General features: G+C 39.9%; 51 protein-coding genes, 1 tRNA gene and 3 pseudogenes (1 of these 55 running past the window's edge). 18 read left to right on the forward strand and 37 right to left on the reverse strand.

What is annotated here, in order from left to right:
* The 6 genes and pseudogenes from ACSQ6I_RS16170 to ACSQ6I_RS16195 all read right to left on the reverse strand — a co-directional run.
* Positions 1 to 371, reverse strand: a pseudogene (locus ACSQ6I_RS16170) (ISLre2-like element ISCst1 family transposase); the annotation flags it as partial.
* Positions 372 to 569: 198 nt separating this feature from the next.
* On the reverse strand, positions 570 to 914 hold the full coding sequence (locus ACSQ6I_RS16175; protein ID WP_438889723.1) for an HNH endonuclease: 345 nt from the start codon (positions 912 to 914) through the stop codon (positions 570 to 572).
* A gap of 33 nt (positions 915 to 947) precedes the next feature.
* A complete protein-coding gene (locus ACSQ6I_RS16180; RefSeq protein WP_438889724.1) occupies positions 948 to 1,376 on the reverse strand; it encodes a group II intron maturase-specific domain-containing protein in 429 nt (142 codons plus the stop codon).
* Positions 1,362 to 1,958, reverse strand: a pseudogene (locus tag ACSQ6I_RS16185) (reverse transcriptase/maturase family protein); the annotation flags it as partial. The gene ACSQ6I_RS16180 and the pseudogene ACSQ6I_RS16185, both read right to left, overlap by 15 nt.
* Positions 1,951 to 3,786: a group II intron reverse transcriptase/maturase gene (gene ltrA / locus ACSQ6I_RS16190; RefSeq protein ID WP_438888823.1), complete on the reverse strand. Its 1,836-nt coding sequence runs from the start codon at positions 3,784 to 3,786 to the stop codon at positions 1,951 to 1,953. The pseudogene ACSQ6I_RS16185 and the gene ltrA, both read right to left, overlap by 8 nt.
* Positions 3,787 to 4,296: 510 nt before the next feature.
* Positions 4,297 to 4,842 carry a reverse transcriptase N-terminal domain-containing protein gene (locus ACSQ6I_RS16195; RefSeq protein WP_438891327.1) on the reverse strand — a complete coding sequence of 182 codons (546 nt, stop codon included), beginning with the start codon at positions 4,840 to 4,842 and terminating at the stop codon, positions 4,297 to 4,299.
* A gap of 932 nt (positions 4,843 to 5,774) precedes the next feature.
* Between ACSQ6I_RS16195 and ACSQ6I_RS16200 the strand changes: the two genes are divergently transcribed.
* The 3 genes from ACSQ6I_RS16200 (at position 5,775) to ACSQ6I_RS16210 (ending at position 9,546) form a co-directional block, all read left to right on the forward strand.
* On the forward strand, positions 5,775 to 6,644 hold the full coding sequence (locus ACSQ6I_RS16200; protein WP_438891328.1) for an RnfABCDGE type electron transport complex subunit D: 870 nt from the start codon (positions 5,775 to 5,777) through the stop codon (positions 6,642 to 6,644).
* Positions 6,641 to 8,014, forward strand: coding sequence for a DUF2330 domain-containing protein (locus tag ACSQ6I_RS16205; RefSeq protein ID WP_438891329.1), 1,374 nt, complete (start codon positions 6,641 to 6,643; stop codon positions 8,012 to 8,014). Before ACSQ6I_RS16200 ends, ACSQ6I_RS16205 begins: the two co-directional genes overlap by 4 nt.
* A gap of 347 nt (positions 8,015 to 8,361) precedes the next feature.
* Positions 8,362 to 9,546: a WD40 repeat domain-containing protein gene (locus ACSQ6I_RS16210; RefSeq protein WP_438891330.1), complete on the forward strand. Its 1,185-nt coding sequence runs from the start codon at positions 8,362 to 8,364 to the stop codon at positions 9,544 to 9,546.
* 38 nt (positions 9,547 to 9,584) lie between these two features.
* Here ACSQ6I_RS16210 and ACSQ6I_RS16215 read toward each other — a convergent pair whose 3' ends face one another.
* The 5 genes from ACSQ6I_RS16215 to ACSQ6I_RS16235 form a co-directional block, all read right to left on the reverse strand.
* Positions 9,585 to 10,127 carry a hypothetical protein gene (locus tag ACSQ6I_RS16215; RefSeq protein ID WP_438891477.1) on the reverse strand — a complete coding sequence of 181 codons (543 nt, stop codon included), beginning with the start codon at positions 10,125 to 10,127 and terminating at the stop codon, positions 9,585 to 9,587.
* A gap of 176 nt (positions 10,128 to 10,303) precedes the next feature.
* A complete protein-coding gene (gene hpsU / locus ACSQ6I_RS16220) occupies positions 10,304 to 10,897 on the reverse strand; it encodes a hormogonium polysaccharide biosynthesis acetyltransferase HpsU (RefSeq protein WP_438891331.1) in 594 nt (197 codons plus the stop codon).
* 248 nt (positions 10,898 to 11,145) lie between these two features.
* Positions 11,146 to 12,075: a glycosyltransferase family 2 protein gene (locus ACSQ6I_RS16225; RefSeq protein WP_438891332.1), complete on the reverse strand. Its 930-nt coding sequence runs from the start codon at positions 12,073 to 12,075 to the stop codon at positions 11,146 to 11,148.
* A gap of 20 nt (positions 12,076 to 12,095) precedes the next feature.
* Positions 12,096 to 13,028 carry a glycosyltransferase gene (locus ACSQ6I_RS16230; RefSeq protein WP_438891333.1) on the reverse strand — a complete coding sequence of 311 codons (933 nt, stop codon included), beginning with the start codon at positions 13,026 to 13,028 and terminating at the stop codon, positions 12,096 to 12,098.
* Between the two features lie 264 nt (positions 13,029 to 13,292).
* Entirely contained in the window at positions 13,293 to 14,099 is an 807-nt protein-coding gene (locus tag ACSQ6I_RS16235) for a hypothetical protein (protein WP_438891334.1), read from the reverse strand.
* Positions 14,100 to 14,259: 160 nt separating this feature from the next.
* Here ACSQ6I_RS16235 and cobU point away from each other — a divergent pair, with 160 nt between their 5' ends.
* The 3 genes from cobU to dnaK all read left to right on the forward strand — a co-directional run bounded on the left by cobU (position 14,260) and on the right by dnaK (position 17,747).
* A complete protein-coding gene (cobU, locus tag ACSQ6I_RS16240) occupies positions 14,260 to 14,808 on the forward strand; it encodes a bifunctional adenosylcobinamide kinase/adenosylcobinamide-phosphate guanylyltransferase (RefSeq protein WP_438891335.1) in 549 nt (182 codons plus the stop codon).
* 56 nt (positions 14,809 to 14,864) lie between these two features.
* Complete coding sequence (locus ACSQ6I_RS16245) at positions 14,865 to 15,293, forward strand: hypothetical protein (protein ID WP_438891336.1); 429 nt, start codon at positions 14,865 to 14,867, stop codon at positions 15,291 to 15,293.
* A 546-nt stretch (positions 15,294 to 15,839) separates the two neighbouring features.
* Entirely contained in the window at positions 15,840 to 17,747 is a 1,908-nt protein-coding gene (gene dnaK / locus ACSQ6I_RS16250) for a molecular chaperone DnaK (RefSeq protein ID WP_438891337.1), read from the forward strand.
* A 161-nt stretch (positions 17,748 to 17,908) separates the two neighbouring features.
* On the opposite strand, the gene ACSQ6I_RS16255 is transcribed toward dnaK, so the two are convergent.
* From ACSQ6I_RS16255 to ACSQ6I_RS16275, 5 genes and pseudogenes are all read right to left on the reverse strand, one after another.
* Positions 17,909 to 18,934, reverse strand: coding sequence for an ABC transporter permease (locus tag ACSQ6I_RS16255; protein ID WP_438891338.1), 1,026 nt, complete (start codon positions 18,932 to 18,934; stop codon positions 17,909 to 17,911).
* A 255-nt stretch (positions 18,935 to 19,189) separates the two neighbouring features.
* The gene (locus ACSQ6I_RS16260; RefSeq protein WP_438891339.1) at positions 19,190 to 20,803 is read right to left on the reverse strand and encodes an ABC transporter substrate-binding protein; all 1,614 of its coding nucleotides are present in this window, start codon (positions 20,801 to 20,803) and stop codon (positions 19,190 to 19,192) included.
* Positions 20,804 to 20,934: 131 nt separating this feature from the next.
* A pseudogene (locus ACSQ6I_RS16265) lies at positions 20,935 to 21,499 on the reverse strand (Uma2 family endonuclease).
* 24 nt (positions 21,500 to 21,523) lie between these two features.
* Positions 21,524 to 21,784: a Txe/YoeB family addiction module toxin gene (locus tag ACSQ6I_RS16270; protein ID WP_438891340.1), complete on the reverse strand. Its 261-nt coding sequence runs from the start codon at positions 21,782 to 21,784 to the stop codon at positions 21,524 to 21,526.
* Complete coding sequence (locus tag ACSQ6I_RS16275) at positions 21,781 to 22,035, reverse strand: type II toxin-antitoxin system Phd/YefM family antitoxin (RefSeq protein ID WP_438891341.1); 255 nt, start codon at positions 22,033 to 22,035, stop codon at positions 21,781 to 21,783. Before ACSQ6I_RS16275 ends, ACSQ6I_RS16270 begins: the two co-directional genes overlap by 4 nt.
* A 906-nt stretch (positions 22,036 to 22,941) precedes the next feature.
* On the opposite strand from ACSQ6I_RS16275, the gene psbB reads away from it, so the two are divergent.
* The 4 genes from psbB to ACSQ6I_RS16295 all read left to right on the forward strand — a co-directional run bounded on the left by psbB (position 22,942) and on the right by ACSQ6I_RS16295 (position 27,085).
* Entirely contained in the window at positions 22,942 to 24,471 is a 1,530-nt protein-coding gene (psbB, locus tag ACSQ6I_RS16280) for a photosystem II chlorophyll-binding protein CP47 (RefSeq protein WP_015216984.1), read from the forward strand.
* Positions 24,472 to 24,590: 119 nt separating this feature from the next.
* Positions 24,591 to 24,695 (forward strand): photosystem II reaction center protein T, encoded by a 105-nt coding sequence (locus tag ACSQ6I_RS16285; protein WP_015216983.1) that lies wholly within the window; start codon positions 24,591 to 24,593, stop codon positions 24,693 to 24,695.
* 310 nt (positions 24,696 to 25,005) lie between these two features.
* Positions 25,006 to 26,109 (forward strand): 30S ribosomal protein S1, encoded by a 1,104-nt coding sequence (locus tag ACSQ6I_RS16290; RefSeq protein WP_438891342.1) that lies wholly within the window; start codon positions 25,006 to 25,008, stop codon positions 26,107 to 26,109.
* A gap of 244 nt (positions 26,110 to 26,353) precedes the next feature.
* Complete coding sequence (locus ACSQ6I_RS16295; protein ID WP_438891343.1) at positions 26,354 to 27,085, forward strand: HAD family hydrolase; 732 nt, start codon at positions 26,354 to 26,356, stop codon at positions 27,083 to 27,085.
* A 129-nt stretch (positions 27,086 to 27,214) separates the two neighbouring features.
* Here ACSQ6I_RS16295 and ACSQ6I_RS16300 read toward each other — a convergent pair whose 3' ends face one another.
* Positions 27,215 to 28,081, reverse strand: a complete 867-nt coding sequence (locus ACSQ6I_RS16300; RefSeq protein ID WP_438891344.1) for a shikimate dehydrogenase — start codon at positions 28,079 to 28,081, stop codon at positions 27,215 to 27,217.
* A gap of 194 nt (positions 28,082 to 28,275) precedes the next feature.
* Between ACSQ6I_RS16300 and ACSQ6I_RS16305 the strand changes: the two genes are divergently transcribed.
* Both ACSQ6I_RS16305 and ACSQ6I_RS16310 read left to right on the forward strand, forming a co-directional pair.
* Positions 28,276 to 29,058, forward strand: a complete 783-nt coding sequence (locus tag ACSQ6I_RS16305; RefSeq protein ID WP_438891478.1) for an ABC transporter ATP-binding protein — start codon at positions 28,276 to 28,278, stop codon at positions 29,056 to 29,058.
* A gap of 64 nt (positions 29,059 to 29,122) precedes the next feature.
* Entirely contained in the window at positions 29,123 to 30,706 is a 1,584-nt protein-coding gene (locus tag ACSQ6I_RS16310) for an MlaD family protein (protein WP_438891345.1), read from the forward strand.
* A 48-nt stretch (positions 30,707 to 30,754) separates the two neighbouring features.
* Here the strand turns inward: ACSQ6I_RS16310 and ACSQ6I_RS16315 are convergent, their stop codons facing one another.
* Positions 30,755 to 31,051: a DUF3288 family protein gene (locus ACSQ6I_RS16315; RefSeq protein ID WP_438891346.1), complete on the reverse strand. Its 297-nt coding sequence runs from the start codon at positions 31,049 to 31,051 to the stop codon at positions 30,755 to 30,757.
* A gap of 232 nt (positions 31,052 to 31,283) precedes the next feature.
* On the opposite strand from ACSQ6I_RS16315, the gene ACSQ6I_RS16320 reads away from it, so the two are divergent.
* Together ACSQ6I_RS16320 and ACSQ6I_RS16325 are read left to right on the forward strand one after the other, a co-directional pair.
* On the forward strand, positions 31,284 to 33,725 hold the full coding sequence (locus tag ACSQ6I_RS16320; protein ID WP_438891479.1) for an ATP-dependent Clp protease ATP-binding subunit: 2,442 nt from the start codon (positions 31,284 to 31,286) through the stop codon (positions 33,723 to 33,725).
* Positions 33,726 to 34,206: 481 nt separating this feature from the next.
* Complete coding sequence (locus ACSQ6I_RS16325) at positions 34,207 to 34,368, forward strand: hypothetical protein (RefSeq protein WP_438891347.1); 162 nt, start codon at positions 34,207 to 34,209, stop codon at positions 34,366 to 34,368.
* Here ACSQ6I_RS16325 and ACSQ6I_RS16330 read toward each other — a convergent pair.
* A complete protein-coding gene (locus ACSQ6I_RS16330) occupies positions 34,322 to 34,933 on the reverse strand; it encodes a DUF1802 family protein (RefSeq protein WP_438891348.1) in 612 nt (203 codons plus the stop codon). The two genes, ACSQ6I_RS16325 and ACSQ6I_RS16330, sit on opposite strands and share 47 nt — an antisense overlap.
* Before the next feature lie 79 nt (positions 34,934 to 35,012).
* Here ACSQ6I_RS16330 and ACSQ6I_RS16335 point away from each other — a divergent pair, with 79 nt between their 5' ends.
* Positions 35,013 to 35,972 (forward strand): aldo/keto reductase, encoded by a 960-nt coding sequence (locus ACSQ6I_RS16335; RefSeq protein WP_438891349.1) that lies wholly within the window; start codon positions 35,013 to 35,015, stop codon positions 35,970 to 35,972.
* Between the two features lie 518 nt (positions 35,973 to 36,490).
* Positions 36,491 to 37,177, forward strand: a complete 687-nt coding sequence (locus ACSQ6I_RS16340; protein WP_438891350.1) for a hypothetical protein — start codon at positions 36,491 to 36,493, stop codon at positions 37,175 to 37,177.
* Positions 37,178 to 37,243: 66 nt separating this feature from the next.
* On the opposite strand, the gene ACSQ6I_RS16345 is transcribed toward ACSQ6I_RS16340, so the two are convergent.
* Entirely contained in the window at positions 37,244 to 38,140 is an 897-nt protein-coding gene (locus ACSQ6I_RS16345; protein WP_438891351.1) for an alpha/beta fold hydrolase, read from the reverse strand.
* Between the two features lie 848 nt (positions 38,141 to 38,988).
* Here ACSQ6I_RS16345 and ACSQ6I_RS16350 point away from each other — a divergent pair.
* Positions 38,989 to 39,060: transfer RNA gene (locus ACSQ6I_RS16350), tRNA-Gln, on the forward strand.
* Positions 39,061 to 39,532: 472 nt separating this feature from the next.
* Here the strand turns inward: ACSQ6I_RS16350 and ACSQ6I_RS16355 are convergent.
* Entirely contained in the window at positions 39,533 to 40,012 is a 480-nt protein-coding gene (locus ACSQ6I_RS16355) for a hypothetical protein (protein ID WP_438891352.1), read from the reverse strand.
* A 171-nt stretch (positions 40,013 to 40,183) separates the two neighbouring features.
* Between ACSQ6I_RS16355 and ACSQ6I_RS16360 the strand changes: the two genes are divergently transcribed.
* On the forward strand, positions 40,184 to 41,455 hold the full coding sequence (locus ACSQ6I_RS16360) for a hypothetical protein (RefSeq protein ID WP_438891353.1): 1,272 nt from the start codon (positions 40,184 to 40,186) through the stop codon (positions 41,453 to 41,455).
* A 147-nt stretch (positions 41,456 to 41,602) separates the two neighbouring features.
* Here the strand turns inward: ACSQ6I_RS16360 and ACSQ6I_RS16365 are convergent, their stop codons facing one another.
* The 16 genes from ACSQ6I_RS16365 to ACSQ6I_RS16440 all read right to left on the reverse strand — a co-directional run.
* Positions 41,603 to 42,748 carry a SpoIID/LytB domain-containing protein gene (locus tag ACSQ6I_RS16365; RefSeq protein ID WP_438891354.1) on the reverse strand — a complete coding sequence of 382 codons (1,146 nt, stop codon included), beginning with the start codon at positions 42,746 to 42,748 and terminating at the stop codon, positions 41,603 to 41,605.
* 128 nt (positions 42,749 to 42,876) lie between these two features.
* Positions 42,877 to 45,099 carry a GumC family protein gene (locus ACSQ6I_RS16370; protein WP_438891355.1) on the reverse strand — a complete coding sequence of 741 codons (2,223 nt, stop codon included), beginning with the start codon at positions 45,097 to 45,099 and terminating at the stop codon, positions 42,877 to 42,879.
* 487 nt (positions 45,100 to 45,586) lie between these two features.
* A complete protein-coding gene (locus ACSQ6I_RS16375; RefSeq protein WP_438891356.1) occupies positions 45,587 to 46,579 on the reverse strand; it encodes a ribonuclease Z in 993 nt (330 codons plus the stop codon).
* Between the two features lie 124 nt (positions 46,580 to 46,703).
* On the reverse strand, positions 46,704 to 47,615 hold the full coding sequence (locus ACSQ6I_RS16380) for a sensor histidine kinase (protein ID WP_438891357.1): 912 nt from the start codon (positions 47,613 to 47,615) through the stop codon (positions 46,704 to 46,706).
* 124 nt (positions 47,616 to 47,739) lie between these two features.
* Positions 47,740 to 48,417 carry a response regulator gene (locus ACSQ6I_RS16385; RefSeq protein WP_438891358.1) on the reverse strand — a complete coding sequence of 226 codons (678 nt, stop codon included), beginning with the start codon at positions 48,415 to 48,417 and terminating at the stop codon, positions 47,740 to 47,742.
* Positions 48,418 to 48,594: 177 nt separating this feature from the next.
* Entirely contained in the window at positions 48,595 to 49,236 is a 642-nt protein-coding gene (locus ACSQ6I_RS16390) for a hypothetical protein (RefSeq protein ID WP_438891359.1), read from the reverse strand.
* Between the two features lie 188 nt (positions 49,237 to 49,424).
* Positions 49,425 to 50,816: an HlyD family secretion protein gene (locus ACSQ6I_RS16395; protein WP_438891360.1), complete on the reverse strand. Its 1,392-nt coding sequence runs from the start codon at positions 50,814 to 50,816 to the stop codon at positions 49,425 to 49,427.
* Between the two features lie 24 nt (positions 50,817 to 50,840).
* The gene (locus ACSQ6I_RS16400) at positions 50,841 to 52,991 is read right to left on the reverse strand and encodes a peptidase domain-containing ABC transporter (protein WP_438891361.1); all 2,151 of its coding nucleotides are present in this window, start codon (positions 52,989 to 52,991) and stop codon (positions 50,841 to 50,843) included.
* A gap of 203 nt (positions 52,992 to 53,194) precedes the next feature.
* Positions 53,195 to 53,446, reverse strand: coding sequence for a hypothetical protein (locus ACSQ6I_RS16405; RefSeq protein WP_438891362.1), 252 nt, complete (start codon positions 53,444 to 53,446; stop codon positions 53,195 to 53,197).
* 199 nt (positions 53,447 to 53,645) lie between these two features.
* Entirely contained in the window at positions 53,646 to 53,900 is a 255-nt protein-coding gene (locus tag ACSQ6I_RS16410; protein WP_438891363.1) for a hypothetical protein, read from the reverse strand.
* A 343-nt stretch (positions 53,901 to 54,243) separates the two neighbouring features.
* Positions 54,244 to 54,459: a hypothetical protein gene (locus ACSQ6I_RS16415; RefSeq protein WP_438891364.1), complete on the reverse strand. Its 216-nt coding sequence runs from the start codon at positions 54,457 to 54,459 to the stop codon at positions 54,244 to 54,246.
* A 163-nt stretch (positions 54,460 to 54,622) separates the two neighbouring features.
* Positions 54,623 to 54,838 (reverse strand): hypothetical protein, encoded by a 216-nt coding sequence (locus tag ACSQ6I_RS16420; RefSeq protein WP_438891365.1) that lies wholly within the window; start codon positions 54,836 to 54,838, stop codon positions 54,623 to 54,625.
* Positions 54,839 to 55,001: 163 nt separating this feature from the next.
* Positions 55,002 to 55,217 (reverse strand): hypothetical protein, encoded by a 216-nt coding sequence (locus ACSQ6I_RS16425; RefSeq protein WP_438891366.1) that lies wholly within the window; start codon positions 55,215 to 55,217, stop codon positions 55,002 to 55,004.
* Between the two features lie 163 nt (positions 55,218 to 55,380).
* Positions 55,381 to 55,599, reverse strand: a complete 219-nt coding sequence (locus ACSQ6I_RS16430) for a hypothetical protein (protein WP_438891367.1) — start codon at positions 55,597 to 55,599, stop codon at positions 55,381 to 55,383.
* A gap of 609 nt (positions 55,600 to 56,208) precedes the next feature.
* Entirely contained in the window at positions 56,209 to 57,471 is a 1,263-nt protein-coding gene (gene arsJ / locus ACSQ6I_RS16435; protein WP_438891368.1) for an organoarsenical effux MFS transporter ArsJ, read from the reverse strand.
* Positions 57,472 to 57,638: 167 nt separating this feature from the next.
* On the reverse strand, positions 57,639 to 57,671 hold the final stretch of the coding sequence (locus ACSQ6I_RS16440) for an ArsJ-associated glyceraldehyde-3-phosphate dehydrogenase (protein WP_438891369.1). It continues 984 nt past the right edge of the window; 33 of the gene's 1,017 nt are visible here — the last part of the coding sequence; the start codon falls outside the window, past its right edge; it ends in the stop codon at positions 57,639 to 57,641.

Raw genomic sequence — 57,671 nt, forward strand, 5'->3', positions numbered from 1 at the left:
AATAAGACTTGCTTTGCTTGATTAATTCCTAAACTAACTAAGTGTGCTTCTAAAATCTGCAAAAATACTTTATAGCCACCATAAGTTCCATCATTAGTAATAGGAATATCAGAATTCTTGATTTTTTTACCTTGTTCATCCACGACATAAATTGTTACTAACTTTTGCTCAATCCATTTACCTATAAAGCCGTGACGGTTTGTCTGGGAATTTTTCCTTCCTTTTTTATTAATTCTGATTTTAGTCCTCCCACCATCTACAGCAATTACAACTCTTTGTCCTTTCAGGACATTACCATTGGGTAAATTTCCTAATTCCCGATTCAATATTTTAGATTGACGTAGGTTAATGCCGATTTTACCAAAACTATAGAAAACACTCTTTCCGTTTTTCCCGGATACTCTTCATCGATATTCAATTATTACAGTATTAATACTGCATAGCGGGTAACTAAACATATTTCTGTACTGAGAAATAAAATTAGCGATTACCCATTAAACTCAGCAAGGCTGTCACCAGCCCTACTGGTCTTCAAAACCGTGCTTGATATTTTTACATCACACGGCTCCTCAATAATTTGATGCTTGTCGTGCATACCTACTACCGGAGATGGTAGTTTTCACATCATGGCAATGTCTGTGAAGTAGTTGTAGGTTTTTGTAATCATTCCTTCCACCTTTCGATTTAGGAATAATGTGGTCAACTTCCATCACATCATCTTCTCTAAATTGTAATCCGCAGTGGTTACATTTCCCTTTTTGCGACTTAAGAAGTGTTGTCACTCTTAATGGTAATAGGGTACTTTTACCTCTTCTTTCGCTCCAATAAACTAAGTTTCCATCAAAAGGAGAATTTTTACCTTCTACCTTAATATGTCTAACAATTTCGGTTTTGGCATACTTAAGTAGTGTCAAAGTTATTTTCCCGTCATACTTTGTTGAAAATACTCAGTTATTATTGCCAACTGTTCCCCAGTATTTGCTAGAAATCCAGCTTTTTGACTTATCAGGGTGGCGACGTTTTGCCCAAGTTTGAAGCTTTTGGAATATGAGATGGTCTAACAAGGAAAATATTGCTTTACTCACAACTGATGAATAATAATTCGTCCATCCCCTAATAATAGGATTTAGTCGTTTTATTAGTGCCTCTTGAGGGGCTGATTTGTAAGTATCAATAATCTTGCAGATTTCATCGTAATGTTTCCTTATTGCTTTTTTACTTGGCTTAATGAGTGTTTTAAAGCCTAGTAAATTTCCATTCGAGTTTTTGCCAGAATGGTTTTTTCCTACCTGGTATTCCCTAACATTGAATCCTAAAAAATCAAAACCTCCTGTATTGATAGAACTTTGTGTAACTATGTTGGATTCAAGCTTCAATGTGTGGACAATCTTTGTTTTACTAGGTTTTAATTCTAGTCCCATTTCTGACAACCATTCACTTATCCGGTCTTTGCATTTGTTAACTACATCGAAACTTGGGTGAATAATTATAAAATCATCGGCATATCTTATAAAGGATAATGCGTAACGATTCTTTTTCTTATTTCCTGGTAAAGAATCAGCAATTTTGTTGATTTACTCTTCCATTCCATGTAATGCGATGTTGGCTAATAAAGGGGAAATTACCCCTCCTTGCGGAGTACCTTGTTTTGTTGGCAACCATTCATGATTATCAAATACGCCTGCTTTTAACCATTTCTTTATTAAACGGTTTAGGGTTGGAAACGTATTGATTTTCTTGAGTAGTGCCTGATGGTTGATTTCATCGAAACATTTTGAAATGTCGGCATCCAAAACCCATTTTGGTTTTTGTTTGATGCTGTTAAATATTGCTTCGATGGCATCATGGGTTGAACGAGTAAAGTCAGCGACTCCCTTACGAGAGCCACTGCTCTTCAAAACCGTGCTTGAACCTTTAAATTCACACGGCTCCTCAGTGACTTGGTGCTTATCACGCATTCCTCATTACCAACATATCCTCCTCCCAAAACCAGTTCAATTCGGAGGGTGGCTTAGGCTCGGCACTGTTACAGCCAGATTTTCTGCCAGGACTACCATCACTGATAGTCTTTGTGTCGTGGCAATGTCTGTGTAGAAGTTGCCAATTTTTATAATCATCCTTTCCACCTTGCGATTTGGGGATAATATGGTCAATTTCCATCACATCGTTTTCACGGAAAAACAATCCACAGTGGGTGCATTTCCCTTTTTGCCATTTCAAGAGTGATGAGACTCTTGTCGGCATTTCTGGGTTGTTGCCCATTCTTGTACTCCAATAAACCAGGTTCCCGTCAAATGGGGACAGTTCGCCTTTAACTTTTATATGACGCACTATTTTAATGCGAGTATGGTCAAGTAAACGAAATGGATTTTCCCCACCTTCAGAGGTTGCAAATACCCAGTTATCCTCGCCTATGGAATGCCAATATTTCTTTGACACCCATCCCAATGATTTCTTTGGGTGGCGGAACTTTGCCCAAGAGACAAGTTTTTGATACACAAGGTCATCTAACTGAGCGTAGATTTCCTTACTTATGACAGTCGCGTAGTAGTTAGCCCAACCCCTAATGATGGGATTTAGTCGCTTAATGAGCGCCGCTTGCGGTGCTGACTTATGGGAGTCAATTACATCAGCCAGACGGTCATAATGTGCCTTCACTTTTTCTTGACTTGGGGTAATGATGGTTTTAAAACCGAGTAATTCCCCTTTGGTATTTTTACCTGTATGGTGTTTCCCTTTGGGGAACTGACGGATATTAAATCCAAGGAAGTTGAATCCTGGCTTTTCCCCAACAAAAGTTGAAAGGGTATGCGTCAGTCTTGTTTTACTGGGTTTTAATTCCAAGCCTATGCCGATTAACCATTCGGAGATTATTTCCTGGCATCTTTGAACAACGGTTATGTCTTCATGGAGAATTACGAAGTCATCGGCGTACCTGATTAAAGTAGCTCCTGGCTGGTAGCCAGCGTATTGACCTTTCTTGACAATTGTGCGACTAGGAAAGGCACTTTTTATCCGGTTTTCCATCCCGTGGAGGGCTATATTTGCCAAAAGTGGCGAAAGACACCCACCTTGTGGCGTTCCCTCAGATGTAGGAAACAACTGCTTACCATCCATCACCCCCGCTTTTAACCATGCACGAATTTGACGGTGAATGGTGGGAGATGTATTTAATTTTAAAAGCAGTGCCTCATGGTTGATACGGTCGAAACACTTCGATATGTCGGCATCAAGTACAAATTTTTGTTTATACCTGATGGAATTAAAGATTGCCTCGATTGCATCATGACATGACCTTCCGGCTCTGAACCCATATGAGTTAGGTTCAAATCGCGCTTCCCATTCTGGTTCTAACGCCAGTTTGACAAGTGCTTGCAAGGCTCGGTCTTTCATTGTAGGTATTCCTAAAGGTCGCTTTTCATCACATCCAGGCTTGGGAATCCATACACGCCTGGTTGGGCTGACCTTAGCACCCAGCTTTATTTGATTTATCAAGGCAAGACGAAGATTAGGAGTCAGCGATTTAACGCCGTCTACACCTGCCGTCTTTTTGCCGCAATTATCCTGGGTAACTCTACGAACCGCTAACACTCTTGCTGACCAAGAATTCATCAACGTTTTTTGGAGTCTGCGATATGTTTTGACATCGCCACGCTGAGAGGCTCGATAAATTCTCTGTTGCAGCTTATACACTCTACGTTCTAGCTTTCGCCAGTTAATAGAACGCCATTCCGCCGTAGTCTTTAAACTCGTATTAGACATATTTACTGCTACTGGAAACTTCATCTTCCAAATCACCGTGATTCTGTCTGCCTATCCTCATCATTACAATGAGGCGTTTGCTTTTGAATCAATCTTGCCTACTCGTGGTATTGGTTAGCACCTACTCAATTGTTGAAGACTGAGAACATACGAGCGGTTACTTCGTTTCTGATAATCATTGGTCGAGTTTTTAGAGCGGTACTATCCACCGGGTTTAGAGGAAGTGCTTGTTGGTCAACCGGGAACTTGCCAACTCCCCATTATCCTTGCCCTTTTTGGGACTCCCAGCACATAAAGCCTGATTTCGCTGGTTATTCCTGACGATGGTTCAAACGTACCTTCGTATTCCTACTCATGAACTCTTGCTTGATGTATACCGAATTAGGCTTCCAGTATTTAACACCTTTCACCCCCGCTTCAAGGATTGATGGCTAGTCGCTACCTTGGGGGACACAGTTCGAGACTGCGCTCTGTGTGCTTTCACTCCTGCACCTGGAGGATGGGACTTGGTTTAAAACCTCACCCATATGACTATCAAATTGTCAAAGTTATTAAGTAACTTTGCGGGTAATTCTCCACCCTTTTTGGGGTTAGTTTATACCCAACGAATCGCACTCCTGGTCTAAATCCATAACTGTTAGGCTCAAAGACCGCTTCCCATTCTGGCTCTAATGCCAGTTTGACAAGTGCTTGTGTTGCCCTATCTTGCATTGTCGGTATTGACAGAGGTCTTTTCTCCCTCGTACCCGGTTTGGGAATCCAAACTCGTCTTGTGGGTTTAACCTTCAGGGTAAGTTTCAGGTGTAAAATTAAGCTCAGTCTTGCCTTTGGTGTTAATGATTTTACACCATCTACTCCTGCGGTTTTCTTACCTTGATTATCCTGAGAGACTTTGCGTATAGCTATGGCTTTCGCTGACCAAGACCTCATTAAGGTTTTTTGGAGTTGACGAACTGCTTTAACATCACCACGTTGAGAGGCTTGGAACATTCTTTTCTGAAGCTTAAAAACACGACGCTCTAGCTTGTGCCAGGGTATCATGTTCCATTCCACCATCTGATTGCTCAGTGTATTAGACATATATACTTCTTATTTAGACCTTACCTTTCAAACCATTGTGAGTACGTCAGCATATTTTGAACATTACATTCAAACATTCGCTTTTTACTCAATCTTTTCCTCTACCGCATCCGGTTAGCACCTACTCTGAGTGTTCGACCTCTCAGAGCGCAAAATAGAGGGTTACTTCGTTCCGAATGACAATTCTATGTATCTTTAGAGTGATGCTGTTCACCGGGTTTATTGGGAGTGCTACTGGTCAAAGGTCAACTTGCCAGCCCCTTATATCCTTTACCTTTTGGTTGTAGCGGCAGCCTGATTTCGCTACTTTTTTGTAACGATGATTCAAACGCATCTTTAAGCAATCGCTTTACTCATGGATAATTTGCTTGATGGATACCAATTTAGGCTATTAGTAGAGCCATCTTTCATTCCCGCTTTACGGATTGATGGCTAGTCGCTACCGTAGGGAAAGTGCTTTCAGTCCTGCACCTAGATGGTAGGTTTCGCACCTACATTGTCATTCAGTTGTCAAGGTTCAAAACCCTGCGGCTAATCCTTCATAACCCTTGTTGGGCTTGATTTCTAGCCAACGAATCGCACCCACCTCACAAAATCGCATTGCTCCCAATTCCTCTTTACCTATTTATCGGATGGTATTGATACTATTACAGATTTCGATTGGAACACAGATGGTGACAAAATCCTGGTTGATAAATTGGGATTTGGTGCATCTGGATTGAACGAGTTCAGTTATGACAGCACTACAGGTGATTTATTTTTCCTGTCTACTAAGTTCGCAATCATCGAAAACACTCCATATGCCTTCAATCCGCGTGCGGATATTATTCTGATTTAACAACATCCTGTAACAAATTTTGTAACAAGAATATTATTTCCCCTAACTCTGGTCTAAATTGATGAGAAAGTTAGGGGTAATACCCGCAGGGGTAATGTTCAAAGATATTCGAGATTATCAAATTCTATTTTTGAGCTTATTCCTAATTTTAGGGATTGGCACAAGAGACTGGACACTGCGACCTATATTAATTTTAATAGCGATCGCAACCTGCATCACAACTCAACTAATATTCTCCTTAGCCATCAGTCATTGGTCATTCTTCATTAGCCCAGAACCCACTGATCATCAACCCATAATCAATATCCGCAGTCCCTTAATTACCTCTCTCGGACTCAGTTTATTATTACGGGCTGACCATTGGACAACAATGGTTTTAGCCGCAGTCACCGCCATAGGTAGCAAATTTATCTTCCAAACTGGTGAGAAGCATTTCTTCAACCCTGCCAACTTCGGCATCATTACCGTCTTAGCACTCACCTCTGATGCCTGGGTTTCCCCCGGACAGTGGGGCGAAGAATGGTGGTATGGGCTACTATTTGCTGGCACAGGAGGCATGATTCTACAACGAGTTGGTCGTTGGGACACCACAGCAGCCTTTTTAGGTGCTTACTCTCTGCTAGAAGCCGTGCGTAATCTTTGGCTAGGTTGGACTTGGGATGTTTACTTACATAGGTTGACGAGTGGTTCTTTATTACTATTTGCCTTATTTATGGTGACAGACCCTCGGTCAATTCCCAACGCCCGCACAGGGAGGATAATTTGGGCTGTATCTATTGCCATTATCACCTTTATTTTGCGGAATTATTTCTTTCTCTCAACCGCTGTTTTTTGGGCATTATTTGCGATCGCACCATTAACTATTCTCATAGATACCCTCTGGGTTGCACCCAAATTTGCTTGGCTGAGAGAAGGAGATGGGGCAGAATTATCCATAACATCTTCCCAATTACCAAAACAATGAAAAAATTTAAATTATTCATCCCCTTACTAATAGCACTTATTGCTATCCTATCTTTTGCACCAACAGCATTGGCTTTTTGTGGTTTTTATGTTGCCAAAGCTGATACTAAACTCTACAACAAAGCTTCTCAAGTAGTTATTGCACGGCAGGATAATAAAACAGTATTAACAATGGCTAACGACTTTCAAGGCGAAGTTAAAGACTTTGCAATGGTCGTACCAGTACCAACCGTCATCAAAAAAGAGCAAGTACGTGTTGCTGAACCGAGAATTATTGAACGATTGGATGCTTTTAGCGCTCCTAGATTAGTAGAATATTTTGACGAAGATCCCTGCGCCCCAGTTTACAAAATGAGCGCTGTACCAGCACCAATGTCAGCATTAGGCAGAGGTGCAGCGGAAAGTAGTAGACAAGATAACAGTTTAGGTGTCACAGTTGAGGCACGCTTCAATGTTGGTGAATATGATATCGTTATTCTCAGTGCAAAAGAATCTGGTGGTTTAGAAACTTGGCTTAACCGCAATGGGTACAAAATGCCCAGAGGAGCAAATCAATTACTCAAACCATACATTCGTTCTTCAATGAAGTTCTTTGTTGCCAAAATCAACCTAGATAAATTTGAAGAATCTGGCTACCAATCACTCCGACCTCTACAAATATCCTACGAATCACCCAAGTTTATGTTGCCCATTCGCTTGGGTATGATTAATGCCACAACTGAGCAAGATTTAATAGTCTACATTCTTTCACCCCAGGGACAAGCCGAAGTCACCAATTACCGGACAGTCAAAGTTCCCTCTAACCTCAATATTCCCGTTTTTGTTAAAAGTGAATTTGGCGACTTCTATAAATCAATGTTTCAAACTTCTTACACCAAAGAAGATAAAAAAGTTGCTTTTCTAGAATATGCTTGGAATATGAGTAATTGCGATCCTTGTTCTGCTGATCCTCTCAACTCAGAAGAACTCAAGCAAGCTGGTGTATTTTGGTTAGATAATAATGTCGATAACAATGGCATAGCATCTCCTCAATTTCGTCGTCCCTTCCCCACAGGTAATGTTTTTATTACCCGTTTGCACGTCCGCTATACCCGCAATAAGTTTCCAGAAGATTTGATGTTTCAAACAACTTCCAATCAAGAATCTTTCCAAGGACGTTATGTTTTACAACATCCCTTTACAGGAAGCTTGCAGTGTTCTGCTGGTAGGGAATACAAACGGTCTTTATCTGGACGTTTTGAACAAGAAGCCCAAACTCTAGCCAAGTTAACGAATTGGAAAATTCAAGACATTCGCCAAAGAATGAAGTTTGATATCGGAACTACAACAGGTTCTTGGTGGGAAAATTTATTAACCTGGTTAGGGTTGTGAAACGGTCAAAAGTCTGTAACGCCAAGAAACTCAAGGGGGAATAGTGTTGTAGGGTGCGTCAGACCCGATAATTGAGCATCTAACAGATTGTTTCTATCTGACGCACCGCACTAATATGCAATTCCAAAAGCCTGAAACTAGGCAATTTCCTTCATACATATCATCTGAAGTTTGTACAGTGCGTAAATCCCAGATCATATACCTTCCTTGGCCATTGCTAGTATTTATACTACCTTTCATACCCCATTGTAGGGTTTTAATAAACGCACATTTAATTTTCACGTTCTTGTCTAATGTATGCCTCTAAGTACAGGACAAATAATTACCTAAATTCAAACAAAATGATCATGGATTTACGAAAATTTTTTCAAGTAACTAACTCTCATAAAACTATTGCAGCCGGAGTTGCTTTGGCTGTGCTGGCTGTGACAGCAAATTGTCAAGCACAAGAACTTACGACACCAAAACAACCAGCTGATAAGATTCTTGCCGATAGCTTTGTTAACGCAGTGTCAGCACAAACAAATCTCTCCCCAACACTGAAAACTAGTGATGCTGATAATTCTGCATTCAAAGTAGCAGGAAAACTCAAACAAACTCAAGGGGTAAGAACAAATCATCAAATTATGATAACCGCAGATGCACAGCAACCAGAGCAGAGAACCTTGACAGGACACAGTGATTTCGTTATTAGTGTAGCGGTGAGTGCAGATAGCAAAACTCTCGCTTCTAGTAGTGCAGACGGTACTATCAAACTCTGGGATATAACGACGGGTAAATTAATCAAAACCCTAAATCATCGCTATCAGGTATATGGTGTAGCTTGGAATAGTGATAGTAAAACTCTTGCTTCTATAAGTGGGAACGAAATAATTATCTGGAATGTAACCACTGGAAAACCACTCAAAACCCTGACTGGTAGCCACGGGTTCTGGAGTGTAACTTGGAGTCCGGACGGCAAAAAACTCGCTTTGGGAGGTTGGGACAAAACCATCCGAGTCTGGGATGCAAACACAGGTAAATTAATCCAAACCCTTCGTGGGCATACATCAGAGGCTTACAATGTGGCTTGGAGTCCGGACGGTAAAACCCTCGCTTCTGGGAGTGGGGATAACACTATCAAACTTTGGGATGCAAATACAGGTAAATTAATCAAAACTCTTGGACATAGAGGAACTGTTTATGGTTTGGCTTGGAGTCCTGACAGCAAAACCCTAGCTTCTTCTAGTACAGAGCGAACTATCAAACTCTGGGATATAAGCACAGATAAATTAATCACAACCCTGACTGGGCATAGCGATGCGGTTAGTAGCCTGGCTTGGAGTCCAGATGGTAAAACCCTTGCTTCTAGTAGTGCAGACAGTACTATCAAACTCTGGGATACAAGCACAGGCAAATTGATCAAAACCTTGAATGGACATAGGGATATTGTCTTGAGTGTGGCTTGGAGTGCAGATAATAAAACTATCGCTTCTGCAAGCAGAGACAAAACTATTAAACTCTGGAATGTCGATTTTGATAAAAAGCTTTAGATACCCCGTCTATATTGAAAACTTGAGTTTAATGAAAATTATTGTTGGTCAAAACATTCTGGACTTGGCCCCTTTAAAGAAAAACTATCAACTTGCACCCAACTATCTTGTCCTAAAGCCCACAAACCTGTAAAGATGTTATAAGTTGAAGCATTACCAGTTCGGAATTGTAGTGTTAATTTTGTATATTGTGGCAAACTCCCAAATTTGAGTTCTGACCAAACTTTCTGTTGACTATCACGCACTCCAAAATATCCATCTGTAACATTAGCTGATGTTCTCACATAAGCCTCCAAAATATAGTTAGTATTTGGTTTGAGACGTACTTGTTGACGAATACCATTCCAGCCAGAAACATTCCGCATCCAAGCGTTATTTTGACCTTTAAAACTATATCCCTTTTTAACATCAAAACCCCCACGTCCTTCTATTTGCCAATAAGAGGATGGTTGTTGTTCAAAATCAAGATTACTATAAGGTGCTGCACATGAAGCTTGTGCTTGATTAATGCCAATGTTGGTTAATAAAATGGAAGTAAAAGCAACAGTAAAAAGGTTAGTGAATAAACCTTTATGGATCACCAAAAAATAAATTCCCCAATTTTGTGGGATGGGTATCCTGCCCGTCCTTGATAATTTGCGGGCAAGATGCCCGCACCACAAGAAACTTTTGGGTATTTTTTTAATTGGAAGTCCCTTAGTAAGTAAATTTCTAGTCTGATGTAATTGAGTTAATGACATAATATCTCCCATTGAGTTTAACCAGAAGTGTTGAATTTTGGGTTTCCTTCCGTTTTGACTCTTGGATGCTGGGGACGACAGGGACTCCCCCAACAAACTTGACCAGGGGGCATATTAGTAAAAACATTACTACGCGCACCTATCACGGCATTAGCACCAATTTCCACTCCTGGGGCTACAAAACAATCTGCTGCTACCCATGCACCATTACCGATGGTTATAGTTGCGGTTTTCAAACCAAAGGCAGGATCTTGGATGTCATGACTACCAGTACACAGATAACTTTTTTGGGAAACTATGCAGTGTTCACCAATGGAAATTTGATCAAGGCTGTAGAAAACTACGTCATCACCAATCCAACTGTAATCACCAATGGTAACTTTCCAAGGATAGGTGAAACGGGCTGTGGGTCTGATTAATACGCCTTTGCCAATTTTAGCTCCAAATAGCCGCAGTAGCTGACAACGCAATACATTCAGCGGTTGGGGAGTGAGCGGAAATGCGATCGCTTGCACCAACCACCAAAACAAAACATACCAACCTGGGCGACCTCTGTCAAACCAAGATTGGTTATAGTTACGTAAATCTACAAAGGGTTTGTCATTGGTCATTGGAGGCAGGAGAAAGCTACAAGAACCCCACCCCCAACCCCCTCCCCGCAAGCGATGAGGGGGCTATGATGTATTTCATTTAAGTGCTTAATGCTATATTTATCCATTACCTATTATACTCAAAACAGCTAGGAACCTTACTTTTTCATAATACAAAGAACAAATTCAAGGCCTCTCCCCGTTGCGGGGAGAGGTTTGGAGAGGGGTTCCATATTTGGTTAAACAACAAACCGTTTGCAGTATACCTATTACCCTGCTTCCTGAGACAAAGTTGAGGAGGTAGATTCAGAGATGTTTGCAGTATTTAATTGTCCTCCACAACTGCTTAATTCGTAGAGTTTGACCCCAATTTGATATTCATATTGACTCAGTAAGCGTCCATATATATAACCGGCTTTGCCATCTAAAAAACCGCGTTGAAGAATATAGAACAAGATAAACCTTAATAATGGTTTAAATGGCAAGCGTACCCACACGGTTTTTAAGAAGCGTTTCCGTTGTACTGCATCACCAAATAGATTTGCACCAATGGTATTAGCGTTATCTTTACCTGAGAGCAAATTAAAATAAACACGGGCTTCCCAATTAGAATAGCGGTTATGTCTTTCTAACCAATGATAAAGGTCGCGGAAGTCTTCGTGGAGCATATCATGTTTGAGATACCCAACTTGACCTTGCAAAATGACGTGTTCGTGAACTTCATTATCGCCTGTATTGGGTATATCTTCAGTGTTGAGGTTTTCGTAGCGGCCTTTTTGATGTTTAAATAACCGGAGATTCCAATCAGGATATTTACCTCCGTGACGAATCCATTTTCCTAAGAAGAATACTCTGCGGTTGATATAATAACCATTACATTCTTCATTTTTAATTACTTCGGCAATTTCTGCCCAGGATTCAGGTGTAATTCGCTCATCACAATCAACAATTAGCACCCATTCATTCCGAAAAGGCAAGTTTTCTAATGACCAATTTTTCTTTTTCGGCCAACTGCCATTAAAGTTAAATTGTACAACTTTAGCTCCGTAACTTTCCGCAATCTCGATGCTTCTATCACTGCTTTGAGAATCAACAACAAAGATTTCATCGGCTACTGCCAGACTAGTGAGACAAGCAGGTAGGTTTGCTTCTTCATTTTTGGCGGGAATGAGTACGGAAACTGGTATTTTAGATGACATAATAATTCTTTTAGTTTAATTTATTTTTTGTTGGTTTTAGACATAAGTCCGTGAATTGCAGCATTTAAGTAACCAATCTGACCATAAGCATAGACTAGTTTATCAAATCTTTCGGCTGGATCAGTAATATATTGTAATGATTTATATAAGCCACGTACAAACTTTTCGCTACCTCGTTGTAGTTGTCCAAGACCGGCTTTACCAGCAAGTTGTTCCCGATAGCACTCACTGATACCTTGCCACCAACCCCGGTTTAAAAACCAGGAGGGTTTGAGGCGTTCTGGGGCAACGTTGTGAGCAACTAGGGCTTGGGGAAGATAAGCGACTTGCCAACCACCCTGGAGGGCAAATTCGGTCATTTGTAGTTCTTCGTTAGATAATAGGTTTTTGCCGACTCGTCCTAGTTGGGGGTCAAAACCGCCGATGTTGTCTAGAAAACTGCGCCGGATGGAGTAATTTAAGCCTCTGGGGGTGGAACCTGGTTGTTCAATGTAGAGGGCGCTTTCACCTAAGTCATAAGCTCCTAAGTTGGCAGCTAGTCCGGGAGATATCCATTTTGGTGGTTCAATGCCTGGTGGCCAGATGAGGGTAACTTTGCCACCTGCGATCGCTATTTTGGGATTATTTTCATATGCAGAATACAAAACTTGCAACCATTGGGGACTAGCTACGGCATCATCATCCAAATAAGCGAGAATCTCAGCGCTGGCAGCTTTAGCACCTGTGTTGCGAGCGACAGATAAACCTAGTGTGGGTTCAAAAATATACTTGAGGTGGGGATGGCTGGATCTTTGTTCTACAACTTCACGAGTGCGATCGCTTGATCCATTATCCACTACCACAATTTCAAAGTTAGCCGTAAACTCCTGAGTCAATAGGCTGTCGATTGCTGCGCCTAAATACGTATCTCGATTATGAGTACAAATGATTGCAGAGATTTGGATATCTGGCATGGCCTTGTTTGTTATTTGAAGATTTGGATTTTTAGATATAGCAATAGACAGGGTGATGAGGACATCAATTCATGATGAAATTCAGATGACACAAGGGTTTTACTTCTGACTTCTGCTAGAATATCCAATTCGACAGTTGCTTACTGGTTATTAATCTACCTCATAATTACCGATCTACAAACCGGAATTTCGCGGTCACTATCGTATATAAACAATCTTCATGAAAAATCATTAAAAACTTCATCAAGACTTTATCTGAGTAGTTCACACCTGATGAATATGGCTGTGTAATGCCACAAGAGTTTCGGCTAATTGGCTGAGACGAGTTTCTAGATACTGCTTGCGTCCAAACAGCTGGCGTAACTTTTGATAACGAGCAATAGCCATACTGACATTAGGAACTTGATCAACTGGACATGAACGTGACCAGACTTTACCTACAGCATCGACTCCACAAAGGCGATAGTCAGTACGTGATGATTGATAAGATACCTTATTATCAGCAGGTTCACAAATTTCTTCCACATAATCCATGAGTCGGTCAACTTCTGCATGACGCAGTGTTGCAGTTCCTCCTGGTTCTGCTTCTTGGGGATTAGATTCTAACCAGCCATTAATAACTGGCCCTTCTAGATAAATATCCTGAATTTGTTGAAGAATTCCCTGTAATTCTGTTTGCCAATTATTCACCGTTTCTTGAATATCTTGCAAGATATTCATTGCAAATGCTGGATTTGCACCATGACGATGGTTACTGAAGCTTGGTGTTTTAAACTTAGGTAAACTGGGTGTTCTACCGTCATTTTCCTGCGTCGGAAAAGTTTTTACGGAGTTATGTTTGGGAAATAAATTTGGCTGCGAGTCTGATTCATTTACAGTATTTGCACTTGTATCAACTGTATTAAACTCTTCCGTTGTAGTTTCTTTATTTTCTGTAGATTTGTTAGCACCGATGCTGATTCTAAAGGAGAACGGGCGTTTTATTCCTTCACCTGCTTCTGATTCTATGTCAGTATTGCGTATACCCAAATCATGTAGAGTTGCCTCAATGCGTTTTAAGCCTGCTTTCATAAAGAGATCCTGAAGCTTGTTTTGGTGGTATTGAATGATTTCTATTGAGAGTTTGTTAAGAGTGAAAATTATTGAGAAACTTCTTTTTATTGTATAGGGGATGATAGTAGTTTATTGAGAAAAGTTAGACTCTTTTGAGCAGATATATGGCAATATAATTATGAGTAGAGTTATTTTAGTAACAGGTCCAGCACGATCAGGTAAAAGTGAGTGGGCAGAGAATTTAGCTATTCAGTCAGGAAAACCAGTTATTTATATAGCAACAGCTACCGAAAATACCCATGATCTAGAGTGGCAGCAACGTATTGAAAAACACCAAAAACGCCGTCCAAAAAATTGGGTAACACTCCATGCACCAGTGGAACTTGCAGCAAGTCTAGCTAATTCCAAGCCTAATACCTGTATTTTGATTGATTCTTTGGGAACTTGGGTAGCTAATTTTCTGGAACAAGATGATTTGAGTTGGGAAAAAACCTTGACAGAATTGCTAGAAACTGTGTCTTTAGTAGAGGCTGATCTGCTATTTGTGGGAGAAGAAACAGGTTGGGGTGTAGTTCCCGCTTATCCTCTGGGGAGAACATTTCGCGATCGCTTGGGTGCTTTAGTTCGTCAATTAGGTGCAGTTTCTGAGACAGTTTACTTAGTTACAGGTGGTCATGTTTTAAATCTCAGTATTCTGGGTGTACCCTTACCACCAGCAAAGTCTTAATTTAAAATTAAAGCTTCACCAAGTAAAATCCCTGAATTAAATCTACAATTAAGCATATGGCAAACAAACAAGAAGTTAAACAATATCTTGCTCACTGGTTTCAATTAGGGAAGAAAGTGGTAGTGGGTCATAGCGACCAAAGCTTCTTACCTAGTACAGTCCTAAATGGCGATCGCTATAGCCAAGACTTTGAAGACTGCTGGGAGCAAATTATCTCCCTAGAAAAGTGTGACTGTTATTTAGAAGGTACTCATGAAACCATCGCTCAACTGCTAACACCAGCTTGGGAAATGCTCGCTTGTGGTCGCTGTGATATGCCAGTACCAGTACGTACTATGGGTATGCCAGCTTTATTTTGTCCCTGTAATAGTTTACCTACATGGCCGAATACTGAACTACCAGCACCGCGCAACCCAGTTAATAGCCAACAACAACTGACAGAAATTTGCGATGCTTGCAGTGAGAGTAAAGCCCTACCGGCATAGCTGGAGCTTCAGAAGGGAAAGAGATGCGATCTCTTAGGTGATCACATTCCTTCACAGAAATCAGAGCTTGTTGATATAACAAGTGATTAAATTATCACGTTTAATATTGCTTCATATTTTTTAACATAACTGTAATTTGGCTATTTTACCTTTTTGCTATCTATTCCAGTGTTTTCCACACATTAAAACGCCATTAGACATATAAAATATGCCATCAGGTAGTCTAAAGCTTCATTTTGACGGCAAATACGACTTAGAGATTACGGTTCACCCCAATTCATGAACGTATTAATTCTCATACATTAGTCAGAGTGAGAACAGATTATTCCATGAACCAACTAAAAACACCCTTTAAGAATAACCGTCCTACCCAAGGTTCGGGAAACCACCCTTCATGGACTGACTACACAAGTTCAGTATATATATCAGCATAACTTGCGGTTTCAACCCCAGACCAGCCAGAAAATGCTGAACTGACTGTTTTTTCGATCAGTTGGTTAAAAATTTAGTCCTTTATTTGTAGTTATACGGAGCCAGCAAAATAAAATGGCAAAAGTAGTTGGAATTGATTTAGGTACGACTAACTCCTGCGTAGCAGTTATGGAAGGTGGTAAACCCACCGTAATCGCTAATGCAGAGGGATTTCGGACAACGCCATCAGTGGTAGCATTCGCTAAAAATGGCGATCGCTTGGTTGGTCAAATTGCCAAACGTCAAGCGGTCATGAACCCCGAAAATACCTTTTATTCGGTTAAACGCTTCATCGGTCGTCGTTATGACGAAGTTACCAAAGAAACCACTGAAGTATCTTACAAAGTGCTAGGTAGTGGCGGTAACGTCAAGTTAGACTCCCCAGGTGCAGGCAAACAATTTTCTCCCGAAGAAATTTCTGCCCAAGTCCTCCGCAAACTAGTAGAAGACGCTAGTAAATATCTGGGTGAACCCGTTACCCAAGCAGTCATCACCGTTCCCGCATACTTCAACGACTCCCAACGTCAAGCAACAAAAGACGCTGGAAAAATCGCTGGGATTGAAGTTCTCCGGATTATCAATGAACCCACAGCCGCTTCCTTGGCTTACGGTTTTGATAAAAAGAGCAACGAAACCATCCTCGTCTTTGACCTTGGTGGTGGTACCTTCGACGTATCTGTACTAGAAGTAGGTGATGGCGTATTTGAAGTTCTAGCTACATCTGGAGATACCCACCTTGGTGGTGACGACTTCGATAAAAAAATAGTTGACTTTTTAGCTGAAAAATTCAAAAAAGACGAAGGCATTGATCTACGGAAAGACAAACAAGCCTTACAACGTTTAACTGAAGCCGCAGAAAAAGCTAAAATTGAGCTTTCTAGCGTTACCCAAGCCGAAATCAACCTGCCATTTATTACAGCTACCCAGGACGGCCCCAAGCACCTGGATACAACTCTAACTCGTGGCACATTTGAAGAACTTTGCTCTGACTTAATTGACCGTTGCCGCATCCCTGTAGAAAATGCTCTCAGAGATGCCAAATTAAATAAGAGCAACATTGATGAAGTCGTACTAGTTGGTGGTTCCACCCGTATCCCCGCAGTCCAAGATGTAGTCAAGCGGGTACTAGGTAAAGACCCGAACCAAACTGTTAACCCTGATGAAGTGGTAGCAGTTGGTGCAGCTATTCAAGCGGGTGTTTTGGCTGGTGACGTTACAGGCATCTTGCTGTTAGACGTTTCACCACTGTCCTTGGGTGTAGAAACCTTGGGTGGTGTAATGACCAAGATTATTCCTCGCAACACCACCATTCCTACCAAAAAATCAGAAGTCTTCTCGACTGCTGTAGACGGTCAAACCAACGTAGAAATTCATGTTCTCCAAGGGGAACGGGAATTTTCCAACGATAACAAGAGTTTGGGAACCTTCCGTTTAGATGGTATTCCTCCCGCACCTCGTGGTGTACCTCAAATTGAAGTTACCTTTGACATTGATGCAAACGGTATCCTCAACGTCACCGCTAAGGATAAAGGCACTGGTAAGGAACAATCTATCAGCATTACCGGCGCTTCCACCTTGGATAAAAATGATGTTGACCGCATGGTGCGAGAAGCGGAACAAAATGCTTCTAGTGACAAAGAACGGCGTGAGAAGATTGAACGCAAGAACCAAGCCGACTCTTTAGCATATCAAGCTGAAAAGCAGTTGCAAGAATTAGGTGATAAAGTTCCTGAAGCTGATAAAACCAAAGTCGAAGGTTTGGTGAAAGAACTGCGGGAAGCAGTGGCTAAGGAAGATGATGAGCAAATCCAGAAACTGACACCAGAATTGCAACAAGCTCTGTTTGCTATTGGTAGCAACATCTATCAACAAGCTGGTGCAGGTGAGGCTCCTGGTGCTGAACCTCCTCAAGATGGTGGTGCTACTCCCCCTTCTGGTAGTGGTGACGATGTGATTGATGCTGATTTCACTGAAAGCAAATAATTCTATTCTCTAGGGGGTAATTAAACTCCCTTTTTGAATACCCATTCAGGTGTTTACCTGAGTGGGAATTTTTTTGGCCAGTGCAGTTTTCATATTGTCATCGTCAACCTTGTAGGGGCAGGGAAACCCAGCCCTCTATCTTGGGTATATTGCAACTTAGGTTAATATCTAATTCTTGGATCTACATAAGCATTGAGAATATCAATTAAAATACTTGCGCTTACCACGATCGCACCAAAAAATACTAAAACCCCCTGCACTGTTGGATAATCCCGGTCAGAAATAGCTTGATATAGTCTATTTGCTAAACCCGGCCAGGAAAATGTGACTTCCGTTAAAATCGCCCCACCTAACAGGGAAGCAAACGTTAACCCCAAAACCGTAATTACAGGAATTAAGGCATTTTTCAAAGCATGGGAGACTAAAATCTTATTTTCAGAAATTCCCCGCGCCCTAGCCGCTTCTACGTAATCAGCTTTTAAAGTTTGTTTTAAATTAACTCTGACAATACGCTCAAAAATTCCACTCAGCAAAATTCCTAAAGTCAAGCTGGGTAAAGCTAAATGATGCAACGCGGTAAATAACTGACTAAAATTACCAGTTAATAAACTATCAATTGTATATAAACCTGTGATAGATGAAGGTACAGGGAGATTTGGAGGAAAGCGGTTAGAATTGGGAAACCAACCCAGTTGAACTGAGAAAATTAATTGTAACAACATACCTGCCCAAAACATGGGTAGCGCATAGGTAATTATTCCAAATAAACGCCCACCAACATCAAAAGATGTCCCCGGACGAGAAGCGGAAAAAGTACCCACTAAAACACCAACAATTAGCGCCACAGCCATACTTGAAACTGCTAATTCTACTGTTGCGGGGAAATGTTGCCCAATTATTTCCCACACTTGCTGTCCTCGACTTGTTAAGGAAGTTCCTAAATCAAAACGCAGGATATGTCCTAAATAATTTAGATATTGTAGCCATATAGGTAAGTCTAAACCTAGTTGTTTTCTTAATTCTTCTTTAGCACTTTCTGGCGCACGTCCACCAAGAATTGCATCTGCTGGATCTCCCGGTGTAGCTCTGAGTAAAAGAAAGACAAGAGTGATAATAGTTAATAATTGTAGTGGCGCAAAGAGCAACCGAGAAACTATGTAATATTGTAAGGCTTTAGAACGAGACATATTTTAAATAGGAGTTACAGAAGTTACAGAAGTCAGGAGTCAGGAGTCAGATAAAGAATCTTCTCTATCTCCCTGATCTCACCAGTCCTCTCGTTCCCATACTCTTATGGGAATGAATTATTTAAGGCTCTGCCTTCGATTAAAGTAGAGGCAGAGCCTCTGTGATAGCATTCCCAGTCAGAGACTGGGAACGAGAATAATAGAAGTTTAGGAATTAGGAGTCAGGATTCGTTACCAATAACCAATGACTAAAACTTACTTTGTAATCGTTTTATAAATCAGGTTTTGGGTGGGGTCAAGGTTAACGTTACTTACACCTTTTTGGGCAAATACATAATCTTTGTTTTGCCATAAAGGTACATAGGGAACATCAGTTAAAACTTGCTTTTGAATGTCTGCAAATATTTTTTTCCTGGCTTCAGGATTTTGTTCTTTGCGTTGCTGATCTATCAGCTTATTCATGGCTTCACTATAATAGAATGAACCCTGAGTTTGACTGCCTCCATTTTCACATCCTTTAGCAACTGAACCTTTTTCACAGGCTAAAAATGGTTGTACGTAGTTATCTGGATCTAAAAAGTCTGGATACCAATCAAGTAATGCTGCTGGATATAAACCTGCGGAAATATTTTTAAAGAAGGTAGCACCTTCTACTGTGTTTACTTCCAGTTGTAATATGCCATCCATTTTAGTATCAGCGAGAGATTTTAGTGTCTGTGCTGCTAAACTGCGAGTGGGTGAACTGGAAGGATACCAAATTTGGACTTTAGCCGGATTGTCTTTGGAAAAACCAGCTGCAATTAATGATTTTTGAGCTTGTTCAAAGTTACCATCACCATATTTATCTTTAAATAATGGCTGGGAAACATTGAAGGTAGTAGGAATCATACTGTAAAGCGGATCTGCTTGACTAAACAAAACGCGCTCATTTAATAATGGACGATTAATTAGTGATGCGATCGCACTTCTCACCTCCACTTTATCTAAAGGTTTCTGATTCCGATTCAACACCATATAACTAACCACACTACCTTGGGCTGTTATAGCTTGCCAATCTCCTTTTTTCGCACCTTCTTCCAAACTGCGAATTTGGTCTGGTTGTAAAGATAAGTAAGCTACATCTACCGCACCAGTCCGAAAAGCATTAAACAAATTGACTGGACTAGTTTGAATTTGGACATTAATGCCTTTATTAGCTGGTTTTTCACCCCAATATTTATCGAACACATCAAAGCGCAGAGAATCAGTTCCATACTGGGCTAATTTGTAAGGGCCAGTACTAATAAAGATATTGGGTTTAAATTTACCTGCACCAATTTCATAAGCTTTGGGGGAAACTGGACACACCCCAGAAAACGCTAACAAGGACGGAAACGCCGCAAAAGGCTTTTTCAGCTTAATTGTTAACTCATAGTCCCCTGTGGCTTTTACAGAGTCTATTGTATCAGCTAATAAAAAGGAGGGTTTACCCTTATTTTCTATAAAACGCTGGATACTGAATTCCATTGCTTTGGCGTTGAAGGGAGTATCATCGTGAAAAACTACTCCTTCACGGATGGGGATGGTGTAAGTTAAACCATCTGCACTAACTTTAGGTAATGCTGTGGCCAGTTGGGGTTTGATTTCCGTGCTGCCTGGTTCATAGGTGTACAAGCGATCGCTCATATTAAAGACTAAACCCAAAGATGCCAATTCATAGCCATCAGCAGGATCAAGGGTACGGGGCTTTTGAGTTGTACCTACAGTAATCCTGCCATCACCAGCAGGAGTATTCACAGCACCAGAATTAGGTGCAGTTGTCTGTGGACTGGGGGTACAGCTTACAACCAACAATAAACATAGAGAGAACAAAGATAGGAATTTTGCCATCCTACCCCAATGTCTCATAGACCGGGAAAACCTAGTTATTACCATTAATTTTTTTTATCAGCAGTCAATTATTCTAAGATATATATCTAGCTAATTACATATAATCAGATTATTTTTACAAGAATAGCATCTCATTTTTGTAAAACTTGAGCAGCAGTCAACTTGAGGTCAGGAAATAGGGGAGAAACAATCAGACTATCATTTTCATATACCTGCTGTTCATAAAAACCTTCTACCCATTCCAACACTGTAACTTTTTGATCTATGGGGTCAACAATCCAATATTCAGCAATACCCCGTGCTGCATACTCGGATCTCTTATAGCGATAATCACGATTAGCCTGATTAGGACTCACCACCTCAACCACCAATAACGGTGGGGGCCATATATACCAGTGAACGAGTAGCCCCTTCCATAGCAAGAGCTAACTCTTCAGAAAATACTACCAGATCAGGTACACGCACGCCTACCCGTCTACTATTCACAGCCACCTCAGCCTTCATCCGCAATCGAGAAGATGGGATGCGTAATTGAGAAAAATATATTAATAGAAATATAGCGATCCTTTGATTGATATCACTTTCTGAAGGCATGGAAATTAATTCTCCATTTTCCAATTCATATAAACTATCAGTGCCATCGTCATAGTTGAGAAATTCCTCAAAGGACATCTTTTTCGTAATAGCAACTGTCATTGCCTTTCCTCTCATGCTTAAAATCTAATCTTGATAATGAAACCGACAAGCTACAATAATTACGTTGTCTTCTAACACTTCATATACTAATCGGTGTTCGGTGTTGATGCGCCTTGACCAATAACCTGATAGATTAGCTTTCAATTGTTCTGGTTTACCCATGCCCTCAACAGGATTTCGCAAAATTTCTTTAATCAGAGTATTGATTCTTTTCAAGAGTTTCTTATCAGTATCTTGAAACCATAAATAATCCTCCCATGCAGATTCTGTAAATGTGAGTTTCATTCTTCAATTAAATCTCTCTCAACAACCTCACCTGCTTTTGCTGATTGAATTGAGGTAAAAAGATGCTTGGCGTTAACAGGATTTGACAGTAAATACAACGTTTCCTGCCATGATGAAAATTCGTCTAGAGAAATTAAAATGGCTTTGTTGCCTTTGTTATTACAAATAATAGTCGGTTCTACGTCTGCAATAACCCGATCTATCAAACCATCTAAGTCATGACTTGCCTGTTGAGTAGTTATTGCATCCATTTGATCCTCCTTATATCTGTTAAAGATTAGTTAAATCATAGCCTATAAAATTCAGGATTAAAGTAAAGGCAAGGAAGAGACGATGATAGACAATCGAAACTAAGCGGCTAACTATTGGTGATAATTTTGACAAATTCTTCTTCTGAAAAAACAATTTTCCATCAGTTAGAAATTCGATCAACTCTTTATTGTTTGGCATATTTAATTAAGCAGAGAAAATTGTAAGTCAATTTATTCTCTGGTTGCTGCTAGGCATTCATGAAGACATTAAAGTTACTCATAATATTTAACTCGCAGTCAATATTTATTATACATACCTTTCTGGGTTATCTACTGAATTTTGTAAACAATTACAGGCTTTTGCGTCTATTCCTTGATGATTGCACAAATTATTGTGTATAAATATGTCTAAAATAAAACTAGTAATACTTCAGTAATCGATCTGCTTAAAGCAGCAGCGCTTCTCTATCGCCTGGAAAAACCCCAATTTATTTTTATGCGGTACATTGTGAGCTTAAAATAACTTCAGCATTCCAGAGAGATTCAGATGATAATCAGCCGCATTTTGGGGATTGGTAGCGATATTTGAGCCACAAGCTAGGTAATTGCATTTATTGAGACGCTTGCAAAGAGTCCCATCAATAGTTACACTTTTTAAAATATTCTCATTTTTGCTTGGCGATCGCATAGCCGCTCAAATAGCCACTTCCCAAAAGTTCGCAACTCCAAGGAAACTTACCTATAACAGCGGATCAGCATTGCTAAACCACAGGCTCATCTGTGGTAAAACTCAAGACTGGCAATAACAAAAAACTCAGAGAGTAATCCGAGTGGCGGTTTCCGTCCCTAGGAACCTCAGTAAGAAAATTGCTTTGTAAACTAACTCATCTAGGAGGATTGTAGTCAATGGGACTACCCTGGTACCGAGTACATACAGTTGTTCTGAACGATCCAGGCCGGCTGATTTCTGTACACCTAATGCACACAGCCCTAGTTGCTGGCTGGGCTGGTTCAATGGCATTGTATGAACTGGCTATTTACAATCCCAGTGATCCAGTTCTCAACCCCATGTGGCGGCAAGGGATGTTCGTACTACCCTTCATGTCACGTCTAGGTGTCACCGAATCCTGGGGCGGTTGGAGCGTTACTGGTGGACAAGCAACCGATCCTGGTTTCTGGTCATTTGAAGGCGTTGCAGCTGCTCACATTGTTCTTTCCGGTTTGTTATTCCTCGCTGCCGTTTGGCACTGGGTTTACTGGGACTTGGAATTATTTAGAGATCCCCGCACAGGCGAACCTGCTTTAGACTTGCCAAAAATGTTTGGCATCCACCTGTTCTTATCTGGTTTACTTTGTTTCGGTTTTGGTGCATTCCACCTCACAGGACTATTTGGCCCTGGAATGTGGGTTTCCGATGCCTACGGTGTCACTGGTAGCATCCAAGCAGTAGCACCAGAATGGGGACCAGCCGGGTTTAACCCGTTTAACCCTGGTGGCGTTGTCGCTCACCACATAGCTGCTGGTGTTGTCGGTATTATTGCTGGTTTATTCCACCTCACAGTTCGTCCACCGGAAAGGCTCTACAAAGCCCTACGGATGGGTAACATCGAAACCGTACTTTCTAGCAGTATCGCTGCGGTATTCTTCGCCGCTTTCATTGTTGCTGGAACAATGTGGTACGGCAACGCTACCACTCCCATTGAACTGTTTGGCCCTACCCGCTACCAATGGGATCAAGGCTACTTTCATGAAGAAATTGAGCGCCGTGTGCAAACAGATGTTGCCCAAGGTGCTACCCTCGCTGAAGCTTGGGCAAAAATTCCCGAAAAACTGGCTTTCTACGATTACGTAGGCAATAGCCCCGCTAAAGGTGGTTTGTTCCGTACAGGAGCAATGGTTAACGGTGATGGTATTGCTCAGTCTTGGCAAGGACACGCTGTATTTAAAGATGGTGAAGGTCGAGAGTTGACTGTACGTCGTCTACCTAACTTCTTTGAAACCTTCCCAGTGATTTTGACTGACGCAGACGGTGTTATCCGCGCTGATATCCCCTTCCGTCGGGCAGAATCCAAGTACAGCTTTGAGCAAACAGGCGTTACTGTTAGCTTCTACGGTGGCAATCTGAATGGTCAAACCTTTACAGATCCTGCTGATGTGAAGAAGTATGCCCGTAAGGCTCAAGGTGGAGAAATCTTTGAATTTGACCGGGAAACCTTAAAATCTGATGGTGTATTCCGTACATCTCCCAGAGGCTGGTTTACCTTTGGTCACGCTGTATTTGCCCTCCTATTCTTCTTTGGACACCTCTGGCATGGTTCTCGGACAATCTACCGAGACGTGTTCGCTGGTGTGGAAGCGGATCTAGAAGAGCAAGTTGAGTGGGGTCTATTCCAGAAATTGGGTGACAAATCAACCCGTCGGAAGGAAGCTCTCTAACTTTTGGGGAATGGGGATTGGGACTGGGAATTAGGGAAAATCTACTTCCTTATATCCCACACCTCATCCCTCTCCTTGGTACACTAATATTACCGACTGGATAAACAGGAACTCGTAATATGGAAAGTGTTGCATACATCTTAATTTTCACTTTGGCAATAGGCGTTCTCTTTTTTGCGATCGCATTCCGCGAACCACCCCGCTTTGAGAAAAAAGAAAAATAGATTCCTATTACCCTTTACCTGACTTGTCAGGTAATCTAAAGATTCTATCCGTTGCAACCTAGAATAGGCGGCAACGGATAATCTTGCGAATATCTTTTGCTAAACTAATTAGGCTACAGTTGTCAACTGGTGAAAAACTTTTTGATATGTGATATAATTTCCTATCTGGAAGTTGATATGTGTGAACCTAGCTCTTCTGAGCTAGTATGAACAAAGGTGTAAGTGTAAACTTCTTTTAAAAAAGCCCTTGCATACACATTGTTAATTGTGGCAAAAACTTGACGGAGAACAGAACCAGGAACAAATCAGCATGGTCAATCAGAACTTAACCGCTCCAGAAATTGGATTTACTCACGAAGATTTCGCTGCTCTACTCGATAAGTACGATTATCACTTCAGCCCTGGTGATGTTGTACCAGGTACAGTTTTCAGTATAGAGCCGCGCGGCGCTCTGATTGACATCGGTGCTAAAACAGCAGCATACATACCTATACAGGAAATGTCTATTAACCGGGTGGATAGCCCGGAAGAAGTCTTACAATCAAACGAAACACGGGAATTTTTCATCCTCACTGATGAAAACGAAGATGGTCAGCTAACCCTTTCCATTCGTCGTATTGAATACATGAGAGCATGGGAAAGAGTACGGCAGTTACAGGCAGAAGATGCTACTGTCCGTTCTGGTGTTTTTGCTACTAATCGTGGTGGTGCATTGGTACGAATTGAGGGACTACGCGGCTTTATCCCCGGCTCTCACATCAGTACCCGCAAACCTAAAGAAGAATTGGTAGGGGAAGAATTACCCTTAAAATTCCTAGAAGTAGATGAAGAACGTAACCGCTTAGTTCTCTCCCATCGTCGCGCGTTGGTTGAGCGCAAGATGAACCGCTTGGAGGTTGGCGAAGTAGTAATTGGTACTGTTCGCGGTATTAAGCCCTACGGTGCATTCATCGACATCGGTGGTGTTAGCGGACTGCTCCACATTTCTGAAATTTCCCATGAGCATATTGACACACCTCACAGCGTGTTCAATGTCAATGATGAAGTGAAAGTGATGATCATTGACTTGGACGCAGAAAGAGGAAGAATTTCTCTGTCTACCAAGCAGTTGGAACCAGAACCCGGTGACATGATTAAGAACCGTGATTTGGTCTATGATAAGGCCGAAGAAATGGCAGCTAAGTATAGGGAACAGATGTTAGCTAAACAGCAAGGTATCACTGCTGCACCTGTGGAAGCATCTGTAGACGCTGAAGCTGAAGCAGAAATTCCCACAGCTACTGAAGAAGTTGAAACAGAAACTCCAGTAGAAGTTGTAGCTGAAGCAGAAACTCCAGTAGAAGTTGTAGCTGAAGCAGAAACTCCAGTAGAAGTTGTAGCTGAAGCAGAAATTCCCGCAGCTACTGAAGATTAATAAATTCCTAGTTGTAATTGCTTGCAACTAAGATTATCAAAGTGTTTGATTAAGAGGGATTTTCCCTCTTTTTTTATCACTGATTTTACGGATTTAAGGATTTCACGGAATGAAGGATCTTTCGTAAATGACAGACCTCTACAGGCAGTAAGTTTTCTGTCCGGGTTTTAATCCCCATTGCAAAACTTAATTACGAATTAAGTTAGCGCAGCCTGCTGAAAGCACTATTACAAATTTTTTTATTATGGCGACTATTAAATGCAAAGACATCAAGTTTACTAATATTCAGGCAATTTTATTTGATAAAAATGGTACTTTAGAGGACTCAGAGAGTTATTTGCGATCGCTCGGACAAAGAGGAGCGCGGATGATAGATGCTCAGGTTCCCGGTATTGGGGAACCTTTATTGATGGCTTTTGGTATTAATAGCGATAGATTAGATCCTGCGGGTTTAATAGCCGTAGCCAGTCGTCGAGAAACAGAAGTTGCCGCTGCTGCCTACATAGCAGAAACTGGTAGAGGCTGGTTTGAATCTTTAAAAATCGCCCGTCAAGCTTTAGCAGAAGCTGACCAATATATTGACAAAACTCCCTCCCCTTTGTTTGCGGGTAGCTTGGAAGTTTTAAAGTCCCTATCAGAAGCGGGTTTAAAACTTGGTATCCTCTCAGCAGCCACAACTGAAGATGTGCAGAAATTTGTCAGCACTCACCAATTAGGGGATTATTTGCAACTAGAAATGGGAGTTGATGAGAGGCCGAGTAAACCAGATCCAATCTTATTTTTGCAAGCTTGTCAAGCTTTAGGTGTAGAACCGGGAGCTACTTTGATGGTAGGTGATTCCGTTGGCGATATGCAAATGGCGCGTAATGCTCAAGCCGCAGGTTGTATAGGTATTACTTGGATTGGTAATTCCGGTAATGTTAAGGGTGCAGATGTGGTGATTAATCAACTTGATGAAATTCAGGTTGTAATGTAAGAATTCAGGATACAAAATGTTTGATATAGCAGGAAACTCTTAACAGAAGAGAAAAATATTCTTCTTCCTTCTTCCTCCTTTCTCCTGAATCCTGACTCCTGACTCCTGACTCCTGAATTTTTACTTAATCTATAACCCAAGATGATTTTGTAGTGCTTGACGCATTTCGGTTATAGGTACATTTTCCTGTTGTAACCAGATTTTTAATGCTGCTGCACCTTGTTGAACTAGCATTTCTAAGCCATCAATGGGAATAGCACCTTGTTTTTTTGCTAGTTTAAGAAACTGAGTTGGTTTAGGGATGTAGATCAAATCATAAGCGATACCACCTGAAGGTAAATCTACCATCTCCTCTATACTTAAAGGTGATTCATTTACGTGGGGATACATCCCTACAGGAGTTGTATTAACTAACAGATTTGCTTGGGGAATTAACTTGGATAATTTTTGCCAATCATGCACTTGAAATTTATCTGCAAAGGGTGAATTTTGCCAACTTTGCCGAAATTCTGTTAACTTTTGTAAATTTCGCCCTACCACATGAATTTCAGCCAAACCTAGCTGAATACAACCTGCAACAACTGCTCTCGCTGCACCACCATTACCTAAAATTACTGCTGTTTTTTGACTCCAATCTTGGTTATATGTGGTTTGTAAAGGAGCAATAAACCCTTCTACATCTGTGTTTGTTCCCACCCAACCGTTTCCTTGACGAGTCACAGTATTGACTGCACCGATCGCTTGAGCAATGGGTGAAATTTCTGTTAAAAAAGGTAATATAGCCTGTTTGTGGGGAATTGTGACGCTAAACCCAACAACGCCAATAGCAGTAAAACCAGCAATCGCAATTTCTAAATTTTCTGGTGCAATAGGAAAAGGCAAATATACGTAATCTAACCCCAATTTCGCCAAAGCCGCATTGTGCATCACTGGGGACAGAGAATGCTCCACAGGATGCCCAATTACTCCTAAAAGTTTAGTTTTGCCGCTAATCATAAGTAAATCAACTTTTCTAGCCTTGACTCCTGCAACAATGTTTATTCTCTCATGTCATTGCTCTCTGGTGTAAAGATAACGGTTGTGTACTGTAGACCACCAGGATTACTATGACTTTGGTACACAATTACCCATTACCCATTACCATGACCAATGACCATTCGGCTGAGGCTCACGACGGAAGACAATCACCAATGATCGAACCCTTAATTGCACTCAAAGGTATTTCTAAAACATTTGGTAAAAATAAAGTTTTAGATAATGTCGATTTGACAATTTATCGAGGGGAAGCACTGGCAATTATTGGCCCTTCAGGAACTGGTAAATCGACAATTTTAAGAATAATTGCGGGGTTATTACAACCCGACGAAGGAGAAATTTATATTCAAGGGGTAAAACGAAGTGGGTTGATTGAGGATGGAACTGATCCTGTGGGAATTGGGATGGTATTTCAGCAAGCAGCCTTATTTGACTCGTTGACAGTGGAAGAAAATGTTGGATTTTTATTGTATCAAAACTCAAGATTAGAGCGATCGCGCATTCGCCAACTAGTGAACGATAAATTAAATGTGGTAGGTTTACCAGGAATCGGTCATCTTTATCCCTCAGAACTTTCTGGAGGAATGCGAAAACGGGTCAGTTTTGCCCGTGCGATTATGTCCAACCCCGATAGCCCCGCAGACAGTCCAGAAGTTTTATTGTACGATGAACCCACAGCCGGACTAGATCCCATAGCCTCAACGGTAATTGAGGATTTAATTCGCAGTTTGCAATGTACCCACGGTGTCTGTAGTACATACTGTATTGTTACCCACCAAGAAAGTACCATTCGGCGTACCGCTGACAAATTGGTATTTCTTTATCAAGGTAAAGTGCAATGGCAAGGTAAAGTAAGTGAAATAGATCACACTGAACATCCTTTGATCAGACAATTTATGAGCGGGAGTATACATGGGCCGATTCAGGTAGTCGGCTAGATCAATGCTGAGTCACTGTCAATGAAAACTCACAAATCATGACTAGTTTTTGGGTGGGACAAAAATGCGAGGTTTAATTAGCAAATTCACGTCTACACGAACATTGAGAGAAGGCTCTGTGGGATTGTTATTCCTACTCGGTTTAGGCGCATTTGGTGCCATTCTCTTGTGGTTGAATCGAATCACCCCCGGACGCAATTCATATAAAGCAGTGGTGGAATTTGCTAACGCCGGCGGAATGCAAAAAGGTTCACCAGTTCGTTATCGTGGTGTTAAAGTCGGTAGTATTTCCAAGATAGCAACGGGAGCAAATGCCGTTATCGTGGAAATTGAAATTAGTAATCCTAACTTGCTGATTCCTTATAATTCGGTTATTGAAGCAAATCAGAGCGGATTAATTAGCGAAAGTATTATTGATATCGTACCCAAAGCCACCTTGCCAACTGGGACAGATATTTCTAAACCTCTAGACAAAGATTGTAATCCCAGCCTGATTATTTGCAATAACGCTAGTAACTTAAAAGGTCAGATTGGTATCAGTGTCGATGACCTAATTCGTCAATCAGCTAATTTTGCTAATCAATACAGCAACGAAAAATTTTATCAAAATATTAATCGAGCCTTAGAAACTTCTGCTGATGCGGCTTCTAGCGTCGCTAACCTCAGTCGAGAACTCCAGATTGTCAGCAAAAGCTTTAAAGGACAAATAGGTATATTTTCTGGTACGGCTGTTACAGTCCAAAGAGCCACCAATGAACTGACAGCGACTAGTACAAAAACCGCAAATCAATTAGGTGTAACCGCCAGCGATTTTAGTGTCACTGCTAAACAAGCAAGTCGTTTGCTCAATAACTTAGATGACTTATTAACTACAAACCGTTCTTCTCTAGTCGGTGCTTTAAACAATATTACCCAAACTAGTAACCAACTACGTCAGACAGTCACCAGTTTATCACCTGCGGTTAGTCGTCTCTCAGAAGGAGAATTGTTAAAAAATTTAGAACTTCTTTCTGCTAACGCCGCCGAAGCTTCAGCTAATTTGAAGGATGCTTCTAAAAATTTAAATGATCCTAAAAATGTCGTGCTACTGCAACAAACTCTAGATTCCGCTAGGGTGACATTTGAAAATACACAAAAAATTACATCAGATTTAGATGAATTAACAGGAGATCCTAAGTTTCGGCAAAATCTCTTGCAATTGGTAAATGGTCTCAGCAAGTTGGTATCTTCGACACAAGATGTACAGCAGCAAGCAAAGGTAGCGGTTACTTTAGATTCTCTCAAAACATCTTTGAATCAACCAAAAGTTATAAATCGTACTCCTGCTTTAAAAGCTTCTGTAGATAAGCCCAAAGTTGCACCTCCAACCTCTACTAAGAAAGCATTTGTAGATAAATCCAAATTTGTCATCCCCACCCCAACTTTGAAAGAATTTGTACTTCAGCCAGATTTAGAAATTTCTACACCACCCCAGGAAAAAGCAGTAATTAAACTTGAACCTTTACCCGCTAATGTCGAGAGTTCTGTTGAGAGTGTGGAAAAAAACTCCCAGAATACTAGTTCAGTTATTTTTAAGTCATCCGAAGAACAGCTATTGCAACAATTACGGGAATACAGGCAACAGGAAACAGGGGAGATGGAGAGATGAGGGGAATATTTATCTTTCTCCTGAACTCCTGACTCCTGCCTCCTTCCACTAATTCCAATCTTGCTCTTCTTTTTTACCCCGACTTTTATAAATTCCGCCCACATCATGGAGTTGGCGAGTTTTTTCCAAAAGTTCAGCTTCGGTTAAACCCCAGTGTTGCAAAACTTTATTTAAATCTTTTTGGATGTCCCGTGCGCCTGGAAAGCCTTGATAACGAATTTTCAGCCTAGCCAATTCGGCCAAATTGTAGTCTGTTGGCTCTTGAGAGAGTAAAATATCAATAAAGGGGCGATCGCGGTTGTAGAGGGGATGTTGTTGGTCTTTACTTCCTGAAGATTCTGTCATAATTCTTACAACTTATAGGATTTCGGATTCATCAAGATTGGAGGCTGAAAATTCCCCGTAACTAGCCATAATCGGTGAGTGACGGCAACCACACCCTAGCTCATACGGCTCTCACCACTGCCATTCATTTTTAAATAAAGATACATTATCTTTAAGAAAATACAAAAAACTTTAGATGAGGGTGAACTTTATATCACCCACAGCCCAAGCAGCAAGGGAGCAAGAACCCGCTATGTTTGAACACTTCACGTCCGAAGCCATTAGGGTAATTATGTTAGCTCAGGAGGAGGCACGCCGCCTGGGTCACAATTTCGTAGGAACGGAACAAATTCTCCTGGGTTTAATGGGAGAAGGAACTGGCGTTGCGGCTAAAGTGCTGGCTGAGTTGGGCGTTACTCTCAAAGATGCGCGTCGGGAAGTAGAAAAAATTATTGGCCGGGGTTCTGGTTTTGTTCCACCGGAAATTCCTTTTACACCCAAAGTAAAAAGTCTGTTTGAGCAATCATTTAGAGAAGCTCATAGTCTTGGACACAACTACATAAACACTGAACACTTATTGTTAGGTTTAACGGAGGCAGGCGAAGGAGTCGCAGCCAAAGTACTACAAAATCTGGGAGTAGACCTACACGCTGTCCGTTCGGCTGTCATCAGTCGTTTGGGTGATGATGTGACTGTTCTCGCTGGTGGTAGTAGCCCCAAACGCAACAAGAACCTAAGTATAGAAGAGTTTGGCAGAAATCTCACCAAACTAGCTCAAGAAGGTAAGCTTGACCCTGTAGTTGGTCGCCAGAAAGAAATTGAGCGCACTGTCCAAATTTTGGGTCGCCGGACAAAGAATAACCCTGTCTTGATTGGGGAACCGGGAGTTGGTAAAACTGCGATCGCAGAAGGTCTAGCTCAACGTATCATCAACCAAGATGTCCCTGAAGTTTTGCTCAACAAGCAAGTCATCAGTCTCGATATGGGGTCTGTAGTGGCTGGAACTCGCTTCCGTGGTGATTTTGAAGAACGCCTCAAAAAAATCATGGAGGAAGTTCGCACCGAAGGCAATATCATCCTCGTCATTGATGAAATTCACACCTTAGTCGGTGCAGGTGGTACAGAAGGCGGTTTAGATGCAGCAAACATCCTCAAACCAGCTTTAGCCAGGGGTGAACTCCAATGTATTGGTGCAACCACTTTAGATGAATACCGTAAGCATATTGAACGAGATGCGGCTTTAGAGCGTCGTTTTCAACCAATTTTGGTGGGAGAACCATCTATAGAGGAAACTATTCAAATTCTCTACGGTTTGCGTGGTGCTTATGAACAACACCATAAAGTACATATTTCTGATGCTGCGGTAGTAGCTGCTGCTGAGTTATCAGATCGTTATATTAGCGATCGCTTCTTACCAGATAAAGCCATAGACTTAATAGACGAAGCTGGTTCCCGCGTCCGCTTGCGTAACTCTCGCACCGCCACCGACAAGGAACTAAAACGCGAATTAGTTGGTGTCACCAAATCTAAAGAAGAAGCAGTTAGACTCCAAAATTTTGACAAAGCTGGTAAACTGCGTGACCAAGAAGTAGAAATTCAAGGTAGACTCTACACCGAAGAAACCGAGAAAAACGCTAAAACCCCAATTGTTGACGAAGAAGACATCGCCCAAATCGTCGCTTCTTGGACTGGCGTACCAGTTAACAAACTGACAGAATCAGAATCAGAGTTACTCTTACACTTAGAAGACACTCTGCACAAAAGGCTCATCGGTCAAGAGCAAGCAGTTACATCTGTTGCTCGCGCTATCCGTCGCGCCCGTGTCGGCTTAAAAAATCCTAACCGACCCATCGCTAGTTTTATCTTCTCCGGCCCCACGGGTGTTGGTAAAACAGAACTAGCGAAATCATTAGCTGCTTACTTCTTCGGTGCTGAAGAAGCGATGATTCGCTTGGATATGTCCGAATACATGGAAAGCCACAACGTCTCCAAATTAATTGGTTCACCTCCTGGTTACGTTGGCTACGACGAAGGTGGACAACTAACCGAAGCAGTGCGACGCAAGCCATACACAGTGGTTCTATTCGACGAAATCGAAAAAGCACACCCTGATGTATTTAATATGCTGTTGCAACTTTTGGATGACGGACACCTCACCGACGCAAAAGGTCGGAAAGTGGACTTCAAGAATACATTAATTATCTTAACTTCCAATGTAGGTTCTAAGGTAATTGAAAAAGGCGGTATGAGTTTAGGCTTTGAATTTGATAATCAAGCCGACGCTAGTTATCACCGTATTCGTAACTTGGTAAACGAAGAACTAAAAGCTTACTTCCGTCCAGAATTCCTCAACCGTCTTGATGATATTATCGTCTTCACTCAACTCAATAAAGCAGAAGTCAAGCAAATTGCTGACATTATGCTCGTCGATGTTGCTAGTCGCTTGACAGAAAGAAGAATTAAACTCGAAGTCACCGAAAGCTTCAAAGACCGGGTAGTAACTGAAGGCTACGACCCCAGCTATGGCGCTAGACCCTTACGCAGGGCAATTATGCGCCTGTTAGAAGATTCTCTGGCTGAAGCACTCCTAGCTGGACAAATTGGCGAGGGAGACACAGCCATAGTTGATATTGATGATGATGGTCAGGTGATAGTGAGAAAAACAGAAACACGCGAGTTACTTACTGTTAGTTAACGCTGGTTAAATCTAAATACCATCTCAAAAGTAATTTTTTCACGGGTAAGGGGTAAACCTTTACCCTTTTGCTTTTTCTCAAAAAAATTTAGGCGGGAGTTTGCAGCAAATTATAAAAATAAAATTCATACCCTAATAGTCATTATCAGCCACACAAATACCTTTACATTTAATACCGTTCGTAGCAGTGCGTTGACAATGAGAACATAGAATTTCTTCGTTTTCTGTTTCTTTATTTTTTATACTATTAATTGGCTGTAGCTTGTCTTTTTCGCTCTGGGGTTTTTCATTCATAAGAATAGTAGAATTTTTTGCTGTTTAAATTTTACAAGCACTGTAGGTTGGTTTGAATAAAATGAAACCCAACAAAGTTATCAACAACAGCCATAATGTTAATGTTGGGTTGCGTTCCTTAAGCCAACCTACAAGATTAGCGATCGCACTCCGGTTGAAAGTTCGTAGTGATTAACAGGAGTAAGTAATGGATCAAGCTAAAAGAGAACGTTTAGAATCTAAAGGCTGGAGAGTTGGCACAGTTTCCGATTTTTTGGAGTTGACACCTGAAGAAACTGTCTTTGTGGAAATTAAACTAGCTCTCAGTCAAAACTTAAAACAGCGTCGGCGTACAATTTATCACCAATAATCCCGCGAATAGTCTCAACTAGCTGAGTGTAGACAGAATCTGATAAAACTGGTTGAGAGCCTTGCAACCGCATCTGCTGATCTAAATCAATCCATGATTTACAACCACCATATTCATCTAGATAAGGAATATCCTGCGCTTTAGGTAGTTTGTAAGTCCGTAGCAAAAGGATATATAGCGGCTGACGTGGTTTCCATTTTAAGCGATCGCTAATAAAATACTCATTCCAAATATGAAAGGGAAGTAAATCCCCCACAATAGACTCATCAGCAACTGGCAAAATATCCGTAATTTCTGCCCAACTACCAATGCGAATTGTTTCTGGATGCCAACCTGAAGTTACTGGATAGACAAGATCCGCATACTCAGCCTTAAGCATAAAAGATTGTTGATGCTCGTAAGTAGGGTAGAGCAAAACCTGCTCATGGGCAACTTGAAAGCGTCCCTCCCGTTCATGGATACCGCCTTTACGAAGCAGCATAATCGTTTGGCCGTCTTCCAACGCATTTACGGCCACAGCCCATTCCTTAAAAGCATGAAAAGTGGTAGTCAATTCCATGAGCATCTACTTTGACTCTGATTTAATTTCAGTCTAAGACGGTTAAAGTATAAAACTAGTCAGGGAAATAAATTCGAGAAAAACCATGAAAAAACGCACACTGGGTACATCAACCGTACAAATCTCACCCATCTTAATGGGAACTTGGCAAGCTGGAAAAAAAATGTGGGTAGGAATTGAGGATGATGACTCAATTAAAACCATCCGTGCTGCCTATGAAGCCGGAATTACCACAATAGATACCGCAGAAATTTATGGTGAAGGACATTCTGAACAGATTGTAGCTAAAGCTTTATCTGATGTGCGGGATAACGTAGAGTATGCCACAAAAGTTTTTGCAAATCATCTCAAATATCAACAAGTAATTGAAGCTTGTGAGCGTTCCTTAACAAATCTGAAAACAGACTACATCGACCTTTATCAAATTCATTGGCCATCTGGTGCTTTCAATAGTGAAATCGTGCCAATTGCAGAAACCATGAGCGCCTTAAATCACCTCAAAGAACAATGGAAAATTCGAGCCATTGGCGTTTCCAATTTTTCCCGTGACCAAATTGCAGAAGCCGCTCAATATGGACGTATTGATAGTTTACAACCGCCCTATTCTCTATTTTGGCGGCAGGTAGAAAAAGACGCTATGCCCTATTGTATTGAAAACAACATTTCTATTTTGGCTTATTCGTCCCTAGCACAAGGATTGTTAACTGGTAAATTCCTCCCAGGGCATAAATTTGACCCAGCCGATAACCGAGCTAAAAATAAATTATTTCAAGGCGAAAACTTTGAACACGCTCAACAAGCCTTAAATGAACTTAGCCTCATAGCCGAAGACCATAATTGTAGTCTGGCTCAGTTAGCACTAGCATGGTTAATCGCCCAACCCCAAACAAATGCGATCGTTGGTGCGCGTTATCCTGAACAAGCCATAGCCAATGCTCAAGCTGTAGAAATTAAACTTTCTGCCGAAGAAATTGCAGAAATAGATAGAATTGGCAGTATTGTCACCGACCATCTTGATGATCAATCAGTTATGTGGAATTGGTAATAGGTAATAGGTGATTGGTAATTAGTAAACTTCTCATGTTCCCTATTCCCTGTCACCTATCCCCCATATTGCTAAATTAAACGAAATATCAACTTTAGTAAACAAATAATTGCATCTCAACTACCCAGTGCTAGATTAGATTCATCAGGACACAAAGCAAATTACAACTAACTCAACGGGCAATGACCTAGTGTCCCCTGTCAGTAGCCCAAGCAAGTTTTAGCATATAGGAACTAAAGTGGCAAAACGACCGTTTTTAAGGTCGAGCCAAATCCCAAAGCGGAAAAACAGAAAATTGCTGAACTTGCTCCTTTGTCCACCTTAGTTATTAACTATCAATTACTTAACTTTAACAATTTGAAACTTCTGAATTCGCTAGAACCTGGTCAACCCTGACCAGGTTTTTAGATTTTTATAGTTTCTTTGATACAATAATCTGATTTTACTTGCTGTTGAAATATATCCAAGTTAATACCATGCTGGAGCTTTGAATGAGAAAATTCAGTTTTTTGTGGAAGATGACAATAGCTGTAGTTCTAGCTACATTTTCTTTTTCCTGTGAGACCAGAATTAATAGAAAAACCCAACCAGCAAAAGCATCTGAAAAACTGTACCCAAAAACAAATATTATTTATGGTGATTTTATTATTAATGAAGCGTCAGATTACATCATGATTCCAGTTAATCTCGTTGACCAGGATAATGATAAAGAAATTGATTTAAATCTTTCTCGTTCTTATCAAAGGGAAAACAAATTATATAATATAATTTTTTATCAGAAAAAAACAGGCGAGAATCATCTTTTATTAAATAAAAAAGCGGTTATTAATTCCTTCGATTTATTAGAAATCAAATTAACAGGAAAACCAACCACAAGATTTTGGTTGTATCAAATCATTGACAAAGATACAAATAACGATAATCAAATCAACAATCAAGATGCCATTGTTGGCTATATTTCTGATTTATCAGGTAAAAACTTGCAGCAAATCACCCCCAATAATACCAAAATCGTTAAATGGGTGGCGCTTGCTAGTCAAAACGCAATTTTTCTGAAAATTATCAAAGATAACGATCAAGATAAACAATTTACAGAAGTAGATCAAACAAACTTTATTAGGGTTAATCTTGATCAACCTGTTATCGGCACAGAAATTATTAGTGAACAAGTAGAGAAAGATATTAAAAGTTATGTTCTCAAATGAAATAATTATTTATTTTCAGGAAAAAATATTCCTGAATCCTGACATTTGAACACAACAAATTTGCTCTTATTCAGTTAGAGATAAAGCCCAATTATGCAGAAGTGGATTTACTTGATCAGGTGCTTCATCATGGGGACAATGACCAGCATTTAGGAAATATTCTGTTAACTGGGGATAATATTGATGGAATTTTTGAGAACGTTCTCGCGCTTTCATCCAAGGATCTGCCTCTCCCCATAATAACAATAAAGGACAATTTAATTGCTTGAGTAAAATATCAACTTTTTCTCCTTGGGGAGTACTAAAAACTGAGACAAACACATCTAAAGCACCTATATCATAAGCAGGGCGCTGAATTTCTTCTACTAATTGATTAGTAATTGCAGTTTTGTCTAAATAAACTTTTTCTAAAGTGCGTCGAATTACCCAACGTTGTCGCACATATTGAAATAATAAAGACTGGAATAAACGTTGTTTAAAAGCCCATTTGACAGTTTTACCAAATAGTTGCTGTACAGGGTTTTTAGCAGGCTGAATTTGGCTTTGTTGTGCTTCTGGTTGAGAGAAAGGACCTGCACTATTGAGTAAGACTACACCAGCAACACTATCAGGAAATTGAGACGCAACACATAAACAAGCATAACCACCAAGGGAGTTACCTGCTAATACTGCTTTTTCACCAATGACTTCACTAATAAAATCTCGCAGTTGGTCGCGCCATAAATCACCGCTGTACTGTAATTTAGGTTTTGCTGAACGTCCAAATCCTAAAAGGTCAATAGCAAATACTTGAAAATCTGCACAGAGTCCGATAATGTTCTTTCTCCAATGGTCTGTGGAAGCACCAAAGCCATGTACTAAAAGCAAGGAGGGACGCTGGGATTTTTGTTCTCCCGCTTGTACATAGTAAACTTTGTGTCCGCGCCATTGCCAGTATTGTCCAGATATTGGAGTTGTCTGCATATTATGAAGAAATATTACGAGTTATTAATAATATAGGACTTATGCCTTGATAAAATCCATCAAAGATGAATTATTTTATCTGTTGTAGGGTGTGGTTCGGCAAGCTCACCAACCACGTCAGACCCGATAATTTAGCACACAACGGATTGTTTCTATCTGACGCACCGCACTAATACATAGGTTCTCAGTCGAATGCAATACAATCGAGGGCGGGGAAACCCCGCTCCTACAGGTTTGGCAATGAAAAACTGTACCTCATAACAGCAAGAAGTGCTGTATGCGATGCCAAAAGCCTGCAACTAGGCAATGATAAGTTGGAAAAAAGCACTCTCAAAATTTGACTTTATGTATAATTCTGAGTTATTATAAAAGCACTGTTTTGATGAAAAAATTCCATGCGCTTAAAAAGATGGGAATCTCCCCGCAAAGAAGGGAGAAATGATAAAGGCAGAGGCGGCTCCGCGAGAAAGAGACAACTGAAAAAACAAAGACAGATGCTGAGAAACAAACTCAAGGAGGCTCAAAAAACCGAAAAAAATCAAAACAACCAGCAGAAGAGGGAAGGAATTTTAACCTTCCCTCTTTTTTTGGGCTTTTCTCAAACAAAAACCAGAACTTACGCAAGTGTCACATTAAATATCTCTGGTAGGGTGTGGTTCGACAAGCTCACCAACCACGTCAGACTGCATAAACACCGTCAATAAACAGATTTTTGATATCTGACGCACCCTACAAAGCAAGCCAGTTGCGTAAGTCCTAAAAAAGAATAAGAATAAAAATAATTTCTCAAAAGTACTTGACATAGCCTCTACTTAACTGCTATATTATCAAAAGTTGACTTGTTCCATTGGGGCGTAGCCAAGTGGTACGGCAGCGGGTTTTGGTCCCGCCATCCCTAGGTTCGAATCCTAGCGCCCCAGCATTTTAGTAAAGGGTAGGCTTTAAAGCCTACCCTTTTTTTATTAGTTTTAACAATTGAATTTCCCCGCCTTGTTGAATAGAATTCGCTGTAACATAAACCAAATCCATACAAGTGGACTATAGAGTAAAGGGCATTAAAAAGCGAATCTTTTGTATATACTAAAAACGGGTTAAAAGTGTTATTCTGTTCCCGGAGCGTGGCGTATGACTCCTGCGTCGTCACGCTGCGCTATAGCCATACGAAGTGTTCGCGTAGCGTGCGCTGCACTACCTTACGCTCAGTATGACATAAGTCCAGATTTCACCCGTTTGCAGTATAGCAACGGGCAAGAAGTTTAAGAAATCAAGCGTAGTGCTAATGCCAACACAGTAGCATACCGTAGGTATTGATGAAACTCTTTCCACAACAGGGTTTTACTCCTGACTCCGTTCGGCTGACGCTCACGGCGAAGCCTGACTCCTGCAATAAAATCACTTTTCAGGTGATTTGAGCGCCTGATCTAAAACTTGTCTAGCCTGTTCTGCTTTAGTTTTTGCTTCTTGATAACGGATATTAGCTTGGGCAAAGTTTTTGAGAACCTTAAAACCTTCCTTGAGACGGGTAATTTCTTCCTCAGTTACTAAATTATCTGAGAATAGGACATCAACCGCTTTGCGAATTTCCAAGGCTTCAGCCCGTGATTCTTGTACTTTCAGCTTGAGTGTGGCTAAGTTGTTGAGAATTTGTACAGCTTGGGTAATTGCATCTTCACCACTTGCTGTATCAGTGGTTGGTTCTTTAATTTCAATTAATTGTTGAGGGCCAAATCCTTCTTCTAGTTCGGTGGTTAGTTGATCCGTCTCCATCAGTTCCATCAACTGATCCATCGCTTTGTCACGGGCTTTAGCTGAGTCTTTACCAGGAACAGAGATGATAATTTCTGGGCTTTGAGCGAGGGTATATTGAACCATAATGGGCAGAAAATTGCGGGTTTACCAGGCTTGAGAGCAGCTAAACATATGAATTGTCCAGCGCCATAATGACCATATCACTTACTCAAGAGTTTGTGTTGTGTGTCGTCACCGGAAATCAAACTTATACTAGATCATAGGTAAACTGAAATACAAGAGGAAAGGAGAGCTATGACTCCCAATCCCGCTATCATGCGATCTGTAGAACAATTGGGCTATCGAGTCACTACTGGTGATGTAGCAGCTCAGGCTGGATTAAATGTAGCTGAAGCAAATAAAGGATTATTAGCCCTAGCATCTGACGCTGGTGGACATTTGCAGGTGGCAGAAACGGGTGATATTGTTTACCAGTTTCCCCAAAATTTCCGAACAATTTTAAGGAATAAATACTTGCAATTACGGTTGCAGGAATGGTGGAAAAAAGTTTGGGGAGTGCTTTTTTACCTGATTCGCATTTCTTTTGGCGTTTTTTTAATTCTTTCTATTGCTCTGATTACTGTCACTATCATTATTATCATTACTGCTGCTAACTCAGATCGAGATAACGACAATCGAGGTAGCGGTTCTCGTGGGTTGAATTTTTTCTTTTTCCCAGATTTATTCTGGTATTTTAGCCCCGATTATAGAAGTCGCTCCCAGGAACGACGACGTGAAAGAGGAGAAAGCAGTAATCTCAATTTCTTTGAGGCTGTATTTTCGTTTTTATTTGGTGATGGTAATCCTAATGAAAACTTGGAAGAGCGTCGCTGGCAAGAAATTGGTACTGTGATTCGGAATAATAAAGGGGCAGTAGTGGCAGAACAAATTACTCCCTATATAGATCATCTGGGTGAGAAGTATCAGCAAGAGTACGAAGATTATATGTTGCCTGTAATGCTGCGATTTAATGGACAACCGCAGGTAAGTCCTGATGGGCAAATTGTCTATTATTTCCCAGAGTTGCAGGTGAAAGCCAGTAAAAAGCAGCGTCAGTCTATAGCGCCATATTTGGAGGAATTTCCTTGGCGTTTTAGTGCGGCTGGTTCAGGACAAATTATGCTGAGTGCTGGTTTGGGTATACTCAATTTTGTTGCTGCTTTAATACTGGGGAGTTTGTTGCGAGATGGAACAGCGGCAGCACAAATAGGGGGGTTGGTAGGTTTTGTCCAAGGAATTTATTGGCTGCTGTTGGCTTATGGGGCAGGTTTCCTGGGGATACCTTTGGTGCGTTATTTCTGGATTCAATGGCGTAATGGCAAAATTGCTGCTCGTAATAGCGATCGCTTGAAAAGAGCTAGGCTATTAGCAAATGCAGATGATTCTTTACAGAAAAAGATGGCTTTTGCTGGTCAGTTTGCTACGGAAAAAGTCATTGGTAAGGAAGATTTGGTTTATTCGAGTGACACAGATTTGCTAGAACAGGAGTTTGAGCAGGTGAAAAAACAGAAACGGTTAGATGAGTGACGGGTAATACTTCTTTCCCAAGAAAAGAATATGGATTTAATGAACCGCGAAGGCGCGTTCGCGCAGCGTTCCGAAGGAAAGGACGCGAAGGAAGAAGGAAGAAGATAAATATTTTTCTCTTGCTTCCTCTATTTCCCCATTTTTAGCTTACTTGGCCTGAATCGGCGTTAGGGCTACATCTTTGTAATAATGTCCCAAAATTTGGAGGTAACTGGCTCCGCGTTGAGCTAAATTGTAAGCTCCCCATTGGCTCATTCCTAAGCCATGACCATAGCCTAGTCCTTGGAGGACAAAACTGCCATTTTCTCCTTTGCTGACAGTAAATCGGGTACTTTTAAGCCTGAGTGCGGTGCGAACTTCTTCACCTTTAAGTACTTTAGTACCTTGATCACCAACGATTTTTAAGGTTTTTACACTGCGGAAAGGGGAGAAGGATTCAGCAATCATTTCTTTGATGTTGCCTATACCGGAAATTCTGGAGCTAATTTCTGCGGGTGAAAAGGTTTTTACCCAATTGCATTCTTTAACATTTTGATCAAAATCTTGGACTGCACGTAGATAAGGTAGGGTATTTCCCCAAACATCTTCTACGTTTTCGGTGTGTCCACCAGAACAGGCATGAAAAACGGAGAGAATAATTTTGTTGCTATGGGTGAGGACTTTCCCTGCGGTGTTGTCTACTGCGGTGTAAGTGTTACTGGATTCGCTGCTGACACCTTTGTAAATTTGCCAGCGATCTGGACTATCCCCTAAATCATAGACGGGATTGTTGCGCTGTTTTTCTCGTTCATAGAGAGCATAGGTACGGGCTGCGATCGCTTGAGCTTTGAGTGCTTCTGGTGGCCAACTAGAATCCATTTCCCCACCGATAACGCTGTAGAGATATTCTTCTAAATCGACCCAATTAACTGCTGTTAAGCCTTTTTCGGTAGGAATGACAAGGGTTCTGCCTCTAAACCAGCGATCGCCAATATAAACAAATCCCTTACCTGTTGGTTCAATCCAAAATAACCCTGATTGCCATTTATCCAAAGCCACTCCCCCAGGAACTGATTGAGCCGCATAAGCACTCATTCCTGGTAATTGTCCGAGAGTACGGCCAGTACTATCTTTAACTATAGCCGTCGTGGAAGCACCTACCTTGACTTGATTCACACCCCTTTCAATTGCTACGCGCAGGATGACAGATGCTTGAGCAGGAGCAACCAAAACGAACCATAAGAGGATACCTACCCACCAATGTCGTCCTTTAATTTGGGAAAATAAAGCACCTAAATAAAGTTGGATTTTCATGCTGATTGTCTAATCACAAGCCTCTACAAGTTCAATAAGACGTTCTCCCAGGTGGGAGGTTGCCACTTCTACCTATTATGCAGTTTGCTCAGGTTCTCAACCAGAAATTAGCTGATCATCATTTTGACTTAATCAGCAGATTTCACGGTGTCAGCACGTTCTGAGGATTTTTTCACTTTATAAGACTTGTGAGCTTCATTAGCAACAATGCCAATTAAATTCAACTGGCTCAAAATTTCCGTTGCTTGCATCAGTTCCTGTGGAGTTAACTGACCAATACGACCTACTATCACAATTCCATTACAGGCAGATGCAATAATTCTGGCATCAACACTATCTAAAACAGAAGAAGCATCTATCAGAACTAGGTCATACATTTGCTCACAGGACTCGATCAATTCTTTCAGCTTTTCTGAACTGAGCAGATTTACCACATCTTCTGGTGTCGGTCCAGCAGTCAAAACATCAATGGAAGGGTGAATAGGCTGGATATAATTATGAACTTGAGTTTTAACATCATCCAGCAATAACAAAGATAAGCCCCAATCATTGGAAATCTTGAGGATTTTGTGTAAACTGGGCGATCGCAGATTAGCATCAATAACTAGTACCCGTTGATGCATATGTGCCGCACTAGCTCCAAGCCCCAAAGTTAAAGTTGTTTTACCCTCTCCTGGTAATGCAGAAGTTAACATCAAAGACTTAAAAGGCAAAGACTGCTTGAATATTTGAATATTTTGGTAAATCATATCCAGAGTTTCATGACTGGATAATTTTGTATTGCTTTCTGTTATTATCGGTGATGAGCTTTGCCGTTTAGATCCGAATATCTGCTGGAATCTATTTTTTACATTCGGTTTACCCAATTTAGGAACAGATCCCAGTAAACGAAGATTCGTCAAATTCTGTAAATCCTGGGGAGAAAAAATTGCCTTATTAAACATTTCCCAAATCAAGGCAAATATCATACCTAAAATTGGTCCAATTAAAATTCCTCCAATTATCAATAACCATTTACGATTACCGATATAAATCCCCAAATCTGGTTCTTCCAAAACTTGCCAATCAAATCCTCCCTGAGCAATTTTCATTCCTAGAGTCTGTTGTAATTGCAACAATTGCTCAAGTGTTTTACGTTGAATTGTTACATCTGACAATAACCGATTATATTCAGATATAAGCCCAGGATATATATTTAGCTGTAAGCGAATATTTTGTTCAAATTTAGCCAAATTATTTTCATTAGCAATTAGCCCCATTCCCGTTTTCTGTAACTGTTTTAACTCATTAACTAACTTTGAATCGACTCCTAATAACTTTTGGGAATTACTATTAGTATTTACAGCTTGTTCTTGCAACTCTTGCTCTAATAACGCCATCTGAATTTTGCGTTTCTGCATCAGTCTGACTACAACTGGAGAATTTTCAGTGTAGCGCAAACTTTCTTGAGCCAAAGTCATTTCCGTATTTCTAATCTCATCCACCAAAGCTTGATAGCTACTCGAACGACTCAAACTAGCAGCTAACTGTGCATTTTGACTTGAAGATACTAATTTTTTCTCTAGGTTACTGTAGCGAAGTTGTATATCTTCAAGCTGTAAGCGAATAATTTTTCGTTGTTTTTGAATATCAACAAGAGATTCTAGTAAAATTTTACTCTGTACTCCTGGATCAATTAAATTATGTTTTTTGCGGAAAAATTCTAATTTTTTATCTGCCGTTAATACCTCTTGTTGCAACTTAGGTAATCTATTATTAACAAAAGCTAGTCCTTGATTGACACGCTCCTTCCTTTGTTCAATATTGTAGTCCTGGTAAACTTTCTGTAGAGCTTGTAATACGCGTTTAGTTTTTACAGGATTTGGGTCTTTAAAAGAAACTACAAATATTTGATTAAAAGCTGATGTTTCCTCTGCTGGTGCTATTTGCAAAGATACTTGATTAGCGGTATTAATTTTACCTTTGACATCTTCCAGGGTAATATTAGGATAATCTGAAAGCAGCAAATCGACAGCTTTTTGTAGGAGCTTAGAACTCCGCATTAATTTCATCTGATAAGTATATTCTACAGATGAATTATTAAGGTTAGTTAGCTCATTTTTTGTATCCTTCTGAATATTACTAGAACGTAATCCTTGATCTTCATCAGAACTCACCATGATCTGCATAGAACTCTGATACATGGGTTTGGTAATGACAGCAATAAGGCTTGTAACCGTCATCACCGCACAGGAAAACCCTAAAATCAGAAAGCGTCGGTGAAACAGAATGTTAGATATTTGTCTAATATTCAATACCCTTTGTTTAGAAGTATTAACCAGTTGTTTGCGATTTAGACCAGTTGTAGTCACTATAAAAGCCCTCTACTATCGAAACAATATATCTGGAAAATAATGATAAAAAAAGTCTTTTGAGATAATTTATACACTAATTTCTCTCTTAAACCACTAATATTTATTTTTCCAGGAAGATATAACTACTTGATAGAACATATCTTTAAGCAGCTATTCCATAATCAATTCATCCAGATATATGCCCGGTCAGCACTATGATAGTAAATTTATTTATTAGATTTTTAAATATTTAATAAAGGATAAAAAGGGAATATATAAAGGTTGATATATAGCCTTTCTCAATCATCAGCCTTTTAGGCACACTACGCGAACGTAATTAATAAATTAGACTATCCTCTAAGGGAGAATTCTATTATTGTTAGGATTATATATTATAATATCTCATTTCAGTGAGATTAGTGCTGCACCTTGGGCGCAGGAATGAGTATTGATACCATATATAGAGGTTTAGTATTGCTAAACCCCTACCTCGCATCTAGGTTTTTTATTTGGCTGAATTTTTAACACTATCGACGACACTTCCTACATCCTTATTTAGGATAACTTCACGCCGTCTAGGTACGTCATAAACCATGAAATCATGAGCCATCATGGTATTAGGGAAAATAGCACGGGCTTCCCGAAGTAAATCTTTTAACTCAATGGCATTTCCTGGAGCATAGCGGGGACTAAAATGAGTCATAATTAGTCTATTCACCCCGGCTAGATAAGCTGTTTGTGCTGCCATCGTGGTTGTAGAATGTAATCTCTGAAAAGCCATATCTGCATCTTGATGAGCAAAGGTAGCTTCATGAATTAACACATCCGCATCTTGTGCTAATTGCACCGCACCGTCACAATAAACTGTATCTGTACAATAAACAAACTTGCGTCCAATTTCCGTAGGCCCACACAATTGGCTACCATCAATTACACTTCCATCTTCCAGCGTAACTGTTTCACCTCGCTTGAGTCGACCATAAATTGGGCCGGAAGGAATTTGTAAAGCTTTTGCTTTTTCTACATCAAAGCGTCCAGCTCGGTCTTTTTCTGCAACACGATAGCCAAATGCTGTAATCCGGTGATGCAGTAGGCCACAGCTAACAGTAAACTCATCATCTTCATAAATTATCCCTGGTTGGACAGTATGTACCTTGATGGGATAAGAAAAGTGGGTGTGAGAGTAACGTGAAGCAGCTTGCAGATATTCATTTAATCCAGATGGACCATAAATATCAACTCGTTCTACATTACCGGCTAAACCACAACTAGCAAGAAGTCCCATTAAGCCAAAGATATGATCCCCGTGCAAATGGGTGATAAAAATTCGGGAAAGTTGGCTAACTTTGAGGTCACTCCGCAAAATTTGATGCTGTGTACCTTCACCACAGTCAAACAACCATAGTTCTGCCCGTTGTGGCAATCTCAGTGCAATACTAGAAACATTACGTGATCTTGTTGGTACACCGGAACTCGTCCCTAAAAATGTTATCTGCACAGCGTTTTTTAGCCTTCTTCTTGCTCAGGATGAAGATTTATTCTTTATAGTTACACAATTGTTGAGCAAAATCCTTTCGGCAATCAGCCACTTGCAAAGGAGCAAAATGCCAAATTTGAATAACTTACCTATGATAGCTCACAAGGCATCCGGGCCAAGATAACTCACAAATAGTTCCTTGAGGATAAATGGGAATCCTTTGAAATTTACCTTTAATTTGTCGTGCTAAATTTTTAAATTGTTGTGTTCCCCTACCTTCTCTGGAAGAGTTAACGCCTAAACCATCATCTATAACACTCAGCGTATACCAACCGACAGATAAAGAACAAGTAACTTTGAGGCAGGTTACTCCTGTGGCATATTTACCAACATTACACAAAGCTTCTTCTAGAAATCTGCAAATTCCTCGCTTATCGTCAATAGTTAAACTTTGTTCATCTATAGCCTCAAAAGTCCGAATTTTCAACTTGATGGTTCTAAAGCAGGGAAAATCTCGTTCTAAGGTGTGGCTATAAACTTGATAGAGAATTTCATGCAGGGGATCTTGTAAATTTAGGACTGTACTGTTTCCCAGGTAAAGACTTGTTTCATGAGTTAGGGTTTCTTGTTGCCAAAATTCATAAACTTCTCGGAGTTCTTGGTTTAATTTTTCAAGTTCTTGTTCTAATTCTGGTAGCAGTTTATGAATTGATAAATCTTGTCTTTTCACCAGTCTCAAAACTCTGTCTAGGCTTTGCAATGGTCCGTTATGAATTGTTTCAAATACAATTTCAATCATAACTTGTCTAGCTTTGATTACAGATTTTAAAGCTTGATCATATTGATATAAAGCTGTGATTGTTAGAGTATTTAAAGCTAAAACAAAAATTGCTGAAAATGTGGGAGTCAAGCCACTCCAAGTCCAGAGGATATAACTAGCACTTACGAGGTTAGAAATAGCAATACCAATAACTACAATATTTTTTAATGGATATATTTTCAACATCCAGATAGATTTCCATCTTCCTTCAATTGCTTTACAAAATTTAGACTGCATAAGCTTTAGCTCCAGTCTGGATAATTAGTTATTTGATACAGCAGCTATCAGATGTGAAACCCTCTTGGTGTATGACTCTGTAACTAAATAATGTACTTATTTTACCTGCACTACGCTCTATTTATTAGTCAATTAATCCTTCATCTCTGGCTCGCATTTCTGTTTGAATACGGATATTTTTACCTTCTTCAGGGTAAACATTTAGGGCATCTTGTAACTTACTCCAATAATGACGTACCATGCGTTCTGATACACACATTTCTTCAGCAATTGCTTTATCTTGTAAGCCTTGTTCAAATGCTAGATTCAATACCTTCAACCACTCTGGTTTTACCTCTAATCCTGAGTGGACTCCTTTGATGTCTTTTGTATGGGTTAATCCTTGTAATGCCCAATCAACTCTCGCTAACATTTCTTGGGTAGAAAGACTTTTGTCAGCAATAGTAAAGCCTCCTTTATGACTATCAATATCTAAACGAATACGTACCAATGTTCTGACATGAGCGCTTTGGACAACTATATTTAAGTTGGGATATTTTTTCATCAAAACTTTCAGAAGTTGAATACCATTATCAGGTCTTGCTGTGAGTCCATTTTCATCGGGAATAGAAAGATCCATAACTATTAAATCATGCTGTAAATTCGTAACTTGAGCAAGAACACTTTTAGTATTTATTGCAGTAATAAGTTCAGCCTGAGGATAGTTTTTTCGTAAGATATTAACTGTTCCGCTTAAAACTGATTCGTGGTCATCAATTACTAGGATTTTCAGCAATTTATTAGCTGATAAAACTTGTTCCATATTTAACACTGAATGATGACACAACTAGACAAATTTTATTTTATCTAATGCAATTACTTGGCTTATACTCAATTGTATTTATGATAATTTATTCGCTATGAGGTATGTCACCCTTCCTCCGTATTTTTTAGTAAAATTTTACTAAACTATTCCCTCTTTATGGCTAAATAAGAATAATTACCAACAAAAATACCAAGCTATTCTTAGATTTCTACTATGGTAAAAGCATTTACCAGAAATCAAAAACTGAACACTATCACTGAGATATTTTAATTCGGGTAGATTGGAATAAGCAATCATACTTGATATATCAGGATAGGTAATATGCACGGTTAATTGTCCTGTATTTTCTTTTTCTTTCAGGCTGATGTTAATTGAGATAGGGGTTGAATACCCTGGCAGAGTTATTGTCAGTAATTCTTCTAAAGCCCTTAAAATTATGAAACTATATTCTACAGGTTCATTTCTCCAGGAGACTGGCATATCAATGTGGAAATATACATGAGAATTAGATGCTAACCAGGGGTCTAATAAACACTGAATTGAGAGTGGTAAGCTATCTTGAATATACACCGGACATAAACGATCACTTAATTGTACTAAAGAGTGATGAAAATCATCATTTTTTTTGATATAATCGGAAATTTCATGACTTGGTAAATTCAGATTATCTATCTTTAATATATCTAAACCACGACGAATAGTAAAAGATTCTTGCAATAAATTTTCTCGAATTTTTTCAGCTTCTAAAAACAGCTTTATGGATTGTCTATGAGACCACCACTGTAATGCTTGTTGAATTTTTTGATCTGATGTCATAAACTTACCGATGATTATGACTTTACTGTAAGTAAGAGATATAGGAATCTGCGTTGATTCCTGTATCCCTTACGGGAAGCGTAGGCATATTTATTTTCACAAAATAGTTTTTATATACGCCATGAAGAAGTTAAATTAAAGAAAAAACAATCCAACTATGATAAAGGTTTAGTTTTAACTCAATTTGCTCATAAATCAGTAATCAACCTGGCTTTTCTGAGCATAAATTGTAGTGCTGTTTCTTCTCTAGAAATAATGTCAGCTTTTACTTCCATTCCTGATTGAATATAACATTGATGATTTGTATTACCAAATTCAAGCCTTTCCGGTTGAATAGTTGCTTCAAAGTAGCTACTAGCTGTTGCTATATTCGGATTATTTTGGCTCTTCATTACATCTGGAGAGATGGTTTTAACTACGCCTTTGAGAGTGCCATAATCAGGATAGGGACAAGAGCTAACACGCAATTGCACTTTTTGATCAACGGCAATCTTTTTAATTTCTGCCGTAGGAATCATAGCTTTAATAACAAGAGAATCATGATCAGGAACAATTTCAGCAATAGAGTCACTAGTACGCACTACTTGACCAGGGTTGCGTAAATTTAGCTTGAGAATAATACCATTACTAGTGGCAATAATCACACTTTTTTGTAATTGGTTCTCTAATTGTTGAAGTTCTTTTCGAGATTCATTAATTTGAGTTTGTAATTGAAATCTGCGCTCAATTAATGCTTGTTTTTCTTTATTCAAACTAGCTATATTAGCTTTACCTTTAGCAGTTTCTTGGGAAATACGCTCTTGTGCCATCATCACCATTGCAGTAGTTGGATTAACCGCAGCTTTAGCTGATCTGACTTTAATTTTAGCTATTTCAAAAGATTTTTCTTCGGCTTCTAGTCTTAATTGTGTCTGCTGCACAACCAATTTTTTCTGCTCAAATTCCCGCCGTCCAATTGCGCCAATTTGCGATAGTTGTTCATAGCGATCTCTATCTATTTGGGCAAATTCTAAATCAGCTTTAGCTTTTTCTAAATCTGTCTTGGATTTTTGCAAACTTGCCTCGGATACGAGAAATTCACTTTCGGTATTAATTTGCCTTTCTTGATATTCCCGTTGGTTGCGTAACAAATCTGCTTTCGCCGCCGCAACGATTCTTTCTATAACTTGTTTTTCTGCCAAAGTCTGAATATCTAAAGTATGAATTTGGGCATCAATTTGAACTAGTTGCAGATTACCTTGTTGGATATTACCTTGCAATTGGCTTTTTTTGATTGTCAATTGTTCGGTATCAAGATGGGCAATTACATCTCCCATTTTCACGAACTGATTTTCTTTAACTAAAATACTTTTAATGGTTCCTTCCATCTCTGGTTGTACCACACGAATTTCACCTGTAGGACGAACAGTACCAGGAGCTTTGACAGTGACATTATATTTCACCCATGAAGAAAGAGTAATTGCAGTAACAACAGTGCCAATGAGAGAAATACCCGCTAAAGATGTCCAACGACTAATCGGAGGAAGAAACTCATTATTCTCTTCTGAAGAGATAAGTTTTTGGTGATGAGTGTAGAGCATAAGTACCTAAATAATTAACAACAATTAAGGAATTAGAAAATCTAAATGCTCCCCTGCTTTAGCTTTTAAATCTTCTAAATTACCTTGAATTTTCAATTTTCCTTGATCTAGTAAAACAATCCAATCAGTACGATTAATTACTTTGGGACGATGAGTAATTAAAATTGTGGTTTTACCTTGGCGATATTTAAATAATTGCTCCAAAACTTGCGCCTCACTCACAGGATCAAGTCCACCAGTAGATTCATCCAAAATTAAAATTGGTGGTTCTGTAACAATAGCTCTGGCGATGGCTAATCTTTGACGTTGACCACCAGAAATATTAGCGCCAAATTCACCTAAAATAGTTTGATATTTTTCAGGTAGTTTACTGATAAATTCATCAGCACCAGAAATTTGGCAAGCTCGAACAATTTGCTCAAATGTAACGAATGGCGCTCCTAAACGAAAATTTTCGACAATGGAACGACTCCAAAAATGAGCATCTTGGGGAACTAAAATCACCTGTTGACGCAGACATTCTAAAGAAAGGTCTTGTAGGTTATAAAGTCCAATGCGGATATTTCCAGATTGGAGAGGATATAATCCAGCAAGTAATTTAGCAAGAGTACTTTTACCACAACCAGATTTACCAATAATAGCAACATTTTTACCTCCGGGAATTGTTAAAGAGAAGTCTTCTAATAGGTCAATTCTTCCAGCATAATGAAAGTTGATATTTGTACAAATTATGTCAGCATCTGTAGTAATTTTAGAAAAAGGCTTTTTCCCATCTCCTTCATTTTCTGGCGTTGCATCTATAACTTCTGTCAGACGTTGTATGGCAGTTCTCGCACGAGTAAATTCCTCAACAAAACTGATAACAGTAGCAATTAAACCCAGAAAGTTGCCATTCATGGAGTTAAATGCGAGTAGCTGCCCAATACTCAGGTTTTCATCTGGCTTAATTACCAAATTCCCGCCAAACCAGAGCAAAATAATACCGCCAATAGCAGAAACAAAGCTAGAAAAGGTATTATTAATAATTCCTATCTGCATTGTGCGTAATGTCAGAGTGGCGAGACTACCAAATCGAGTTTGAAATTCATCTGAAAATTGTAAGCCAGATGTAGTAGTTTTAAGAGTTAATGCACCTTTAAATGTTTCTACTAAAACACCTTGAGCCTCTGCTTCTTTAACTAAAAGCTCACGAGTTTTTTGCTGTAAAGTTGGCTGGAAGACTAACGGAGATAAAGTCATTAATGCAGCAATAAATATTGCTACTAAAGTAAGTTTCCAGCTATAAAAAGCCATGAAACTAAAGGAGATGAAGGCAATAAAAAATTTGCTGGGTAGGCTGACAACGACTTGAGCAACTAACTGATTAATTTGGTTAATATCTTGGAGACGACTAACAATTTCTCCACTACGACGAGCTTCGTAATAAGAAAGTGGTAATCGCAGAATTTGTCTGCCAAATTCTATAACTAAACCTAATTGCAGACGTTGAGCAAAGTGAGCAATTAAGTTAGACTGAACCCAAGCAAGGCTGCTGGAAATTAAATTCATTACTACTACTGCGATCGCTATAGTAGTAAGTAGTTTGGTATCTCCGCGAACTAAAACATCATCTGTGAGAATTTGCAGCAAGAAAGGAGATGCTAAAGATAGTAATCCCAACAGTAAGTTGAGAGGTAAGGCTTGAGCTAGAATGGCGCGAAAATTCCACACGCGCTTGAAGAAGCGCCAAAAACCACCAATTTGATCATCTTCTCCTTTCAAAAAGAGTTCTGGATCTGGTTCTAATAAAAGCATCAACCAATCTGTCCAACCCTCTACTAAATCTTTTTGAGATAGATAACGCACACCTACTGCTGGATCGGCAATTATCCATTTTTTGCCTTTTTTACCGTAGAAAACAACCCAATGATTCCCTTTCCAGTGAATAATTGCTGGTAAAGGTGCTTCATGTAATCGGTTTAAAAGTTCTGGTGAAGTTTTGACTGGTGAAGCATTGAAACCAAGTGTTTTTGCTCCTCGCTGTAGTCCCAATAAAGTTGTACCAAATTGTCCTGTACCTACAGTTTCTCGGATGTGACTGAGAGTAAAATTCCGTCCATAGAATTTAGCAATTGCTGCCAAGCAAGCGGCACCGCAATCTTCTTGACTATGTTGTGAAACGTGAGCATATTTCATAATGCAAAAGGCTTATTTAAATTTCCAGTACATTTTTAAAATGCACATATTGTTTAGAGTTAATAATAAATAAATCTCGATTTAAATTTACTAATATTTACCCTTCCCATAAGATTTGATTATATATAAACTACCTGAATTGGTGATATATATACAATTCAGGTAGTTAATAAAATTCTTATAAAATAGGGGTATCAAGGAACTTAATAGGAGTCTTGGGTCAAGGGTTGTGCAAACTCAATAGCTATATCTTTTACAGAACCTAGAGAGCCTATTAGACTGCCTAAATCACTATAACCATTCATTTTATAGGGAATTCCATCTATTTCTCTTGTTAAAATATAAGAGTAATCGGTGGGATTCAAAGTTATAAGCCACGGACCTCCCCCAATAACAGTAGCAGATTCTTCGGGAGTGACATTTGTAAAAATCTGTCTTGTATTAATCATTTTCATATATCCTCCTTGAGATGGTTTTTAGAAACGTTAATTCTTTAATTAATCCATCAATTAAAATCCTGGAATATAATAATTTATCCAGTATTTAGCCAATCGAAAATAATATCTGCAAATCAATTTATACCCATGCTATTGCCCTACAATTTCCTCAATAAGCTCCAGATTTATTAATTACAGCGATATCAATAACCTCCCATTACCAAAACCATGAGAACCAGCTTATGCCAGAAGAAAAAGCATTAATAAAAAAGTTGACTGGAGGAGCCGCATTAATGAGTATATTCCACCCATTTTGTATTTCTCCCTCGGTTAAATTCACACCTCCTGGAGAAGCAGGGGTTTGGGCTAATAGCATATAAATTAGATAGTTAATCGGTCCACCACCGCTAACAACAGAAGCTTCTTCATCGGTGATTTCCGTGAAAATTGGATTTTTTTCGATTTCTTTCATTTGCTTATCCGTGCTTTTAGGGGAGACACTATTACTATCAATATTCTGGTAAAAAGTGAATACTATTAGATTTACAGTAAGCTCAGATATAACCCCTTAAAACAACTGGAAAAGACTATTTGCAATCAATTTATTTCTACAAGAAATTTGGTAAAGGGATGTATGAAAAATCCATCCCTTTTAGCCTATGCTTCATCCCTACTCTACGCCATTTTACTGCTACCAGACCCGCGCTCACTTGGCTTAATTTTGAGCAGCCCATATTCAGTTGGAATTGTTAAGACCAAGGGCGCGTTTTTCATCTCATCTGATGGAAACAGGCTGCTCATACTTAAAATATAGATTATACAGATGGAGTGATGTTAACGCCAGCCGCCGCATTTATGAGGATATTCCACCCTTTTTGTATTTCTCCATCGGTCAATGTAGTGCCTCCTGGAGAAGCAGGGGTTTGCGCCAATTGGATATACTGAAGGTAGCTAACAGGTCCACCGCCACTAGCAGTAGCAGATTCTTCAGTAGCAACTTGGGTAAAGAGGTGATTTTCGATAACTTGCATAGTTCAAGACTTCTTGATCTCAATTGATGTGATTTAATCTAGGGAACATGGATTCAACAAAATGTAAAACTTCAGTTTGGTAGTCTGTTATACGGTCGCTAAGACACCATCAGAAAGTTGTAGTTTATTAAATCCACGTTTATAAATGTTCTAATTTGATAGATTACAGAGATACAATAGTGTTAACGGCAGCAGCCGCGTTTATGAGGACATTCCACCCATATTGTATTTCTCCATCGGTCAATTGAGTGCCTCCTGGGGAAGCAGGGGTTTGTGCCAATTGGATATACTGAAGGTAGCTAACAGGTCCACCGCCACTAGCAGTAGCAGATTCTTCAGCAGCAACTTGGGTGAAGAGGTTATTTTCGATTACTTGCATGGTTCAATACTCCTTGATCTCAATTGATGTGATTTAATCTAGGGAACATGGATTCAACAAAATGTAAAACTTTAGTTTGGTAGTCTGTTATACGGTCGCTAAGACACCATCAGAAAGTTGTAGTTTATTAAATCCACGTTTCTAAATGTTCTAATTTGATAGATTACAGAGATACAATAGTGTTAACGGCAGCAGCCGCGTTTATTAGGACATTCCACCCATATTGTATTTCTCCATCGGTCAATTGAGTGCCTCCTGGAGAAGCGGGGGTTTGTACCAATTGGATATACTGAAGGTAGCTAACAGGTCCACCGCCACTAGCAGTAGCAGATTCTTCAGCAGCAACTTGGGTGAAGAGGTTATTTTCGATTACTTGCATGGTTCAATACTCCTTGATCTCAATTGATGTGATTTAAACTAGGGAACGTGGATTCAACACAATGTAAAACTTCAGTTTGGTAGTCCATTATCCGGTCGCTAAGATACCATCAGAAAGTTGTAGTTTATTAAATCCACGTTTCTAAATGTTCTAATTTGATAGATTACAGAGATGCAATAGCGTTAACGGCAGCAGCCGCATTAACGAGGATGTCCCATCCATATTGTATTTCTCCAGCGTTCACTTGAGTGCCTCCTGGGGAAGCAGGGGTTTGTGCCAATTGGATATATTGAAGATAGGCAACAGGACCACCACCACTAGCAATAGAAGATTCTTCAGCAGCAACTTGAGTGAATAGTGCATTATTTTCGATTACTTGCATATTTCAATACTCCTTGATCTTGATTGATTAGATTTGCTTTTGTGCTAGTAGTTGATTGCTTTTTTTGTAAGCCCCTCAACCGCTTGCTTGTTAATACAATAGCTGGAAGTAAATAGTTGAGTCATTTACAGTTTCTGCAAACTTAATTACCAGTTAAAGGGGACATAATTACTCAATTACGCCAGTGCAGTTTCCGAAAAATACACGCCTAAATATCACGTTAATGATGCTAGTTTCCAGGCAATTAAATTACATAAATTTCCATACAGTAGCAGTCACATCATTTCTCGATAGCTTTGTACTTATCCCTCTGGGAGAGCCTTACAGATTAAGTAACTTCTAGTTTTTTAAGAGGATGTTGAAAAAGTCTATGAAAGGTATAATTCGTCATTCTGATAGCGTTCACGTAGTGTGCCGTAGGCATAGCGTGGCGTGAGCCATACGGAACGAAGTGGAGTGTATCCCTGACGGGAGCCGTAGGCTCTAGAATCCTGATTTTGCGTTAAATTATGAGATGCTGAAGCCTCCGGCACGCTCCGCGTTGGCGTTAGCACTTACACTACGCTGGCGCTTCGTTCAGCATGACACTTTATACTTTTCAAGCACCCTCTAATCACCGTCGCCGGCTTTCCAAGGGATATCTTGACTAGGTTGAGGATTTGGTAACTTCAGAGAAACTAAAGCTGCGGCTAAAACAAAAAACATTGATGTCCACAGACAACCGACTAAACCGGATAACTGATAAACCAAACCGGATAATACCGTACCTGCGAGACGACCACCGGAGTTAGCCATGTAATAGAAGCCAACGTTTAAGGCTACCTTGTCGTCATCGGTGAATGCTAACACTAGATAGGAATGAACGGCGGAATTGAAGGCAAACACCACGCCAAATATGAGGAGTCCGCCAATGATAACTAGATTAGCAGGTAAACCGATTTGGAGAGCAAGTGCGATCGTACCAGGAACAGCAGTTAAAGTAAAAGTCCAAAATTGAATAGTCTGTGATTGTGGTGGACGGCCAGAACCAAACCGTTGTATCAAAGTTGGTGCTAAAAATTGAATAATCCCATATCCAATTACCCAACAAGCCAAAAACCCTCCCACCTGATAAAAAGACCAACCCAAAGTTTCACGTAAAAACACTGGTAAAGCCACCACAAACCACACATCTCTCGAACCAAAAAGAAAAAATCTAGCCGCAGATAAAATATTAATTTCTCTGCTTTTAGAAAACAGTTGACTAAACTTAACTTTCTTCTTAATTTTGCCCATTCCCTTCGGCAACATTAACCCAGTAAACATAATCAAAAATAGTCCACCAGCCATTATCAATAGAGAATTAACAAACCCAAATAAAGATAAAATTGCACTACCAACAAAAAAACCAACTCCCTTCAACGCATTTTTAGAACCCGTTAAAACTGCTACCCATTTAAACAAAGAAGATTGGGCATCTTGTGGAACTACCAAACGAATAGCACTTTTAGTACTCATCTTGGTTAAATCTTTCGCAATTCCTGAAAAAGCTTGTGCAACCATCACATAAAGAACTGCAAACCACTGTACCCAATTAGGATTTAACCAAGACAACATCACCAGAGAAAAAATCTGTAAACCAATACCTGTATAAAGAGTAACCTTCAATCCAAATTGTGAACCAATCCAACCACCTAAAAAATTTGTAACAATACCAAAAACCTCATAAAACAGAAACAGAGATGCAATTTGCAGAGGTGTATAACCAATTTTATTAAAATAAAGCAACACCAACATCCGCAAAGCACCATCAGTAATAGTGAACCCCCAATAAGCCAAAGTAACTAAAGCGTAATTCTTTAAATTACCACTAGAACTTGTAGTAGCAGTCATAATTAATAATGCGAAATTGTATATAAAAACAGAGAAATCTAAAAACTCTCTCCGCGCCTCTGCTACGGCAGTCACTCATGAGGGAAACCCCCAAGACAGCGCTGCCTCGTCTCTGCGTGAAAAAAATCCATCTGGGGTAGGCCGAAAACCCAACCCCTTTAAAACCATTATTTCTGCAAACTTAAAGCCACTTTTCGCGC

This window comes from Anabaena sp. WFMT, assembly GCF_051781005.1.
Taxonomy (GTDB): Bacteria; Cyanobacteriota; Cyanobacteriia; order Cyanobacteriales; family Nostocaceae; genus Anabaena.

Bases quoted from the DNA above. Each gene is read 5' to 3' on its own strand.
- ltrA (WP_438888823.1), bottom strand. From the start codon at position 3,786: ATGAAGTTTCCAGTAGCAGTAAATATGTCTAATACGAGTTTAAAGACT.
- ACSQ6I_RS16195 (WP_438891327.1), bottom strand. From the start codon at position 4,842: ATGTCTAATACACTGAGCAATCAGATGGTGGAATGGAACATGATACCC.
- ACSQ6I_RS16200 (WP_438891328.1), top strand. From the start codon at position 5,775: ATGTTCAAAGATATTCGAGATTATCAAATTCTATTTTTGAGCTTATTC.
- ACSQ6I_RS16205 (WP_438891329.1), top strand. From the start codon at position 6,641: ATGAAAAAATTTAAATTATTCATCCCCTTACTAATAGCACTTATTGCT.
- ACSQ6I_RS16210 (WP_438891330.1), top strand. From the start codon at position 8,362: ATGGATTTACGAAAATTTTTTCAAGTAACTAACTCTCATAAAACTATT.
- hpsU (WP_438891331.1), bottom strand. From the start codon at position 10,897: ATGACCAATGACAAACCCTTTGTAGATTTACGTAACTATAACCAATCT.
- ACSQ6I_RS16225 (WP_438891332.1), bottom strand. From the start codon at position 12,075: ATGTCATCTAAAATACCAGTTTCCGTACTCATTCCCGCCAAAAATGAA.
- ACSQ6I_RS16230 (WP_438891333.1), bottom strand. From the start codon at position 13,028: ATGCCAGATATCCAAATCTCTGCAATCATTTGTACTCATAATCGAGAT.
- ACSQ6I_RS16235 (WP_438891334.1), bottom strand. From the start codon at position 14,099: ATGAAAGCAGGCTTAAAACGCATTGAGGCAACTCTACATGATTTGGGT.
- cobU (WP_438891335.1), top strand. From the start codon at position 14,260: ATGAGTAGAGTTATTTTAGTAACAGGTCCAGCACGATCAGGTAAAAGT.
- ACSQ6I_RS16245 (WP_438891336.1), top strand. From the start codon at position 14,865: ATGGCAAACAAACAAGAAGTTAAACAATATCTTGCTCACTGGTTTCAA.
- dnaK (WP_438891337.1), top strand. From the start codon at position 15,840: ATGGCAAAAGTAGTTGGAATTGATTTAGGTACGACTAACTCCTGCGTA.
- ACSQ6I_RS16255 (WP_438891338.1), bottom strand. From the start codon at position 18,934: ATGTCTCGTTCTAAAGCCTTACAATATTACATAGTTTCTCGGTTGCTC.
- ACSQ6I_RS16260 (WP_438891339.1), bottom strand. From the start codon at position 20,803: ATGGCAAAATTCCTATCTTTGTTCTCTCTATGTTTATTGTTGGTTGTA.
- ACSQ6I_RS16270 (WP_438891340.1), bottom strand. From the start codon at position 21,784: ATGAAACTCACATTTACAGAATCTGCATGGGAGGATTATTTATGGTTT.
- ACSQ6I_RS16275 (WP_438891341.1), bottom strand. From the start codon at position 22,035: ATGGATGCAATAACTACTCAACAGGCAAGTCATGACTTAGATGGTTTG.
- psbB (WP_015216984.1), top strand. From the start codon at position 22,942: ATGGGACTACCCTGGTACCGAGTACATACAGTTGTTCTGAACGATCCA.
- ACSQ6I_RS16285 (WP_015216983.1), top strand. From the start codon at position 24,591: ATGGAAAGTGTTGCATACATCTTAATTTTCACTTTGGCAATAGGCGTT.
- ACSQ6I_RS16290 (WP_438891342.1), top strand. From the start codon at position 25,006: ATGGTCAATCAGAACTTAACCGCTCCAGAAATTGGATTTACTCACGAA.
- ACSQ6I_RS16295 (WP_438891343.1), top strand. From the start codon at position 26,354: ATGGCGACTATTAAATGCAAAGACATCAAGTTTACTAATATTCAGGCA.
- ACSQ6I_RS16300 (WP_438891344.1), bottom strand. From the start codon at position 28,081: ATGATTAGCGGCAAAACTAAACTTTTAGGAGTAATTGGGCATCCTGTG.
- ACSQ6I_RS16305 (WP_438891478.1), top strand. From the start codon at position 28,276: ATGATCGAACCCTTAATTGCACTCAAAGGTATTTCTAAAACATTTGGT.
- ACSQ6I_RS16310 (WP_438891345.1), top strand. From the start codon at position 29,123: ATGCGAGGTTTAATTAGCAAATTCACGTCTACACGAACATTGAGAGAA.
- ACSQ6I_RS16315 (WP_438891346.1), bottom strand. From the start codon at position 31,051: ATGACAGAATCTTCAGGAAGTAAAGACCAACAACATCCCCTCTACAAC.
- ACSQ6I_RS16320 (WP_438891479.1), top strand. From the start codon at position 31,284: ATGTTTGAACACTTCACGTCCGAAGCCATTAGGGTAATTATGTTAGCT.
- ACSQ6I_RS16325 (WP_438891347.1), top strand. From the start codon at position 34,207: ATGGATCAAGCTAAAAGAGAACGTTTAGAATCTAAAGGCTGGAGAGTT.
- ACSQ6I_RS16330 (WP_438891348.1), bottom strand. From the start codon at position 34,933: ATGCTCATGGAATTGACTACCACTTTTCATGCTTTTAAGGAATGGGCT.
- ACSQ6I_RS16335 (WP_438891349.1), top strand. From the start codon at position 35,013: ATGAAAAAACGCACACTGGGTACATCAACCGTACAAATCTCACCCATC.
- ACSQ6I_RS16340 (WP_438891350.1), top strand. From the start codon at position 36,491: ATGACAATAGCTGTAGTTCTAGCTACATTTTCTTTTTCCTGTGAGACC.
- ACSQ6I_RS16345 (WP_438891351.1), bottom strand. From the start codon at position 38,140: ATGCAGACAACTCCAATATCTGGACAATACTGGCAATGGCGCGGACAC.
- ACSQ6I_RS16355 (WP_438891352.1), bottom strand. From the start codon at position 40,012: ATGGTTCAATATACCCTCGCTCAAAGCCCAGAAATTATCATCTCTGTT.
- ACSQ6I_RS16360 (WP_438891353.1), top strand. From the start codon at position 40,184: ATGACTCCCAATCCCGCTATCATGCGATCTGTAGAACAATTGGGCTAT.
- ACSQ6I_RS16365 (WP_438891354.1), bottom strand. From the start codon at position 42,748: ATGAAAATCCAACTTTATTTAGGTGCTTTATTTTCCCAAATTAAAGGA.
- ACSQ6I_RS16380 (WP_438891357.1), bottom strand. From the start codon at position 47,615: ATGCAGTCTAAATTTTGTAAAGCAATTGAAGGAAGATGGAAATCTATC.
- ACSQ6I_RS16385 (WP_438891358.1), bottom strand. From the start codon at position 48,417: ATGGAACAAGTTTTATCAGCTAATAAATTGCTGAAAATCCTAGTAATT.
- ACSQ6I_RS16390 (WP_438891359.1), bottom strand. From the start codon at position 49,236: ATGACATCAGATCAAAAAATTCAACAAGCATTACAGTGGTGGTCTCAT.
- ACSQ6I_RS16395 (WP_438891360.1), bottom strand. From the start codon at position 50,816: ATGCTCTACACTCATCACCAAAAACTTATCTCTTCAGAAGAGAATAAT.
- ACSQ6I_RS16400 (WP_438891361.1), bottom strand. From the start codon at position 52,991: ATGAAATATGCTCACGTTTCACAACATAGTCAAGAAGATTGCGGTGCC.
- ACSQ6I_RS16405 (WP_438891362.1), bottom strand. From the start codon at position 53,446: ATGAAAATGATTAATACAAGACAGATTTTTACAAATGTCACTCCCGAA.
- ACSQ6I_RS16410 (WP_438891363.1), bottom strand. From the start codon at position 53,900: ATGAAAGAAATCGAAAAAAATCCAATTTTCACGGAAATCACCGATGAA.
- ACSQ6I_RS16415 (WP_438891364.1), bottom strand. From the start codon at position 54,459: ATGCAAGTTATCGAAAATCACCTCTTTACCCAAGTTGCTACTGAAGAA.
- ACSQ6I_RS16420 (WP_438891365.1), bottom strand. From the start codon at position 54,838: ATGCAAGTAATCGAAAATAACCTCTTCACCCAAGTTGCTGCTGAAGAA.
- ACSQ6I_RS16425 (WP_438891366.1), bottom strand. From the start codon at position 55,217: ATGCAAGTAATCGAAAATAACCTCTTCACCCAAGTTGCTGCTGAAGAA.
- ACSQ6I_RS16430 (WP_438891367.1), bottom strand. From the start codon at position 55,599: ATGCAAGTAATCGAAAATAATGCACTATTCACTCAAGTTGCTGCTGAA.
- arsJ (WP_438891368.1), bottom strand. From the start codon at position 57,471: ATGACTGCTACTACAAGTTCTAGTGGTAATTTAAAGAATTACGCTTTA.